We start from the raw sequence: 57671 nt of genomic DNA on the forward strand, positions 1-57671 counted from the left end.
TTAATTCTTTTTCACGTACGTCACCAATAGCAAAGATACCCTTTACTGAAGTTTCCATACGTTCGTTTGTCTTGATCCAACCTTTTTCATCAGTAATGTTTAAGTTACTGAAAGGTTCAGTCATTGGGTTGTTACCAACATAAATGAAGACACCTGAAGCAGCGATTTCGCCTTCTTCATTTGTCTTGTTGTTGATAGTCTTAACACCAGTAACCTTCATGTTGTCACCAACAACTTCAGTTACGTTAGTGTCCCAAACGAATTCAATCTTGTCGTTAGCAAATGCACGGTCTTGGATAACCTTTTGTGCACGTAGTTGATCACGACGGTGAATAACAGTAACCTTTGAAGCTAACCCTGCAAGGTATAGTGCTTCAGAGATAGCTGAATCTCCACCACCGACAACGACAACTTCACGGTTCTTGAAGAATGCCCCATCACATACGGCACAGTATGAGACACCTCTTCCACCATATTCGTCTTCGCCAGGAACACCTAGCTTTCTGTATTGTGAACCAGTACCAATGATAACGGCACCTGCTTCATAGCTACCTTGGTCAGTATTAACAATCTTAGAATCACCTTTGTCTTCGATTGATTCAACTGTTCCATATTCGTACTTGGCACCGAAGTTTGTGGAACTTTCATACATTTCTTTTGCTAAATCTGGACCTAGGATTGATTTGAATCCTGGGTAGTTTTCGATTTCAGCAGTGTTGTTCATTTGACCACCGTAGATACCACGGTCAATCATCATTACTGATAAATTTGCACGAGAAGCATATAGTGCAGATGTCATTCCACCAGGCCCTGCACCAATAATAATTACGTCATACTTTTCCATAATTAAGCTCCCCCTTTCATTGAATTAATATATGATACTTTACTATCATACAAAACATTTGTCCATTAATTTGCACACAAACTAATTTTAATCTAACTTCTTAGCTAAGTCCTTGATGTATTGTTTTAATTCATCAGAAACTTCTGGGTGTTTTAGACCAAATTCGATGTTAGTTTGTAACCAACCGAACTTGTTACCAGTGTCGTATCTATCACCCTTGAATTCGTGAGCGTATACCTTACCCTTTTTGTTTAGAGTATCGATGGCATCAGTTAATTGAATTTCGTTACCCTTACCAGGTTTAGTGTTTTCTAGGATGTCAAAGATGTCAGCAGTTAATAGGTAACGACCAATAATTGCTAAATCACTTGGAGCATCTTCTGGGTTTGGCTTTTCAACGAAATTAGTAACATCGTATAGCCCGTCACTAACTTCCTTAGCTGGGTTGATAACACCATATTTTGATGTGTCTTCATGAGGAACCTTCATAACAGCAAGTGTTGATGAACCTGTTTCTTCATAACTGTCGATTAATTGCTTAGTTAATGGAGTTTCATCTGTCATTAAATCATCACCTAGCATGATAACAAATGGATCTTCACCAACGAAACTCTTAGCAGTATGAACAGCATCACCTAGACCATTTGGATGTTCTTGACGCTTAAAGTAAATGTTCAAACCGTTAGTTTTCTTAACAGCCTTTAGCATTTCATCCTTACCTTTTGATTCAAGGTTCAATTCAAGTTCAGTGTTTGAATCGAAATGATCTTCAATAGCACGTTTACCCTTACCAATAATAATTAAAATGTCAGTAATTCCTGATGCGATAGCTTCTTCAACGATTAATTGAATAGCTGGCTTATCAACTACTGGTAGCATTTCCTTTGGCATTGCCTTAGTTTCTGGTAGGAATCTAGTTCCTAAACCTGCTGCTGGGATAATTGCTTTTCTGATTTTCTTCATGAATATAAACTCCTATTTTCTCATATTTTCCTATTTCTTAATTATTAATCTAATTCAGCTCTACCCTTACGGTGCATTAGTTGAGAAATTGCATCATCAATTGTAATTTCTTTGTGTAATACCTTGTAGATTGCTGAAGTAATTGGCATATCAATGCCACGTTGGTTGGCTAGTTCGTATGCAGCTTCTGCAGTTGCGATACCCTCAATAACCATTCCCATGTTCTTAACGATATCATCTAAGGTCTCTCCCTTACCTAGTTGATATCCTGCACGCCAGTTACGTGAGTCACTACTTGTTGCAGTAACGATCACATCACCGAAACCTGATAGTCCAGTGAATGTTAATGGGTTAGCACCGAATGAAGTTCCCAAACGAGAAATTTCGGCAAGTCCACGTGTCATCAATGCTGCTTTAGCATTGTCAGCGTATCCTAGACCGTAAAGTGCACCGGCACCAATAGCAATAATGTTCTTTAGAGCTGCCCCAATTTCAACACCGATAATGTCGTCATTAGTATAAACTCTGAAGTAATCATTAATGAATAATGATTGAATATGTTCAGCATCTTTGATGTTTTCTGAAGCAGTAGTTACTAAAGTAATATCGTGTTTAGCAACTGATTCCGCTTGACTAGGACCTGAAATAACTGAGATTGATTTACGATGACTTTCATCGATTTCATCAGCTAGAACTTCTGACATACGTTTGTAAGTCTTTTGTTCAATCCCTTTACTACCATGAATAATGTTTACCTTCATGTCTAGCTCTTCTAAGATTTCGTTTACTTGTTTTGCAGTACTTCTTGTAACTTGTGCTGGAACAACAAATAAAATATCATCAACGCCTCTAATTGCTTCCTTCATATCAGCATAAGCAACTAGTTCTTTTGGATATGTAAAATCTTTGATGTATTTTTCGTTTGTGTGCTTGTTGTTTAGTTCATCAACTTGTGATTGTTTGTATGACCATAAACGTACTTCATTACCATTTTCAACTAAAATATTAGCAAGCATGCTTCCCCATGAGCCTGCTCCTAACACTGCAATTTTTTCTACCATAATAAATATAGCTCCTTAAAATTATTGTAACTTGCTACCATCTAGGTAGTAAGGCAAATCAGAATCATTTTTGCGACGATAGATCATTAATCCGATTGCTCCTACAAATAGGATAATCGATAATAATTGTGAAACTCGAATTCCACCAAATAGCATTAAGCTATCAGTTCTCATACCTTCGACAAAGAATCGACCGAATGAGTACCAAATAACGTAAGATAATACCACTTCACCACGTTTGAAGAATCCTTGGATTTGACGAAGATTCATCAATAAAACAAATCCTAACAAGTCCCATAGTGATTCATACAAGAATGTTGGTTGGCGATAAAATCCTTGAATAAACATTTGATTAATAATGAAATTTGGTAAGTGTAGTGACTTCAAGAACGCTAAGCTGGTGATCTTCCCAAAGGCTTCTTGGTTCATGAAGTTTCCCCATCTACCAATCCCTTGGCCCATAATCACAGTTGGTGCAATCACATCAAGCATTGACCAAACTGAAATTAATTTACTTCTACAGTATAAGAATACCACGACAAACGCACCAATCAAGGCACCATAGATGGCTATTCCCCCATCCCAAATTTTAACAATCTCGTTTAGATGTTGGCTGTAGTATGACCATTGAAATACAACATAATAAATACGGGCACAAATGATTGCCACTGGCAAAGCCCATAGAATCATATCGTATATATTATCTGGTTGAATCCCGCGTTTTCTTCCTTCCTTAACCGAAAGGTAAACAGCGATTAATACTGCTGTGGCAATAAAAATCCCGTACCAGTGAACTAAGATAGGTCCCAGATTAAACGCAATTGGATTTAACGCAATTGACATTTTTTTCACTTCCTAAAAAGAGGATTATTTTTTGTTACCTGAATTTTCTTTAATTAAACTGTTTAGGTTATCATCAAATACCTTTGTAGCATCATAACCCATCTTCTTAGCACGGTAGTTCATGGCTGCCGCTTCAATAATGATAGCTAAGTTACGACCAGTCTTAACTGGAATGCTTACTCTTTGCACGTCAACGTCAAAGATACGACGGGTTTCGTCGCCATTACCCAATCTATCATATGGAGTGTCATCAGACCAGTTTTCAAGGTGAACAATCAAGTCAACCTTAGTCTGTGAACGAACGGCACCGGCACCAAATAGATTCATCACATCGATAATCCCAATTCCTCTAATTTCTAGTAGGTGTCTTAGAATCATTGGTGCTTGGCCAATTAGTGTTTGTTCATCTTGTTGGTATACTTCAACACGATCATCGGCAATTAATCTGTGACCACGTTTAACAAGTTCTAAGGCAGTTTCACTCTTACCAATTCCAGAGTCCCCTGTCATTAGTACCCCTAAACCATATACGTCAATTAGCACACCGTGAATTGATTTTCTTTCGGCTAATTTACCTTCCAAGTAGTTAGTCATGTTACTTAGTACTCGAGAAGTTGTTAACTTTGAACCTAATACTGGAATGTGTTGGTTCTTAGCAGCACGAATTAATTCATCAGGTGGATCTAATTGAGTTGAAATAACAAATGCTGGTGTTTCTGGTAAACACATTTTCTTCATTACATCAAAAAGTTCATTACTATCCATTCCCTTAGCATATGATGTTTCAGTAATACCAAGTAATTGAATTCTCTTTGATGGGTAGTAGTTAAAGTATCCTGTTAATTCCAAACCAGGACGTGAAATATCGCTCGTGGTAATTGGTCGATCTAAGTATTCTTCACCGTAGAAAATATCTAGGTGAGTGTTTTCAACAAGATCTGCGACCGTTACACTGTATGCCATAGTCTTTCCTCCACTTCGTTATAAGATAATTTTATCATGTTATTAGATGTTTTTAAAAAATTTTTAGTAGTCTGACAATATGACGTTACAAATTGACATGATCAATGCAACAATCACTGCCATTCCAAATGAAGCAAAATGGAAAGTATTGCCCACCACAAAAGATGTTAATTCCAACATAATTCCATTCAGGATAATACTGAATAATCCTAAGGTTACCAAGTTAATTGGTAAGGATAGGATAAACAATATTGGTTTTACCAATGCGTTTAGAATCGCTAAAACAATTGCAGCCACAATTGCAGTTCCAAAAGAAGCAACGTAAAAGCTACCTTGGAAGAAACCTGCAATCGCAATAAATAGCAATGTGTTAATCAATATTCTACCTAACACTCCCATGGTGTCACCCCTTTATTTATCATTAAATTCATCAACGTCAGTTAAATTGCGTCGAGTTTGTTTGTTATTAGTGTGTCCACCACCATAAACGTTGGGGTTAGCCGGAACAATTACTAAACAAATTACATAAAGTAATAGTCCGCCAATTAGATGGCCCGGAATAATTGATAGAACAACAAAAATAATTCTTAAAAGTTGTGAGTTGATATGAAAGTATTCGGCAATTCCACCTAATAATCCTGTTAATAATCGATCTGATTGAGAACGGTAAATTTTAGTCACCATAAAGCCTCCTCGTTAAATGACATTTTAAATAATGTTTATTAAATCAATCTTAAGTTACTTTTCTTTAATTACAACTACACCTAGTTCATTTGGTGAGTCACTATAAATGGCACTTTCCATAATCTTGATACGATCTTGGCGGTTTAATACCTTCAATCGACAAAATGTTGGTGAAGTCAAAGTGGCCTTGTAGAAGTCATCTTCAGTACTTACTTTGAAGTTGTTAACCTCAACGATTAAATCACCCATTTCAACACCCATCTTTTCAGCTGGGGTGTCTTTTCTAACGGCAATTACCCTTAGGCCATTAACTGCGTCTGAGAACCATTTAGCCTTATTGTTATCCTTACGCTTAGTTCTGATTAAAACTAATAGGTATAATACTGCCATCACAGCCATTGAAATCAATTCAATGTTATCGACACCATTTAGTAGGTAAGTTGCAACAACTAGAATAATACCCAAACATGTTAACCATAACAATCGATTTGATAACTTTTTGAAAAATTCTTTTGGCATTGATTTGAAAATGGTAAATCTAATTCCAATCAATACAGGTAGGATAAAGATTGTAAATTCGTGTTGACCCATTGAAAATACTGGCCACCAACTAATCAATGTATGAATTTGATCACCTGGAATTAATACGGCAATTGGTAGGACCGCAAATTCCTTGTTTAAATAACCGGCAACCTTGTTACCGCGTTGGTTTTTAAAAATCTTTGGTGATTGATAGTTTCCTAAGAACATATTCATGTACAATGCAGAAACAAAAAATACTGTCACTAATAGCAATAATGCATTTGATAGTGAAGTAGATGATGTGTTGATACCTTCTGTGTTAATATACGTAAACAAGTCGAATTTATACGTTACAAATGTCAAAGCAGTCGCAATTACTATGTTTAACACTGTAAAGAATTGACCTGGAATAATAATCAAGTTAATTAGTATCAACGCTTCATAGATAATGATCCAAGGAAGTGATAGATAAATTCCTAAGACCATTGAAATGATGCTTCCAACAATTCCTAAAATGATGAAACTTAACCAAAAATGTTTCATTTCAAAATTGTTTGGTGAAATTGATGTGTTAAAGTCATTTCTTTCACGTTTGATACGCTTACGGTAGATAATGTAATTTCTTAATATCCCCAACCATAGTACTGGCTGAATAAATATTAACAATGTCATCCATAAATTATTCATTTAAATTCCCCTATTCTGGATTTCTTTTGCTTAGTTTCCATTGCAAGTATGCATTAATGAATGGATTAAGATCTCCGTCCATAACGTCTTGTGCCTTTGCTGTTTCATAGTTGGTTCGATGGTCTTTAACCATTGAATATGGGTGGAAAACATAAGATCTGATTTGTGAACCCCAACCAATCTCTTTTTGTTCACCTTCGAGTTGTGCCTTTTGTTGTTCCTTCTTTTCTTCTTCAAGTTCGTAAAGTTTGGACTTCAACATGTTCATGGCAGTTTCTCTATTTTGTAGTTGTGAACGTTGAGCTTGACTGGCCACAACAATCCCGGTAGGTTCATGAGTAATACGAACTGCTGAAGATGTCTTGTTAACGTGTTGTCCACCGGCACCACTGGCACGGTAAACATCAACTCGTAAGTCGGCAGGATTAATCTCGATGTCGACAGTATCATCTAGTTCTGGCATTACATCGACAGAAGCAAATGATGTATGACGACGTCCGGCAGAATCAAATGGTGAAATTCGAACTAAACGGTGAACACCTTTTTCTGATTTTAGGTATCCATATGCATTTTCACCACTAACCATGATGGTGGCTGTATCGATTCCGGCCACTTCTCCTGCTTGGTAGTTCAGTGTTTCAAGTTTGAAACCATTTTGATCAGCCCATCTGGTGTACATTCTAAATAGCATCATTCCCCAATCGTGCGATTCGGTTCCACCCGCTCCTGGGTGAATTTCTAAAATGGCATTATTGGCATCATACTTACCATTTAGAAGCATCCCTAATCTATACTTTTCAAGATGTGACTTAGTTTGTGCTAAAGACTCTTCGAATTCTTCCATCATTGAATCATCGTTTTCTTCTTCGATTAATTCTAGGTTCACCTCTAGGTCTTCAGCCTCTTCATTTAGTTCATTAAAATTATCATATTTTTTCTTTAAACGATTATTTTCATTAATGAAGCTTTGGGCTGTTTCTGGATCATCCCAGAATCCTGGTTCGGCCATCTTTGCTTCATTAATTTCAATGCTTTCTTGAAGGGAATCTAAGTCAAAGAGACCCCCTAAAGCCTTGGATGGCTTTTTTGATTTGACTTATTTCATTTTTAGCATCAGCTAGTTCCATTCTTACTCTCCTTACCAAAAAAGCGAAGTGAACTTCTGTTCATCTTCGCTTTATTATTATCTTTCGATGTTTTGTCTGATTTCAGCTTTCATGAACAATCTTGTGGCATCGTAATCAATATCTGAGACCATTTCTTCAAACATTTGATAACCTTCACGTTGGTATTCAACTAATGGGTTCAATTGACCATAACCTCTTAAACCAATTGATTGTCTCAATTGATCCATTTCATCAATATGATCAGTCCAGTGAGAATCAACAACTCTTAATACAACAACCTTTTCAAATTCTAGCATTTGTTCTGGGTCGTATAGTTGTTCTTTCTTTTCCTTGTAAACTTTTTCAGATAATTCAACCAAGAAATCCTTGATTTCATCAGCTGACTTATTTTCTAAGTCAGATAGGCTAATCATATCAGGGCTAACAAGTGCACTAATGGCAAAGTCTAGGATTGTACTTAGGTCCCAGTCCTTCTTGTCACCTTGGGTGTGTAAGTTAACAATGCGGTTGATTGTTCTCTTAACCATTGGTTTCATAACCCAATCTAATGACTTATCTTCAGTGATTACTTGGTATCTTTCATTGTAGATAACGCTACGTTGTTGTCTCATAACGTCATCGTATTGTAGAACTTGTTTTCTTGAATCGTAGTTGTTACCTTCAACACGTTTTTGTGCTGATTCAACTTGCTTGGTGATTAAACGACTCTTGATAACAGCTGAGTCACCATCAACCTTCATTCTTTCCAAGAAGTTCTTAATCTTATCAGAACCGAAACGACGCATTAAGTCATCTTCTAGTGACAAGTAGAATTGTGATAGACCTGGATCACCTTGACGTCCTGAACGTCCACGTAATTGGTTATCGATACGTCTTGATTCGTGTCTTTCAGTACCAATAACGGCAAGTCCACCTAATTCAACAACACCCGGTCCTAATTTAATATCAGTACCACGACCGGCCATGTTGGTAGCGATAGTAACCGCACCCTTTTGACCAGCGTTAGCAACGATTTCAGCTTCTTTAGCATGGTTCTTGGCATTTAGCACTTCGTGTTTAATACCAGCATCATCTAAACGCTTTGAAATGTATTCTGAAGTTTCAACGGCAACAGTACCAATTAAGATTGGTTGACCCTTGGCATGTAATTCTTTGATTTCATCAACTACAGCATCGAATTTTGATTGTAGAGTTGGGTATAACAAGTCAGGTTCGTCCACTCTGGCAACCGGTCTGTTGGTTGGAATGGAGATAACATCCATGTTATAGATTTCTCTAAATTCGTCTGCTTCAGTCTTAGCAGTACCAGTCATACCGGCAAGTTTGCTATACATTCTGAATAAGTTTTGGTAAGTAATGTTGGCCATTGTCTTACTTTCTTCTTGAATGGTTACTCCTTCTTTAGCTTCGATAGCTTGGTGTAACCCATCAGAGAAACGACGACCATCCATGATACGACCAGTGAATGAATCAACAATAAGTACTTCGTCGTCAGAAACAACGTAATCCTTATCCTTGATCATAATAAAGTTGGCACGCAACGCTTCATCAATATGGTGAGTCAATGCAGTGTTATCAGTGTCGTATAGGTTCTTTAAGTTGAAGTACTTTTCAGCCTTTTCAATACCTTGGTCATTTAAAGAAACAGTCTTTGATTCCAAGTCAATCTTGAAGTCATCTTTTTCCTTTAATGTCTTAGCAAATTGATCAGCTTGCATGTATAGTTCCGAAGAACCTTTGGCTTGTCCTGAAATAATCAATGGAGTTCTGGCTTCATCAATTAAGATGGAGTCAACTTCATCGACGATAGCAAAGTTCAATGGTCTTTGAACCATGTCTTCTTTGTAAACAACCATGTTATCACGTAAGTAATCAAAACCAATTTCACTATTAGTTGAGTAAGTGATATCAGCATTGTAAGCTTCACGTTTTTCTTCTGGACTCTTTTCGGTTAAGTTAACACCTACTGATAGGCCTAACCAGTTGTATAGTTCACCCATTTGTTCAGCATCACGTTGTGATAGGTATTCGTTAACAGTAATAACGTGAACACCCTTACCAGCTAAGGCGTTTAGGTAAACTGGCATAGTGGCAGTCAAAGTCTTACCTTCACCGGTCTTCATTTCTGAAATGTTACCTTCATGTAGCACAATTCCACCCATGATTTGAACATGGAAAGGAGTTAAACCTAATACACGAGTAGCACCTTCTCTGGCAACTGCAAATGCTTCTGGTAGTAAGTCATCAAGAGTTTCCCCATCTTGATAACGTTGTTGAAATTCTGGGGTTTTAGCTTTTAGTTCGTCATCACTTAGTTGGCTGATTTCATCGGCGTATGCTTCAACCTTATCAGCTAGCTTGCTAAGTCTTTTAACTTCACGCTTATCGCTTTCGACCCATTTTCTTAAAATGTTAGCCATTTGTTTATTTTCCTTCCGTGAATTAGTTTTTAATGTTTTATTCGCTTTATATAAATTCTATCTTTCTTATTCTAACATTTAATTATCATTTTTAAAAACAGATTATCTAATTCTTCTAAAAAAATATCCTTTATATATATAAAACATCCATTATCGACATAAAGTCAGTCCTAAAACTTGCTTGGCACCTTTTTTCCTCAGCACACTTGCTGCATGTCTAATCGTGGTTCCAGTGGTATAAATGTCGTCGACCAATAGTATCTTTTGATCAACAATTTGAGACGCATTTTTAGGATCAATTGTGAAAATTTGTTTGTTGTGAATACGCTGTTGACGGTTCAACTCAGACTGCCGCACCTTGCGTTTTTCCTTCACCATTAGGGCTTCGACATATTCAATATCTCCCAGGAGTCCAATGACCTGATTAAACCCCCGATTAATCTTAGTTTCAGAGCTAACTGGAATTGGTACTATCAACAAATCTTTTCTAATCCTTTTTCTAATCTCTTTTTGAAAAATCATCCGTAACTGGTAGTCCCCGACGAACTTGTAGCGATGCATAAAATCCTTCATTGCATCGTTGTATTGGAAGATTGATTCATTCACGAAATCATCTCCTAATTGGTGCCACTTCTGACAATCAATACATACTCCGGACTTATCCATCTGACGTCCACATGCCCTACATATTCTCGTTTCATCGATGCGAGCAAACTGGTTCATACACTCCGCACAAACGTATCGTTTCGGTAATCGTTTAAAGCTCAATAAAAAGGAAAGTGACATGTCATATACCATTAATTTATTGCACAATAGACAGCTATCCATTTAATTTTTCCGCCTTCTTATTCATATACTTAATTTGATTAATCGCACTTTTTATTGCTAATGTGTTTTCCTCGGCTAAAAACAATACTTCACCGGTTGGTCGATCAAGCTTTCTACCCACTCTTCCAGCTATTTGTACCAATGATGAGGTTGAAAAGACATCATCTTCTGCGCCAAACACAATCACATCGATTCCTGGAAAGGTAACCCCTCGCTCCAAAATGGTGGTCGTAATCAAGAATAGTTTACGTTGTTCACGCATGTCGGATACCTTCTCCATTCTCTTATCGTCACTAGAAAAGACGGTTTCCCAATTACTAGCGTCAAACTGCTTGGCTAAAATATCGCTAATTGGTTTTAAATCAGCAATCCGTGGTACAAACAATAAAAAGCGCTGGTTTTCTTTAATCTTATCGGCAATCTTATGTAGTAGTAACTTCGGTAGCTTCTGCTTCTTTAAGTTTTCTCGCCATTTCTTGGTGTACTTTAATTTAATCTCAGGTAATAGATGCCGATGAAATCGAATTGGTAAGTAGCTAGCTGATAGCTTGTTGGCCCTTATCTTCTTCGTCATTTCATTGGTTGGAGTAGCCGTTAAAAATAGTTTGGCACTGTCTTGCTTCGTTGCATTTTCCACAGCAAAATGTAGTCCCTCGTTATTTACAAACGGAAACGAATCGACCTCATCGATAATCAATACGTCAAAGGCGCGATAAAATCGTAGTAGTTGATGGGTAGTGCAAATCGTCAGCTGCGCATAGTGATACGGCTGTGGATTACGGCCATGGAGAAGAACCATCGATGTGTTGGCAAACGCCTCCTTAATTCTCGGGTATAGTTCGACACAAACATCAACACGTGGTGAAGAAATACAGACTCGTTTGCCCTCAGTCAAAGCTTTTTCAATTCCCTTAAACAGCATTTCGGTCTTCCCTGCACCCGTAACTGCCCATAATAGGTGCGTCTTGTTATTTCCGAAGACGTCGATAATATCATTGGAACACTTCTCCTGCTCATTAGTTAATTGGCCCTGCCACGTTAAGACCGGCTGCTTAACTTCAAAATCATTGGGCTCATCAGCATACACTAATGGAATGCTTTTAGTTACCCGATCCAAATTGATGCAAACTGGACAATAATAGTTATTATTTGGCAAATTACACCTGTTTACGGGCGTTTTTTGGCCACATCGTTTACAATAGATATTGTTATTGTTAACCTTAATTGGAACGTATTTATGAACAATTGAGTTATTGAGGAGACTCACATCAACCTTCGTGGCGTTGACTTGTCTACCGTATAATTCAGAAACATCTTTAATCATAATTATCACCATAATTAAGTACGCAAAAAAGCTAAATTCTGAGGTGAAAACATCTAAATGGAAAAAGATTATCTCACAATTAAAGAAAATGGTGTCAACGAGATTGATATTAAAAAATCACAGTTCATCTGTTCAATCGCTAGAGTAGCGAACGAAGAAGAAGCAATCTCTTTCGTAAATAGCGTTAAAGAAGAACATAAAAAAGCCACTCATAATTGTCATGCCTATGTGATTGGTCAAGACGACTCCATTCAACGCGCTAGTGATAACGGTGAACCATCAGGAACTGCTGGTGTGCCAATCCTAGAAGCGTTAAAAAACATTGGCGTTCACAACACCGCTGCCGTTGTAACTAGATACTTCGGTGGAATTAAGTTAGGTGCCGGTGGTTTAATTCGCGCATACAGTAATGCCACCACCAAGGCCATCGAACACGTCGGAATTGTCAAAAAGATTTTACAAACAGAAATAACAATCGACGTTGCCTACAACCTGTTTGATCAATTAAATTACCACCTAGAGGAAAGTGGCATTAACATTATCGACACTCGATATACCGACAAAGTGTCCGTAATTGTTGCCATCGATAATCCTAAAGTGGAAGAGTTTAAACAAAAAGTAATTGATTTACTAAATGGTCGTGTTGAAATGCATGATGGCGATGAAAAATACTTTGAAGTTGATTATGATCCATACAAAAAAGAATGACCAAAATGGCCATTCTTTTTTTAGTGGTTATCTTTACTTGTGTTTTCTTTAACGACTTTTTTAATTGCGTTTAGTAATGGTTGTCTGTCCTTACCCGCTAAACCGATTGATTCAACGAATAGTTCCAACCCGATTAACGTTGCAATCGTTAGTAAAATGGAACCCCAAATTGTTGAGATTGGATATAGCAATGAAATGAATGAGAATATCAAAGCAATTCCATAGATTACCAATACGGTTTGACGGTGAGTCAATCCAATTTGCATCAGACGGTGATGTAAGTGTCGTTTGTCAGCATGCATGATTGGTTGCTTATTTAACATTCTACGTAAGATTGCGTAAATGGTATCAGTGATTGGAACACCCAGGATAATTACCGGAATAATAACGGTAATGAATGTAGCATTCTTCAATCCATTCAATGAGAAAATTGAAATCATGAAACCGATGAACAATGATCCAGTGTCCCCTAGATAGATTCTAGCTGGGAAAAAGTTGTAAGGTAAAAATCCTAAACACGCTGCAACTAATGCAAAAATCATGATTGAAACATAGACGTTGCCAACGTTTAGGAAGAAGAAACCGGTAATTCCCATGGTGGTCAATGCAATAACTGCGACACCCGTTGCTAATCCATCCAGACCGTCAATTAAGTTAACGGCGTTGGTGATTGCTAAAATCCAAATTAGAGTAATTGGTAAACTTAACCATCCAAGACTAAATGTTCCAATGAATGGTAATGATACGTTACTCATTTGAATGTTTCCGAAGAAATAGACAATGATTGCTGCTAAACTAATTCCAAATACCTTTTGACGTGGTTTTAATACAATGATGTCATCGATTACCCCTGTAATAATGATGACTACTTGGCCCGCAAACATCCCATAAAGTTGATGTGTTGGCATTTGCGACCTTAATAGGAACATTGTGGCAATTGTGTATGACACAAAGATTGCCAATCCTCCTAATGTCGGCATTGGTATTTTATTCATTCTTCGCTTATTTGGACTATCGATAGCTCCCCAGCGAAATGCTAGCTTTCTGATAAACGGTGTTACCACAGCAGAAATTAACATTGTCGCGAAAAGGGAAACGATAATTTCGAATTTTAGCATAATCGTTATCCTTTCATTTTATAATACTATTAATAAATTATACAAATGTAACAGATTAAAAACAAGGTTAAACAAAAAAGGATTCCCAAAGGAATCCTTTTTTATTACATCATTGGTCCCATTGAAGGGTTCATCGGATCTTTCTTTTCTTCTGGTAAGTTAGCTACAACAGCTTCAGTAGTTAATAGTAATGCTGAAACAGATGCGGCGTTTTGAAGAGCTGATCTTGATACCTTGGTTGGGTCAACAACTCCGGCCTTAACCATGTCTTCATATTCACCAGTAGCGGCATTGAAACCAATACCCATTTCCTTACCCTTTAGATGTTCAACAACGATTGAACCATCAATTCCGGCATTGTGGGCAATTTGTCTAACTGGAGCTTCTAGAGCACGTAAAACGATGTTTACACCAGTCTTTTCGTCACCTTCTGCAGGGATTTCTTCTAGATCCTTTAGGATGTTGATGAATGCAGTTCCACCACCTGGAACGAAACCTTCTTCAACAGCGGCTCTAGTTGAGTTCAATGCATCTTCGATTCTGTACTTACGTTCTTTTAGCTCGGTTTCAGTAGCTGCACCGACACGGATAACGGCAACACCACCGGCTAGCTTAGCTAAACGTTCACGTAGCTTTTCTTTGTCGAATTCTGATGTAGTAGTTTCTAGTTGGTTCTTGATTTCTGCAACACGTGCAGCTAATTGGTCCTTGTCACCGGCACCTTGAACGATTGTAGTGTCGTCCTTGGTAACGTTAACCTTGTTTGCTTGACCTAATTGATCAATGGTTACGTCCTTTAGGTTTAATCCTAAGTCGTCAGTGATTAAAGTAGCACCTGTAAGAACTGAAATGTCTTGTAATTGAGCCTTACGACGGTCACCAAAACCAGGAGCCTTAACAGCAACAACGTTGAAGGTACCACGCATCTTGTTTAATACCAATGTTGGTAGTGCTTCACCACCAATATCATCGGCAATAATTAGAAGTGCACGACCTTGTTCAACAACTGATTGTAGTACTGGTAGGATTTCTTGAATGTTGTTAATCTTCTTGTCAGTAACTAAGATGTATGGGTTGTCTAAATCAGCTTGCATCTTGTCGTTGTCGGTAACCATGTATTGTGACATGTAACCACGATCAAATTGCATACCTTCTACGACGTCCATAGTTGTGTTAACACCACGTGAATCTTCAACAGTGATAACACCATCGTTTCCAACCTTTTCCATTGCGTCGGCGATTAATTCACCAACTTCTGGGTTAGCAGCTGAAATTGAAGCGATTTGAGCGATGTCGTTCTTACTCTTGATTTCATTTGACATATTGTGTAGCTTTTCAACGGCTACTTCAGTTGCCTTTTCGATACCGCGACGAACACCAACAGGGTTGGCACCAGCAGTAACATTCTTCATTCCTTCGTTTACGATTGCTTGAGTTAATACAGTTGCAGTAGTAGTACCATCACCAGCAATGTCGTCAGTCTTTGATGCAACTTCTGATACTAACTTAGCACCCATGTTTTCAAAATGATTTGGTAGTTCGATTGACTTAGCGATTGTAACACCATCGTTAGTGATGTTTGGTGTACCTGTTGATTGTTCAACAACAACGTTTCTACCTTTTGGTCCTAATGTAGTCTTAACAGTGTTTGCAAGTTTATCAACACCTCTTAGCATTGAACGTCTTGCGTCTTCTGAGAATTTAACTTCCTTAGCCATTTCTTATTCACCTCATTAATAATTTCGTTTTATCTATTATTCAACGACAGCTAAAATGTCGCTTTCTTTTAGTACTAAATATTTTTGACCATCGTAGTCTACAGAAGTACCTGAATACTTATCGTAAACAACTTCGTCACCCTTCTTAACTTCTGGTGTAACAGTTTGGCCATTGTCTAAAACTCTACCGTTTCCCACGGCAACAACTTTTCCAGTTTGTGGCTTTTCTTTAGCATTATTTGCTAACACAATGCCTCCAACTGTTTCTTCTTTAGCTTCTTGTGCTTCAATAATTACACGATCACCCAATGGTTTTAACATTTTGCTTGACCTCACTTTTTTTTATGTCTTTTATCAGTATTAGCAGTCAATTATTATAAGTGCTAATCACTATAAATAATATATTATTTTTTAGTTTTAGATGCAAGAATTTTTACTTGATACACGATATAATCCTACAAAAAAAGATGGGCCAACGGCTCATCTTTCTTATTCACCTTCATAGTGTTCAATGAAGTAAATTAATGTTTGTAATTCATTAGTTAAATCAACGTTTTGCACTCTTACATTTTTGGGAACTGATAAACGTTTTGAAGTAAAGTTCATGATACCCTTTGCTCCACCCTTTACGGCTTCATCACATAGGTCTTGAACTACGGTTGCTGGAACAGTAAAAATAACTACTTCAATTTGTTGATCTCTTAATTGTTCTTGTAAGTCTTTAACATCGTATACTGGTACACCACTTTGAACAGTGTTAATCATGTCGTCATGAATATCAAAAGCAGCTGAGATTCTTACGTTACTATCTTTGTGAAAATTAAAGTGTAGTAAGGCTTGACCCAAATTACCTAAACCGACTAATGCAACATTTGTTAAGTGATCTTGATTTAGAATCTTCTTGAAGAAGTCTAATAAATTATCAACTTCGTATCCATATCCACGTTTTCCAAGAGCTCCAAAATAAGATAAATCTCTTCTAATAGTTGCTGAATCAACTTGAACTGCTTCAGCAAAAGTACTAGAGGATATTCTCTTTATTTTCGCGTCGTGTAAACCGCTAAGATATCGATAATACATAGGCAATCTTTTAGCCGTTGCCCTAGGAATTTTAATATCCAAAATGTTCCCTCCCGAATCTTTCGTAACATTTATGTATTTTATCATAAAAACAAAGTTTGTGAAAATATTATCATCTACTAAAAAGAATTGAACATTTTAATTTATCGGTCATTATATGCTAAAATAGTCATTATTACTGATAATACAAGAAAATTAGGAGGTGAATTTTATGATTATTTTACAAGCAAATAAAATGACAAAACGATTTGGTGGGCAAGATCTTTTCACAAGCGTTAACTTGAGTATCGAAGAAAACAGCAAGGTTGCCTTGGTTGGTCGAAACGGTGCTGGTAAGTCAACCTTAGTGAAAATGATTTTGGGCGATGAACCAATCGATGAAGGTGAAGTCACCACCAAAAAAGGTATCACCATTGGATACTTAGCCCAAAATACTGGTCTAACTTCTGATGCCACCATCATTGAAGAAATGACCAATGTCTTTGCTGATTTAATCGCTTTAGAAAATAAAATTCACGAATACGAAAATAAGATGGCCAATCCAAACATCAATTCTGATCCAGAAAAATTGGCTGAGGTTTCACAAACTTACGACCAACTACAAGCTGAGTTCACTGCCAAGAATGGTTTTTCTTATCAAGCCGAGATTAAGGCCGTGTTAAACGGATTTGGCTTTGGTGAGGAAATGTACGACCACAAGATTAGTGAGCTATCAGGTGGTCAACAAACCCAACTAGCAATGGCCAAGTTACTTCTACAAAAAAAGGACCTATTGATTCTAGACGAACCTACCAACCATATTGATGTAAAGACCATCAGTTGGTTGGAAGATTATCTAAAGAGCTATCATGGTGCCCTTCTAATCATCTCTCATGACCGTTTCTTCATGGATAAGATTGTTGATCAAGTCTATGACCTTTCACAAGGTCGAATGACTCATTATGTAGGAAACTACTCCAGTTATGTTGAACAAAAGAAACTTAACTATCAACACCAACTAAAGGAATACGAAAAACAACAAAAGAAAATCAAAGAGATGAAAGACTTCGTTGATAAAAACATTGTCCGTGCATCCACTACCAAGCGAGCTCAATCAAGAAGAAATCAATTGGAAAAGATGGACAAAATTGCGGCACCAACCCGTGATGATAAGTCCGCTCGTCTTTCATTTACTCCTGAAAAACAAAGTGGAAACGTCGTTTTAAACGTCCGTGATGCTGCAATTGGATACGATCATCAAGTCCTATCTAAAAACATCAATATTGATGTTAAACGTAATCAAGCGGTCGCATTGATTGGACCAAACGGAATTGGTAAGTCAACATTGCTAAAGACCATCATGAAGCAATTACCACTCCAATCCGGTGAAATCGAACGCGGTACCGGCGTCCAAATTGGTTACTATGACCAACATCAAGATAACCTACACCCTAATAAGACCGTCTTAAACGAAATCTGGGACGACTACCCTACTTATCCTGAACAACGCATTCGTTCAATTCTAGGTAGTTTCTTGTTCTCTGGTGAAGACGTCGAAAAAGTGGTTGGTAACCTTTCTGGTGGAGAAAAAGCCCGTCTAGTTTTAACCAAGCTATCCATGAATCACGATAACTTCTTAATCTTAGATGAACCTACTAACCATTTGGATATCGATAGTCGAGAAGTGCTTGAAAATGCATTGATCAATTTCGATGGCACCATTTTGTTTGTATCTCATGATAGATACTTCATCAATAAGTTAGCTACTCAAATTGTCGAGCTATCCCCTGATGGTAGTGAACTATTTCTTGGTAACTACAACTATTATGTAGAAAAGAAGGAAGAACAAGCGGCCATTGAGGAACACAAAAAAGAAGAACAAGCTAAGATTGAAGAAGCTCCCGATACAAAACCCAAATCACAAAATCAAAAAGAATTCATTGCTAACAAAGAGTTGCAAAAGAAGCAAAGAAAGCTAAAACGTCAGGTTGAAGATTTAGAAGAACAACTAGACTCATCTCAAAAAGATAAATCAGCCATTGAAGCAGAAATGGTTAAACCTGAAAACTTAAATGACATTGATAAACTTAATGATTTGCAAACTAAACTAACCGATATCAACTCTAAAATTGAAGAGATTGAAACCGATTGGGAAAACGCAATGATGGAACTTGAATAAACAAAAAAGATGAATCCAAAACGGATTCATCTTTTTTATTCTTCATCTTCTAAAAGGTCGAATTCCAAACTTGGGTCAGCATTTAAGTCAACACCAGCAAAGACATCTTTCTTTGCCATGACGTATCCGGCTGCACCAATCATTGCAGCATTATCACCACAAAGTTTGTTTGGTACCTTAATTAGTTCAGTTGTATCAATCTTATTAATTGCTTCTTCTAAGGCACTACGAAGTCCCTTATTAGCAGCAACCCCACCAGCCAAAATTAATTGAGAAACTGGATATTCTTGTAATGCTCTAGTGGTCTTATCAACTAAAACATCAACGACGGCGCTTTGGAAACTAGCGGCCAAATCGTTCTTATCCAATTCTTCATGAATTTGATCAGCATGGTGAGTGGTGTTTAGAAACGCACTCTTTAGACCACTAAATGAAAAGTCAAAGTTATCTTCTTTTTCCATCGCACGTGGGAAGTTAAAGGTATCCTTACCTTCAGCTGCCATTGCATCAACCTTAGGTCCTGCTGGGTAGTTAATTCCCAATACTCGACCAACCTTATCGTATGCTTCACCAGCAGCGTCATCCCTAGTTTCACCGATTATCTTGAAGTCGCCCTCTTCTTTCATTAGGACTAATTCAGTATGACCACCGGAAACAACCAATGCCAATGCTGGATAGTTAATCTTGGTAACAAAACGACTAGCCAAGATATGGCCGGCAATATGGTTAACCGGAATCAATGGGATATTGTGAGCCCACGCAATGGTCTTAGCAGCAGTAACACCGATTAATAGTGCTCCAACTAGCCCTGGACCATATGTCACAGCAATTGCGTCGATGTCATCGTATGAAACATCGGCTTGCTTCATTGCATCTTCAACACAGATAGTGATTTGTTCAATATGATGTCTACTTGCGACTTCTGGAACGACTCCACCAAATCGCTTGTGACTATTAATTTGCGTTGCAACAACGTTTGATAATATTTTTTCGCCATCTTCGATAATGGCCACACTAGTTTCATCACAACTAGATTCAAAAGACATAATTATATGTGGTTGCACAAAAAAACCTCGTTTCATTAAATTCCAAAGTTATTTGGAATAGTTTCGTATAGACTTAAATCTAAAACCATATCAACGGCATCTTCATGATCACCGTCGTAGTAGCCCTTCTTGACACCAACTTGTTTGAAACCTAAGTCGGAATACAATCTTTGGGCTTTCACGTTACTAATTCTGACTTCCAAAGAAACCGTCTTGTAGTTCAACTGACGAGCCTTCTTGATAATCTTAGCGATTAAGAAGTAACCTAATCCACGTTCTTGGTATTCCGGTTTTACAGCAACGTTTGAGATATGGCAGTCACCTTGCTTATCGTTTAAAGAACTACCGATAAATGCTACTAGTTCGTCTTCTTGACGCAATAGTAAATAAAAGCGATCTAGACGTGGTTTTAGCTCCGGTAAAAACGCTTCGTCGGTCCATGGTGCCTTACCATCGTAGACGTCACGTTCGATATTAACCATTTCTGGAATATCGGTAACCATTGCCTTGGCCAAGTAAAACTTATCGCCATTAATCTTTACGATGTGGTTCTTAATATTTAGGTGTTCCTTTTTCATTAGGTGCTCGGTATTCACAAATTTTTTCTGATACCAATTAATTAACTTTTTCAACATATGAAGTAACTTCTTCCCCGGGATGATTTTGTTTCCAATCTGCTTCAGCTTTAGTCAAACGTAAATATCTTGGTACAAATGCATGAATGTCTTCAACAGGTGATAAGTTTTGTCCATATAAACCTAATCTAGCTGCTTGTGGCAAGTTATCAAAACTATCAGTAAAAATAACTTTGTCGCCAAACTTATTCTTCAATGCATCTTCAAAATGTGGTGCGTCGGTACCAACAGCATAGACTGTCTTGTCTTTGCTATCGATTCTGTCTAACCATTTATCAAAGTCGGTATGACAGTCTTCTAAGATATTTTCTGGAACGCCATTTTTAATTTCATAAAGTCCAGAAAAGACGTTATTGTTTCTAGCATCAAAAATTGGCATTACAAGGCTGCCCTCTTGCTTAATGTTAAGCGCTAAGGTTTGCAAACTTGATACACCTACTAGTTCGATTCCTAAGGTGTATGCCAAAGTTTTAGCTGTGGCAGTAGCAATTCTAATTCCAGTGTATGAGCCTGGACCGTCTGCCACAACAACTCTTTGTAAGTCCGATGGTGTTAAGTCCACCTTTGTCATTAATTCATCAACAATTGGAAGTAAATATTCCGCATGTTTTTGATGAACAGTAGTTGTTTCTGTCGCTAATATTTGATCATCATCCAAAATAGCAACAGTTAGTTGTCGATTGGATGTATCTAAAGACAATACTTTCATCCTGTTTTTCCGTCTCCCTAATAACTTTATTAATATACGTAATAATTCTAAAACAAATTATAACAAAAAAATAGGTGTCTCCATAATAAAAATGAACACACCCGAAAATATTTAATCATTTTTGCGCCAAGTAATGTTGGCAATTGCAGAATGACTGTCGCCACTCATAATTTCATGCTTAGTTAGAATTGAACCATCATCTTGTTCTTCCATGTCGTAGTAACTTTCTACGGTTGATCCATATTTAACTTCATTTTCGTATCTTAATATGAAATGAGTTGGTGTATGGTTGGTTAGGAAGTCGGCAGGTAAGACGTTTACCATCCAATCCATGTAATGAGCATTGTTTACGTGTTGGTTTGAATCAATATCTGTATATCTTACACGGAAGCTTTGTTTAGTTTCTTCGTTGTATTGAACCTTTTGTGGTTTAGGCATCTTAGGAACTTGGTTAACCTTTTCAGCACCAAATGGTTCTACAGTTTCCTTTGGAATGGAAGCAATCTTTCTTTCCTTGTAGTTCATAGCTGCCCATAAACCAGTCATGTGCATTAACACTTCACCTGATTCACTTTCGATAGTGAATTCACGGTAAGCAAAGTACTTGTTGTATGACTTTGACTTTGTGTTAATGGTGATATTTTCATCAACAATTGGCATACGGTTAATATGCACATCGTATTGAATAACAACCCAGGTAACTCCGAACTGACGGACAAATTCAGCTCCGACACCAAGCTTATCACTATGATCTTCTGACGCTAGGATAATGACATCTAGCATCATCGCAATAGTCATACGACGGGTAAAGTCAGCTTCATAGTAGGTAACTCGATGTTTTTCACTAAAAACTGTTGGTTGGTTTTCCATTATTATTCACTCCTAGATTTCGTGATAGATATTGTAAATCTCTTGTTTTTTTACTTTGTGTAGTTTAGCAACCTCTTTGATTGCTGCATTGGTCTTCATGCCTTTACCAATAAACAAGTCAACTTGTTCTTGGATGGATAATCCAGCCAACTCATCTTGTTCCTGGTTTTCTTGGGTGGCGTTTTTATTACCATCAACAATTACCACGAACTCCCCACGAACTTGATTTGCTTCAGTCCAGTCGATGAGTTCAGAAATACTACCACGGTCGAATTCTTCGAACTTCTTGGTTAGTTCCCTGCACAATACTGCCTGACGGTCGGCACCGAATACCTTTTGCATATTCTTAAGAGTCTTGTTTAAACGATGAGGAGCTTCATAGAAAATCAGTGTTTCACTATGCAAGTTAAGTTCCTCTAGTTCGCTAATCTGGTCACTGTTCTTTCGATTTAAAAATCCAAAGAAATAAAATGGTTGTGGAACTAGTCCGGAAGCAATTAATGCTGTTAATCCAGCATTTGCTCCAGGAAGAGGGACAACATTAATATTATTATCAACACATGCTTTCACTAGTTCTTGACCAGGATCACTAATTGATGGCATCCCCGCGTCACTAACTTGTGCAACATTTTGTCCGTCATTTAAAGTTTGTACTAATTCATCGATTCGGTAGTCTTTGTTATCTTCTCTAAAACTGATTTTCTTGGTATCAATCTCAAAATGATTCAACAATTGTTGAGTGTGACTTGGGTTTTCAGCGGCAATTAAATCAACTTCTTTAAGTGTCTTAATTGCTCGAAAAGTCATGTCATCTAGGTTCCCGATTGGTGTTGGAACTAGATATAATATTCCTTTATCTTGGTTAGCGGTAAAGCTATGTTGTTCTTGCACTTGGACTCCTCCAGATTAACGATTTAAGATTTCATTACAGAAAATACAGCTTTCATCGTTTTCACGATGTGATCCATAAAACTCGATGCAGACATGGAATCCTTCATTAAATAAGTGTTCCAAGTTTTCACGAGATTTAGATGAACGTGGTCTGCTCTTCTTGTTATCGTTTTCCACATTTTCTTTTTGTTCATTAATGAAATCATGTAGATGTTGGTTTTCAATTCTTAGTTCTGCATTTTCTTCCATTACTTCGGTCAATGCCTTTCGAACTTCAGCAAATTGAGTCAACATTAATTCAGTTTGTGATTCTAAATCCTTGATTCCATCATATAATTCACGTTTCTCCAAACAATTTCACCCCATTTAACTATTTAGTATTTTCATAATTTTTAATGTAGTAGCCTCTAATATATTTTGGAAACTAACATTGACTGCCATTTGGTTATTGCAGTTTAAGATTACTTCCATAATTTGAATTAGTTTGGCCTCATTGATACTTTCGCTTAGTTGTTCAATGTTTTGGGCTTGTTTTGGAAAGTTATAATCCTTACTTCCAGTATACTTAGCATCTAAAACATCTTCAAATATTGATAGCAGCATATCAATCACTACTTGGCGTTTACTATTATCACTAACTAACGGCATGATATTACTTTGTACCAAAACAAATGAAGTTTTATCTCTTTGGACCAGCATACTGAACCATTGACTAATCGCAGAAATAATCTTGGTTAGCCATTCGTCTTCCTGCCATGCTTGGACGGTTGACATTTGGTTGGTTAGTCGTTTAATGATTTTAAACTGACTGGGAATTACACCTAGGTTGGCCAATTCTTCGTTAAATGTTTTAGTATTCAACGGATTTAGATCAACCACCTGGGTTCTAGAGATAATGGTAGGTAGTATTAAATTCTTATTGGTCGTTAGTAGAAACGAAACTATATTAGCACCAGGTTCTTCAATAAACTTTAATAAGCTGTTTGCGGCTCCGGTAGTCATCTTTTCCGCATCACAAACGATAAAGAACTTCTGGTTTCCTTCCAAACCACTTTTGGAAAATTCAGATTTTAGGTATCTGATTTGATCAACCTTGATGCTTAATCCATCAGGTTTGATGATTACAACATCTGGATGTTGTTGTTCTGCGATTCTACGACATTCATCACAATGTCCACAGGGCATTGAATCATCGGAAACGTTCTTACAAAACATTCTCATTGTTATAAACAACGCTAATGATAACTTTCCGACCCCTTCTTCACCGTTAAATAGGTAAGAATGGGATAATTCGTGATTGTTCACCACTTGTAAAAATTTGTCCATCAGTGGCTTTTGCTTTTTCTCAGTCTCTGCAATCACTTGATTTTCGGTCATGTTCTTCCCCCATTAGAATCGATAAAAATTATCCATTGGCATTTCCATTACAGTAGCGCCACCTACTTCAATCTTAACTGGATATGATGAGTCTGAAACTCCACCATCCAAATTAACTGGTGGTGTCATGTATTGTTCACGCTTACTTGAAACCTTCTTAATGATATCTAAAACATCATTAACACGTTCATCTTCAATCCCGATCATAAAGGTAGTGTTTCCTGACTTTAGAAAGCCACCGGTAGTTGATAGTTTGGTTTGATGAACATTATTCTTAGCAAATGCATTTTGTAGTTTGTTAGCATCTTTATTTTGCACAATTACAATTAAAAGTTTCATTCAAAATCACGTCCCTATTTTTTAAATTCATTTAAATATGGTTGCAAAATTTCTAAAACATTTTGGTATACCGCATCAATTGATTGTGTAGCATCAACTGACTTGATACGTTTAGGATTATCCTTTGCTAAACGTTGATAGGCTGCATGAACTCGGTTATGGAAATCGATTGTTTCAACATCCAATCTGTCGACTTCTTCTTCCGCCCTATTTTTAGCAATACGCTTTAATCCTTCTTCTACTGGAAGATTAAAGTAGATAGTAAGGTCTGGCAAAAAACCTTCGGTAGCAAATTGGTTCATTTCATTGATTGTATCCTCACCAATTTCTCTACCTCCACCTTGATATGCAATTGAGCTATCAAGGTAACGATCGCAGATAACTAACTTGTTATCGGCAATCGCTGGTTTCACTGTTTGTTCAATGTTTTGGCGACGAGCCGCAGCATATAATAATGCTTCAGTTCGCTTATCCATATCAACATTTTTGCGGTCTAAAATTACTTCACGAATACTTTCAGCAATTGGGTTACCACCAGGTTCTCTACTGGTAACCAACTTGTCGCCCATTTCTTCCTTTAAATAATCTAATACCATGTTCAGGATGGTCGTTTTACCAGCACCATCCGTGCCTTCAAATGTGATAAATTTTCCAGCCATATACTATACCCCTACTTTCATCTTTCTATCTCATTGTACTTTAATTTATGCGTTTCAACAAATGAACAACAAACAAAAAGTGTCTTATTCCAAAGAATAAAGACACCTTTAGTAATCAATAACAGAAGATTGAATACGATTGTTGGAAACTTTTCTTTCTCTTGCTTCTCGATATAAAAATAAATATTTTTCACGAGCTAAACGAGTTTGGGCAACAATTTCCCCGTCAACTTCATAAATTGCTTCTTGGGTTTCAGTAGCTTGGTCCCATTGGTACTTAGCACGATCGATAGAATCCAATAGAAATTCATCATATTGTTTTCCTACGTTGTGTGAAAATCTTGAAAATCCTAACATCAGTATTCACTCCTACATTTCAGTTCGACCAGAAACGGCTCTAGAAAGCGTCATTTCATCAGCATATTCGATATCACTACCAACTGATAAACCATGTGCTAATCTAGTTACTTTAATTCCGGCTGGCTTAACTAAACGTGATAGATACATTGCAGTTGCTTCCCCTTCAGGAGTAGCGTTTGTGGCAATGATAATTTCTTTGATTGTTTCGTCGCTTTGCAAACGTTTAATTAGGCTTTTAATATTTAAATCTTCTGGTCCTTTTCCCTCGATTGGAGATAAGACACCATTTAATACATGATATAAACCATGATAATCTTTCATTTTTTCCATTACCATAATGTCTCTTGGTTGTTCGACAACCAAAACAGTCGATTGATCTCTAGTCTTGTCTCGACAGATAACACATGGATCTTCATCAGTTAAATTTCCGCAAATTGAACAATACATTAACTTGTCTTTGGTTTCCTTCAATGCTGAAGAGAACTTAGCGACGTCGTCTTTGTTCATATCAACTACGAAATATGCCAGTCTAATCGCTGTCTTATGCCCAATCCCTGGTAGACGCATAAAACTGTCAATCAACTTAGCAATTGGTTCAGGATATTGCATAATTAACCTTCTTTATTTAAATTACATTCCTGGAATTCCCATTCCCTTAGTGTACTTACCCATTGAGTCTTGAGTAGTCTTTTCGATTTGTGCAAGTGCATCGTTTACGGCACTGATTACTAAATCTGAAGTCATGTCTGGGTCTTCTGGATCCAATGCTTCTGGTTTAATCTTCATGTCTTTCATCTTGCGGTCACCTGAGAAAGTAACAACTACCATGTCTTCAGGGGCTTTTCCAACAAATTCAGTGTTGTTGATTTGTTCTTGTTCAGCACCCATTTGCTTTTGTAGTTGCTTAACTTGTTTCATCATCTTTCCCATGTTCATTCCGTTCATCATAACTATAACAGCTCCTTAATCATCTTTTACATCTATTATATCTTCACCAAAAAGTTGTGTTGCTTGTTTAACTATTTTGGGTTCATTGTCTTGTTTTTCATTATTATTATCATCGTTTTGGTCTGAATTTTCAACACTTGAATTTTCAGATTCTTCTCGAACTTCTTTACCACTATTCTTTTGGGCAACGATGTAACCCTTTCTGATTTCAGGCCATTGTTCAGCCGGGATAAAGACAAAGTCTGGAACGTAACTTAAAATACGGTCCAATCCATTACCTAAAGCATCTTGTAGTTCCTCATCAGTACTTGCCTTTTGGAATAAGAATGGATATTCAAATGAAACAACCACACCATCATGACTGGCAGCCACTGGTTTAGAAACATTCATCAATGCTCGCTTTGTTACGTCTAGTCCACTCAATAATTCATCCCAAATGTTTTGAATGTTGGTCAAATCTTGACGGGTAGCGTTGTCCAAGACTGGATAAATCTTAGTTAGGTTAACCCTAGCATTACTTGAACTACCTGATGGTTTCTTAGCAGCTGGTCTCCTAGCAGGTTCGCTAATGGAGTTACCGCCGTTGTTAGAAGCAACGCCATTCTTGGTTAGTTCTTCGACTTGTTTTTGTAAACTAGCCACTTGATTCTTCAATTGTTGAACCAATTGATTATCGACATTTGAAGCACTTGCAGTTTGCACAGCGGGTTGTGGTTGTGCTGGGTTAGCAGCTTGTTGGTTGTCGGTTGATAACTTAACGGTCAATACATCTAGATAAACGTCTGGATGCATTGTGTATCTCATTTGGTTTTGAATGTCGTTTAAGTCAACAATCATGCGGTAAACCCTTTGGGCATCCACAATTGACGTTAGTTTCTTGAACTCTTCATTAATCACACCTAATTCTGATTCTTCGACCATTTCAGGTGACTGTTGGTATAACAAGATGTCTTGGCAGTACTTGATTAAGTCTTCAACAAATCTTGCTGCATCTTTACCAGATTCTAGCATTTGTCTAACATCTGATAGCGCATCCTTAACATCGTGGTTCACGACATTGGTTAGGTATTTTGATAGTAGTGACTTGGTCACGCTGCCAGTTACTTGCAATGCGTTTTCGTAAGTCACCTTATCAAAGCCAAATGACAATACTTGATCTAGGATACTTAAGGCATCACGCATCCCACCTTCTGCTGCTTTGGCGATGACCTTTAGTGCCTTGTCATCATAATCAATCTCTTTATCGTTTAAAATGAATTCCATTCTGCCCAAGATGTCATTTGCGGTGATACGTTTAAAATCAAAACGTTGAACACGTGAAATGATTGTAGCCGGAATCTTTTGTGGTTCGGTTGTGGCTAGAATGAAGATAACGTGTGCAGGTGGTTCTTCCAATGTCTTTAGTAATGCATTGAAAGCCCCTGTTGATAACATATGAACTTCATCAATAATGTATACCTTGTAGGTTGCTTGAGTTGGCGCATACTTAGCCTTATCTCTGACATCCCTAATTTCTTCAACCCCATTGTTTGAAGCCGCATCAATTTCGATAACATCATTTAGCGTTCCATTTGTAATGCTTTCACAAATTTCACATTCGTTGCAGGGTTCCCCATCTTTTTGGTTTGGACAGTTAATTGCCTTTGCCAAAATTTTCGCAGCGGAAGTTTTTCCAGTTCCCCTAGGACCTGCAAATAAATAAGCATGACTCAATTGATTGGTGACAATCGCATTTTTCAATGTGGTGGTAATAACATCTTGACCAATCACATCGTCAAAACGTTGCGGTCTCCATACACGGTATAAAGCTTGGTAACTCATGGAAAACTTCCTTTCAAAAAACTAATTACTTACATTATATATTCTATTCAGTAATTATTCCATTATCGTTTTTACATCATAGATAAAAAAATCTCCTAGCCAGCATTTGACTAGGAGTTTATTTGTATAAAAAACAAGAAGCACAAGCGTAGAATACTTAGTGCTGCTTCCTCTCGGATCTGACACGGTTCGTAAACACAACTTTGCTTCAAGGCCTTACGGCAATAATTATATTAACTTATTCAGGATTATTTTTCAAGCTTATTTCTCTTTTTCTTGGCTTCTTTGCTTCTTTTACGTGCTGCTTTGAAAAAAGACTTCATTAAATGCTTAGCATCATCAGCCATTAAACCACCTGAAACATTAACCTGATGATTAAGTCTACTATCTTCTAACACATGATATAGACTTTCAGCGGCACCCGCCTTAATATCATTAGCACCATAATAAACATTATTGATTCTAGAATTGATGATAGCTCCTGCGCACATTAAACATGGTTCAATCGTTACATATAAATCACAATCTTCCAATCGCCAACTATGCAAACGTCGACATGCTTCATCAATGGCAACAACTTCGGCATGATCCAACGCATTGTTGCTCAACTCACGAAGGTTATGACCTCTACCGATAATCTCACCGTCTTTAACAACGATTGCCCCAATTGGTACCTCGTTTATCATGTATGCTTTTTTCGCTTCGAATAAAGCTTCTTTCATATAGTATTCGTTTGTCTTATCCATTAAATACACTTTCCAATATATAATAACCTTTGTTCTTCTTGATAATTTCGCAATTACCAAATAATGATTGCATTAATTTCTTAGCAGATGGTGCCCCTTGTTTCTTTTGTAATACCACAGTTAGTGTTCCGTTTGGTAATAAATGATCAATAGATCCAGAAATCATTCCATCAACAACATCCTTTCCTGCTCTTACAGGTGGATTGGTAATAATCGCGGCAAACTTATCAGTGACATTTTCATAGACGTTAGAATTATGAATCAAAACATTTGAGACATGATTTTGTTCCGCATTCTTTACAGCTAGTTCTAAGGCTAGGTTATTAACGTCTACCATTTCGAATGTTCTATTTGGATGATGCTTGGCTAACGCAATCGCCATTGGTCCATATCCGCATCCTAAATCTAGTACATTTCCGTCTGGAATTTTATCAAAATTAACACTTTCTACTAAAGTTTTTGAACCAAAATCAACAGTTCTTTTTGAGAAAACCCCGTTATCAGTGGTAAAGGTCAATGTGTTATTTAATAAATCAAAATTCCATGTATGAAGTTCGTGTACAACATGTGGATTAGGTGTATAATAAAATTCGTTCATTTCAAATCAGATCCTCGTAAAAATTTTTTCAAATTCGCTAAGACACTGTATCTAGCAGATTAGGAACATTTCAACCACTAAATATGGTGTTTTTTTATTTGATTTTTTTCTGTTCTGGTGTAAACTTTTATATATAAATTAAAGGGAAATATCTTACATATTTCATCAAAAGAAAGGGAGCAATACCATGGCACAAGTAACTGTATACTCAAAGAATAATTGCATGCAATGCAAAATGACTAAGCGCTTTTTAAGCGAACACGATATTGATTTTATCGAAAGAAACATTAACGAAGAACCCGAATATGTTTCATACTTAAAATCAAAAGGATTCATGTCACTACCAGTTGTAGAAGCAGATGGTATTGACTCAATTTCCGGATTTAGACCAGATCAATTAAGCCAACTAGCTTAATTTCAAATTACGTATTATTCATTATAATATAAAATGTTGTTTTTGGCGAAACCGCTAATGGTCTCGCCTTGTTTTTTCTCAAGTTTAATTTTACTAATGAAAGAGTGGTTTAAGCATGTCGTTGAAAGATTTGAAGGACGTAACCTATTACGACCTAAATAATGAAATTAACATCCCTAAGGATGATAAGATTCAATTAAATAAAGATAAAGAAGCGCTTGAAGCCTTCATCAAAGAAAATGTTGAACCTAATCTTAAAAAGTTTGGTTCTCTAAAAGAAAAATTCGATTTTCTAATCGATAATGATTACCTTGAAGAAGAATTCATTAACAAATATGACTTTTCATTTATTGAAAAAATCTACGACTACTTGGAAAGTCAAAACTTTAAGTTCAAATCTTTTATGGCTGCATACAAATTCTATGCTCAATACGCCCTAAAGACTGATGATGGTAACTACTACCTAGAACAATTCATCGATCGTGTTGCTATCAACGCACTATACTTTGCTGATGGTGATGAAGAACTTGCTATGAACTTAGCAGATGAAATTGTTCACCAAAGATACCAACCAGCCACCCCTTCTTTCCTAAATGCCGGAAGAAAACGTCGTGGTGAGTTCGTATCATGTTTCTTAATTCAACCTACTGACGATATGAACACTATTGGTAGAACTATTAATTCAGCCCTACAACTATCACGTATTGGTGGTGGTGTTGGAATTAACCTTTCTAACCTACGTGCTGCAGGGGATCCAATCAAGCATATCGAAGGTGCTGCTTCTGGTGTTGTTCCAGTTATGAAACTTCTAGAAGACAGTTTTTCATACTCAAACCAACTAGGACAAAGACAAGGTGCTGGTGCCGTTTACCTAAACGTATTCCACCCAGACATCATCTCATTCCTATCAGCTAAGAAAGAAAACGCCGACGAAAAGATTCGTGTTAAGACTCTTTCACTTGCTGTTACTGTTCCTGACAAGTTCTATGAACTTGCTCAAAACGATGATGAAATGTACCTATTCAGTCCATACGATGTTGAAAGAATTTACGGCGTTCCATTCTCATATGTTGATATCACCCAAGAATACGACAACATGGTCGCAAATGATGAAATCAAGAAGACTAAGATTAACGCTCGTGAACTAGAAACCGAAATTAGTAAATTACAACAAGAATCAGGTTACCCTTACATCATTAACATCGATACTGTTAACAAGGAAAACCCTATTGACGGTAAGATTGTTATGAGTAACCTATGTTCAGAAATCATGCAAGTACAAGAACCTTCTACTGTTGATAACGAACAACACTACGAAAAACTTGGTACTGATGTATCATGTAACTTAGGTTCAACTAATATCGTTAACTTAATGGCTAGCCCTGATTTTGGTAAGTCAGTTGACGCAATGGTTCGTGCCTTAACTTTCGTTACTGATCATTCAGACATCAACGTTGTTCCATCAATCCAACGTGGTAACGCACTATCACACAGTATTGGTCTTGGTGGAATGGGTCTTCACAGTTTCTTAGCTAAAAACCAAATCGAATACGGTTCTGACGAAGCAATTGAATTCACTGGTGTTTACTTCATGCTATTAAACTACTGGACTTTAGTTGCATCAAACAAGATTGCTGCTGAAAGAAACGAAACTTTCCACAACTTTGACAAGAGTAAATATGCTGATGGGTCATACTTCGATAGATACACTACCGAAGACTGGGGTCCAAAATCCGACCGCGTAAAAGAACTATTCGATGGCATCTTTGTTCCAAACCAAAGCGATTGGGAAGAATTAAAACAAGCTGTTATGAAGGATGGTTTATACCACCAAAACAGAATGGCTGTTGCACCAAACGGTTCAATATCATACATTAATGATTCAACTGCTAGTTTGCATCCTATCATTAGTCGTATCGAAGAAAGATATGAATCAAAGACTGGTAAGATTTACTACCCAGCTCCATACCTATCAAACGAAACTCTTAAGTACTACAAGTCAGCCTATGACATTGACATGAGAAAAGTTATTGATACCTACGCTGCTGCTCAAAAACACGTTGATCAAAGTATGAGTCTTACTCTATTCATGCGTTCAACAATTCCTGAAGGTCTATACGAATGGAAGAACGGTAGAACTGATAAAATGACTACTCGTGATTTAACTATCCTACGTAACTACGCTCACGCTAAAGGCATTAAGTCACTATACTATGTCAGAACTTACACTGATGATAACCAAGAAGTCGGTGTTAACGAATGTGAAAGTTGTTCAATCTAATTAGTTAGGAGAATTTATACAATGGATAATTACAAAGCTATCAACTGGAATGCTGTAAGCGACCAAATTGATAAAGCGACATGGGAAAAACTAACCGAACAATTCTGGTTAGATACTAGAATCCCTTTATCTAACGATTTAGCTGATTGGAGAACGTTAGATGACGATCACAAATGGCTAGTTGGTCATGTCTTTGGTGGTCTAACTTTACTTGATACACTACAATCACAAGATGGTATGGCCGCACTTAGAAAAGATGTTGCCACTCAACACGAAACTGCTGTTTTAAACAACATTCAATTCATGGAATCCGTCCATGCTAAGAGTTACTCATCAATCTTTTCTACTCTAAACACTCCTGACGAAATATCAGAAATTTTTGACTGGAGTGATTCAGAAGAATTCCTTCAAAACAAGGCTAAGAAGATTTATGACTTATATCATGATGATTCAAACCCATTGAAGAAAAAGATTTCAAGTGTATTCCTAGAAACCTTCTTATTCTACTCTGGTTTCTACACCCCACTATGGTACTTAGGTCACAACAAGTTGCCGAATGTTGCCGAAATCATTAAGTTAATTCTTCGTGATGAATCTGTTCACGGAACTTACATTGGTTACAAGTTCCAACTTGGTTTCAATCAATTAGGTGGAAACGAACAACAAGACCTAAAGGATTGGATGTACAACTTCTTGTATGACTTATACGAAAACGAAGAAAAATACACTCACATTCTATATGACCAAGTTGGTTGGACTGACGACGTATTGAAGTTCATCAGATACAATGCTAACAAGGCACTTATGAACTTAGGTCAAGATCCACTATTCCCTGATAATGCTGAAGACGTTGACCCAATCGTTATGAATGGTATCTCAACATCAACAGCTAACCATGACTTCTTCTCACAAGTCGGTAACGGTTACCGTCTAGGTGAAGTTGAAGCTATGAAGGATGACGATTACAAGATTTGGTATCCAAAAGATAACAAATAATCATAAATAAAAAGAGGATGAAGTTTAATTACTTCACCCTTTTTTTATTCCTCTAGATGCAAAAAAATACCCGATACAGAATTATTAATATCTATATCGGGTATTTTTATTTACTCTATTTAAGTTGGCTAAAATGGCCTATTTTTTGAATAATCTCTTCCAAATTGATTTCTTTTCACATGGTGTGTCATCAACATGTTCATTTACCAACACTAGCAATTGAAGCATGGTGAATACTAGTGAGTTTCCACGACGGTATGAGATGTACTTAGGTGTCCATTCACTAACGTATTTTTCCTTGTAAGATCTTAATCCTTGGAAACTGTAGAATGCAGTTCCGTACTTGTAGATTAAGTTAGAAATCTTTTCGTCAATAAAACTATATCTTGATTCACCAACGTTTGATAATGGAGCCATTCCAAGGTTGAAATACTTATATCCTTCATCTTTTACATAGTTGAACAAGTTAATGAAGATTCCATCCATTATTCCTGATGGTGCATCTTCGCTTGATCTCATCAAATCAATTGATGTCATTTCATGGTCACCAGTTGGCATGATGTTGGCGAAGGCAACAACCTTGTTGTCCTTATCCTTCATTACAGCAATTGGTGCTTGGTTTAGGTAGTAACTGTCAAAGTATCCTAATGAGAATCCCTTTTCAGGTTTACCCTTCAACCAGTTGTCAGATACCTCTCTCAATTCATCAATGAATGATGTTGAGAATGGTGGTTGAATAATTTCAAATTTGTATTCGTCACGGTCGAATTTATTCATCAAGGCCCTTTCACCACGATGCTTCTTACCGGCAATTGAGAATGTATCTAAGGCCACGTGACCTTCTTCCCCTGCCTTGGTAAAACTAAATCCTTTTTCGTGAAGTAACATTGTTAGTTCTTCACCGATTTCATAGAAAACAAGTGAGTAACCAATGTTGTCACTATCTTCGATGAACTTATCGATTGCATCTTCAAGTTTATCCATGTTACCAATCGGTTCACCCATGATCATAATCTTGTTAGCACGACATTTGTACATGAAGAATAGTTGGTCTTTACCATCTTCTTGGTAGAAGTAGATGCTCTTATCACGAACATAAGCTAAGTGACTTACTTCGTTTCCACCAAATTCATTAATAACGTTAGATACTCTATCGCCATCAAAAGGTTGGTTTAACCAATCAACCTTTGAGTATGATAAGAAACGGAAAGTTAGAACTAAGATTAGGAAAGCTAAAATCAATCCTAATAGACCTGCAAACCACACTTGAGGTGATGGTAATAGGTATGAGTTAGTCCAGTGGAATACCGCAAACTTGAAGTTTGTTAGTAAACCAATGATTAAGTATACGACAAACGCACTAACGAATATTAGCAAATCAATTAACGCATGTCCCCATGAATATGTGAACTTTTGTCTGTATAATACCTTGTAACTTAACCATAAACATCCTAGTAGAATTACGGACATAACTACCATGTTGGTTGGGAAGTCTTCCTTCCAAAGTGTGTTCCATAAGGCAATTACTAAAATGACCGCTGTTGGCCAGAATGCCTTCTTCACCTTTGAACCAAATCCACGCGCAAAACCAATTAATAGGAATGCCACGATAACAGTACTTAGTTGATCTAAGAAGTAGAACGAATAAGGTTCCAGTGATATATAGAATCTATTAACTAGCACTAAGTTAGGAATAACGGCTAGTAGTAGCATCATGATTCCTGAGAAGTACATGAAAATAGTGATAAACATGTGAGCTAATCTTTGTAGAATTAGCTTTGGAATACCATCTAAGAAGTTGTTGAAACGTTGGAATACATCCACTACTAAGAAAATAATTCCCAAGAACACTGGGAAAATGTAGTAGAAAGCACGGTATAGGATTAACCATACTGCTGCATCACTTGGTCTAACACCAATGAACATTAATCCAACTAGCATTGTTCCTTCAAAACTTCCAAGTCCCCCAGGAACTAATGAAGCAACCCCTACTACGTTTGCAACAACGAATACTGGAAATACGGCTAGTAGATTAATTGGTTGATGCATAAATGCACCAATTGCCATGAATAATCCAGCACAACCTAACCATTCTAGACATGATCCAACAATTAATTGGATTTCTAGTTTAGCGGTTAAATCTTTGAAATAGTCAGAATCATTTAATCGTGTGATGACAAATAAAATTGGGAAATATAGTCCACCAAGGACTAGTACAATCCACCACCACCAATCATGACTATTAGTTCCAAAACCGAAACTAAACATCATGATAATTGCTACCCAACAGTATGTGGATAGTCCGGCTAATAAGAAAATAACAATCTTAGAGATTGCATATAATATTTGTTTTTTAGTTGCGTTTTCACTGTAAAAACTAGAACGCATACTTGCACCTAACACACCACCAAAACCGGCGATGTTAGTAAGTGTATTGGTAATCCACCCTGTCTTTATAATATATGATTTTTTAAACTTACCCGGTAGAAAATCAACGATTGTAAAATCATATATTAACATCGGTGAAACTGCGATAAATCCCAAAATTATCATGATAACAATCGACACTGGTGATAGTCTTGAAAAACTTTCAGCCATTTGTCTTCCACTAATTTCCTTTGAAACAGAGAAGATAACGTGTACAACAACGGCTAAAACGAATATCACGAATAAGACTTTTACCAAAGTCATATGTCGATTGATCCAATCTCCACATTTCTTAAATAAAGCTTTCAATTATGTTTCCTCCATAAATCTTATTACTACTATTATCTCAATTAATAATTGTTGGCACAAGGCTTTATATCAAAATATGTACAAAAAAAGAACGTGTGATAAATCACACGTTCTTTTAAAGGGAAATTACTTAAGAGTAACTTCTGCACCAACTTCTTCAAGTTTTGCCTTGATGTCGTTAGCTTCGTCTTCTTTAGCGTCTTCTTTAATTACTGAAGGAGCACCATCAACTAAGTCCTTTGAGTCCTTTAGACCTAGACCAGTGATTTCACGTACAACCTTGATTGCTTTAACCTTTTGGCTACCAGCAGAAGTTAGTTCTACAGTGAATGAGTCCTTAGCAGCACCATCAGCACCACCAGCAGCTGGAGCAACAGCTGCAGCAGCAGTAACGTCGAATTCTTCTTCAATTGCCTTAACTAAGTCGTTTAGGTCAGTGATTGAAGCTTCTTTAATTTGTTCAATAATGTTATCTTTATCAAAAGCCATTTTAATTTCCTCCAATTTGGATAGTTATAATTTTATATTATGAGCTTAGGCTGCGTCGCCATCGCCCTTTTCTGCAACTGCTTTAACAGCAATAGCAAACTTGCGAACAGGTGATTGTAACATGCTTGCAAGGATAGAGATTGATTCGTCGCGACTTGGTAATGAAGCGAATTCATCAATTTCTTGTAGAGTAGCAATCTTGTTTTCAAGAATACCACCCTTGATTTCAACAGCATCAGTGTTATCAGCAAAATGCTTTAATACCTTAGCTGGAGCAATAGGATCTTCATCAGAGAATGCTACAGCAGTAGGACCCTTGAATAAGTCACCTAATTCTTCGTAACCTGCTTCCTTAGATGCACGTACAGCAATGTTATTCTTGATAACACTGAATGAAACACCTGCATCACGTAATTGCTTACGTAGGTCAGTTACTTCAGCAACGTTTAAACCACGGTAGTTAACAACAATAGCAGTAGTAGCATTGTTGAATTGTTCTGTAACAGCTTCTACACGTTTAGCTTTAGCGTCGATTACTTCTTTCTTTGGCATTGTTTCACCTCCCAATATTTTTTGGGATTTAATAAAAAATCCCTATGCCACCTAGACATAGAGAAACCGTTTTAAGTGTCCTCGTTGGGATATTAAGGTACAAGTACCACCCAAGTCTTAGGTAGATATCAATTTTTATAACAAATAGTAGTTTACTATATATATAAACTTTGGTCAATAGGGATTTTCAAATTCCAAATTAATTACTTAACTTTAGAATGATTCTAGATCAACCTTTACACCAGGTCCAAAGGTTGTTGAAACTGATAGGTTACTGATGTAAGTACCACGAACTGAAGCTGGACGGTTCTTAACGATCAAGTCTTCAATAGCCTTGAAGTTACCAACTAGCTTGTCAGCATCGAATGATGACTTACCGATGATAACAGCAACGTTTCCGTCACGGTCAGTACGGTAAGTAACCTTACCTGATTTAGAATCAGATACGGCCTTCTTAACATCCATAGTAACTGTACCAGTCTTAGGGTTTGGCATTAAGTTCTTTGGTCCAAGAACACGACCTAGACGACCAACTTGAGCCATCATGTCTGGTGTTGCGATAGCAACATCAAAGTCTAACCAACCGTTTTGGATTTTTTCAGCTAGGTCTGCTTCACCAACAAAGTCAGCGCCGGCTTCTTCAGCTTCCTTAGCCTTGTCACCCTTAGCAAATACAACAACTTTTTGGTCTTTACCTGTACCGTTTGGTAAGACAACAGCACCACGTAATTGTTGATCAGCTTGTTTAGTGTCAACATTTAAGTTAAATACAACTTCAACAGTTGAATCGAACTTAGCAAAATCAATTTTCTTTACAAGATCAACAGCTTCTTCAACTGAGTAAGCCTTGTTACGGTCTACTTGTTTTAAAGCATCTTGATACTTTTTACCTCTTTTTTGAGCCATCTGTGTTTTCCTCCTTGCAATTGTGGTTGTAACGGATAAACCTCCCACATAACACCTAAATAATAGGTGTTATGGTACTACAGTATAGAAATGATTGTTGAATTAACCTTCAACAGTGAATCCCATACTACGTGCAGTACCTTCGATCATACGCATTGCGGCTTCAACATCAGCTGCGTTTAGATCTTTCATCTTAGTTTCGGCGATTTCCTTAACTTGGTCCTTAGTTACACTAGCAACCTTGTTAGTGTTTGGTTCACCGGAACCATGTTCAACACCAGCAGCCTTCTTCAATAGAATTGAAGCAGGTGGTGTCTTAGTAATGAAATCGAATGAACGATCTTCATATACAGAAATCACAACTGGAATCAAGTATCCTGCTTGATCAGCAGTACGAGCGTTGAATTCCTTAGTGAATCCCATAATGTTAATACCAGCTTGACCCAATGCAGGTCCAACTGGAGGAGCAGGTGTTGCTTTACCCGCAGGAATTTGCAATTTAACTACGTTAGCTACTTTTTTAGCCACGAGACATACCTCCTTAAGTCCGTGTGTGGTAAAAATTGGAGATGAGATTTCTCCTCCCACTTAAGTATGCGTAAACATACAACAAATAATATATCACGTTTAAATATTTTTAACAACCCAAATTTTTATCTAATTGGTTGTACTTGGTTAAAGTTTAATTCAGCAGTAGTTGCACGACCGAACATATCAATATTAACCTTCAACTTACCTTTTTCGTCATCTTTTTCGATAACCTTACCTGAAAGATCAGCAAAGGCACCGTCAATAATAGTAATTGTGTCTCCCACTTCAGCATCCAATTCTTGCTTTTCTTGAGAAACGCCAAGACGACTTAGAACTAGTTCTACTTCATCTGGTAGCAATGGAGTTGGCTTACTTCCTTGACCATGTGATCCGATAAATCCAGTAACACCTGGAGTATTTCTAACGATGTACCATGCTTCGTCAGTCATAACCATTTCTACTAGTACATAACCAGGGAAAGTCTTTTCCATCTTAGCCTTGTCTACACCATCTTTAACTTCGTGTTCTTCTGTTTCCGGAACAACTACTCTAAAGATAAAGTTTGACATACCCATTGATTCTTTACGTGAATCAAGGTTAGCCTTAACTTTGTTTTCGTATCCTGAGTAAGTATGAATAACATACCATTGCTTTTCTGCTGATTCCATTAAAATTAGCTCCCTCTATGATTTTTTGCAAAATAAAAAAACTCCGCACTCACGAAGTTTCAAACTACCTATTATAATATCACTATTTACTATAATTTAAAACAGTAAATTATAGGTATAGTAATCCTGATTGAATTGCCCAGTCAACAATTGCAAAGAAGATTGCAAAGATAATTGACATTGATACTACGATGGTAGTGTCAATTCTAGTTTGGTGACCATTAGGCCAAACAACTAGTTTCATTTCAGTACCAACACTCTTAAAGAACTTAAATAATTTCATAGTTTTCCTCCACTAACGTGTTTCTTTATGCATCGTAGCCTTGCCACAATGTTTACAGTATTTTTTTACTTCTAATCGATTGTCATGGTTATTACCCACTGAGGTTGTGTAATTACGGGATCCGCAGACCTCACATTGTAAAGCAACTTTATTCTGTGACATCATATACATCCCCCTTTTGAATAAATTCATAATAGCATTTATATTTTTGATAGTCAATTTATGCTAATAGCTAGTCATAGACCTTTTTTACAATCTTTTTTAACTTATTTTTGACCCTAGCAATACAATTATCAATTATATTAGTAGCGTTCTCTGGATGTCTTGCTAAAGCCAGTTTTAATCTATCGATTGAAAAATTATTTTCATTAATCAAATCTTCTAGATAGCAAAATGCAATTTCCGATTCAAGAGGTGATAGTCTAGCAATCAACTCTTCATAGCAAATCTTGATATTCATTGATTGATCTGGTGTTAAAAAGATTCTATCCTTCAAGCTGTTTTGAAAGTATAACTCGTTAGCATTATATGAAACCATTTTATCAACTGGCATCCGCTTTTTGGCTTTTCTTTTTCTTAAGATGTCATATAGATGATTCTTTAAACTAATTTGGTATAACGTTCCAAATGTCGCTTTATGGTTTTCATCATAATTACGAATGTTTTTTACCATTACTAGCATTGATTCTTGATACCAGTCGTCGATGTCCATATCGTGCAAGTAATAATTACGCCACACTTTATTAACCAACGGCTTGTATTTATCAAACAGCTTTTGCAGTGACTCTTCATTGCCTGTTTCTTTAAAATCAAGAATTAATTCTATATCAATATTATTTTGGTCAAATCTCATTACCTATTCACCTCTGATTATAATTACATAAAATAATTTATATAGTTACATAATCATAAACAAGCGAATATTTGTTCATTTATATTTCACCGAATCGGTATAAATATATATAGCTTTTAATCATTTGTTAAATTATCTCTTAGCTTTTCCAGTCTCAATAACTGATCATTAGACCAAGGAGTTCGACGACCAGTTAATTGATTAGTATAACTACGAACCTGCGTCTTAATCTCACGTTTTGAACGTTCAACATCTCGAAGCAATTCTCGTGCTGATATTCTCAAAGCCCCTGCTGAAAAAACAGTCCATTGTTCGGCTTGGTCAGATGTTACTACGACTACCTGAACAAATCTAGATTGCTTTTGTCTAGCATATGCTTCGATATAACTATCAGCTGTTTCATCTTTGTTAGTCCAAACGATGTCTAAGTTATGCTTTTTATCTTTCTTTGATAAACCAGGGACATACATCGCATCGAAGATAATCTTCATATCCAAGTCGCGATATTTTTTATATTCAGAAATAATATTAATCAATTCATCCCTGGCATCTGCCAAACGATTATCTAGCTTTAACTTATTCAATTCAGGCCAATTTCCGATGACGTTATATCCATCGATTAATAATAGTTGTTTTTTCATTGGCTTAATCCTTCTTATAGTGGATTTCTTGAATTATAAGCTTGATACATTAATAAACTAGCAGCAACACTGGCATTTAAACTTTGTAGTTGACCAACCATTGGAATGGTTAGCATTTCGTCTACGTTCTTCTTTAGAAGTGGTGAAATTCCCTTACCTTCGTTTCCAATGATTACGGCAACTGGTCCTTTGGCATCCCAACGACGGTAATCTGCACCTTTAACGTCAGTTCCAAATACCCAAACGCCTTGTTGTTTTAAGTCGTTCACAGTGTTAACTAGGTTAGTCACTCTAGCAACTGGAATTCTTTCAATGGCACCAGCAGATGTCTTAGCAACTGTTGATGTTAAACCAACGGCACGGTGCTTTGGAATAATCACACCAGTAACACCAGCAGCGTCGGCTGTTCTGATAATTGAACCCAAGTTGTGAGGATCTTCAATGTTATCAAGAATTAAAAAGAATGGTGGTACATCTTGTTTTGCTGAGTTTTCAAATAATTCATCAATGGTTGCGTACTTGTATGGTGAGATTGATAAAACCACCCCTTGGTGGTTTTGATTATCTGAAAGTAAGTCTAACTTTTGCTTTGGCACAGTTGAAATTACTAGGTGCTTTTGCTTAGCTAGCTTAATGATTTCTTCAACACTTTTTTCGTCTTTCTTGATTCCATTTTGTAGGAAAACCTTGTTGATTTCTTGCTTTCCTCTTAGAGCGGAAACAACCGGATGGCGTCCGATTATAAATTCACTTTGGTCATTAGTCTTCATATTTTGGCCTCCCAGCATCGACTTGTTCAATACACCAGTTAGATAGTTCTTCTAAACGGTCATCTTGTTTGCTTAATGAAAGATACCCCATCATGGCTTCAAAACCAGTTGAATGGCGGTAAGTCAAAACGCTAGTGTTCTTAGCATGTGTGTAACTCTTAGCATTACGACCTCTCTTGAACACTGCATCCTCTTCATCTGTTAGGATGTCGTCTTCAATCATCAAATCGATTAATGCTGCTTGAGCCTTTGCTGACACGTACTTTCTAGCTGCCTTTTGTAGGCGGTTAGGCTTAGTAATCCCTAAGTTTAAAAGGTGTTTTCTTACGAACACTTCGTAAACTGAATCGCCAAGATATGCTAATGCAATTCCATTTAACTGTTTATAATCCACGTTCTGGTTTTCCATCATTTATTCCCTTCTGAAACGAGTACCTTGAGCAGTATCTTCTAGGATAATCCCTTGGTCTCGTAGTTGATCTCTAATTTCGTCACTTCTTGCGAAGTCCTTGTTCTTTCTAGCTTCGTTACGTTCATCAATCAATGCTTGAACTGAATCGTCATCTAGTGTTTCTTCCTTGAAGACAACACCAAAAATAGAAGCCATCTTTTCTAGCTTTTCAATAATTAGGTTAACAGTATCCTTACCTACTTCAGGTCTTTGCGCATACATGTTACCAAGTTTAGCTAGTTCGTATACACAATCAATTCCGTTTTGTGCATTGAAATCATCATCCATCGCATCTTGGAAATCTGCTTGAATTTGTCTGATTTCTTGTTCTAGTTTCATATCAATAATATCTGTTGCATCGCTTAGACGATACTTCAAGTTATTGTAAGCATTTCTTAACTTGTTTAGGTTGTTTTCTGCAGCCTGTAAATTAGTTTCGTTGTATTGAATTGGACGACGGTATTGTGTAGTTGACATCAAGAATCTTACTACTTGAGGATCAACCTTCTTAACGATATCGTGAACAGTCACAAAGTTACCTAGTGACTTACTCATCTTTTCGTTTTCATCACCAACGGTAACAAAACCATTGTGCATCCAATAGTTAACAAACTTTTCACCAGTCTTGGCCTCACTTTGTGCACGTTCGTTTTCATGATGAGGGAACTTCAAGTCTTCCCCACCACCATGGATATCGATTGTATTACCCAAGTACTTGGTAGACATTACTGAACATTCAATGTGCCAGCCAGGACGACCTTTACCCCATGGTGAATCCCATGAGATTTCGCCTGGTTTAGCAGACTTCCATAAAACAAAATCAATTGGATCTTCTTTCTTAGAAAGTTCTTCTTCTGACACGTGTTGGCTAGCTCCTGATTCCAAATCATCTACGCTTTGGTGTGATAAATGACCGTAATCATTGAACTTTCTTGCTCGATAGTAAACATCTCCGTCAACAGCATATGCATAACCATCATCAACCAATTCTTTTACGAATTGAATAATTCCATCAATATTATCAGTAGCCCTTGGATTAACAGTTGCTGGTTCAACGTTCAAAGCAGCCACATCTTCTTTGTAGGCTTCAATGTACTTGTTAGCAATATCCATTACTGTACTGTTTTCTTCTTTAGCTTCATTAATTAATTTATCATCAACATCCGTAAAATTAGAAATGTAATTCACTTGGTAACCACAATATTCAAAGTAACGACGAATAGTATCAAATGCAACAATACTACGCGCGTTTCCAATATGAATATAGTTATATACTGTTGGACCACAGACATACATACCAACTGTTCTTGACTTAATTGGCTTAAATACGTCTTTTTCTTGAGTTAATGTATTATAGATCCTTAGCATTAATGGCACCCCTATTCCTATTTTTTATACTTATTTCATTCTATCATAATAATGGTCACTATATTAGGATAAATTCAAATAAAAAAGCCCGCCAAAGCATGCTTTAGCGAGCCTTATTTATTATTGATTGATTTGCTTTAAAGTTTCATCAATGTGTTTTAGAGCCTTTTCTCTACCAATCAATTCGATTGATTCAGGTAGTTCAGGACCGTGACTTTCATGAGTAACGGCAATTCTGATTGGCATCCATAGTTGACGTCCCTTGATCTTAGTTTCCTTTTGAATTTCCTTAATTGTCTTTAAGATTTCAATCTTATCGAAAACTGGAACATCCTTAATCTTTTCAGCAAAGGCCTTTAGAACAACTGGTGCAGTTTCGTTTTGAATTTCTTCAAGAGCTTCACCAGAAACCTTAGCTGGTTCGTTAAAGAATACGTCAGCCATTGAGTTGATTTGAGCCATGTAGCTCATTTGTTGCTTGTAAGTGTTGATTAACTTACGAGCCCATTCGATAGTTAAAGCGTCTGGGTTTTCAGGAATGTTACCCTTGGCGATTAATTGACGTAATGCTAAGTCCATAACAACGTCTTCATCAGCAGCCTTAACGTATTGGTTGTTAATCCATTCTAATTTCTTGTTATCGAAGTTAGCTGGTGACTTGCTTAGACGGTGTTCGTCGTACATCTTGATGAAATCACGTTGTGAGAAGATTTCATCTTCACCCTTTGGTGACCAACCTAATAGAGTAATGAAGTTAAACATTGCTTCTGGTAGGTACCCTAGGTCTCTGTATTGTTCGATAAATTGAATGATTGATTCATCACGTTTACTTAGCTTCTTACCAGTGTCGGCACTAGTAATTAAACTCATGTGACCGAATACAGGAGCTTCCCAACCAAATGCTTCGTACATCATTAATTGTTTTGGTGTATTAGCAACGTGGTCGTCACCTCTGAATACGTGTGAAATTTGCATTTCATGATCATCAATAATAACCGCGAAGTTGTAAGTAGGCATTCCGTCACGTTTTACGATAACGAAGTCCCCACCAATAGTATCAGAGTTAAATTCAACATGACCCTTAACAACATCGTCCCATGCGTAAGTCTTGTTCTTTGGTACTCTGAAACGAATAACTGGTTTCAAACCTTTAGCTTCTGATTCAGCCATTGATTTTTGAATTTCTTCTTCTGACATACCAGCATATTCGTATTCGTAATGAGGCATAATGCCCTTTGCACGTTGTTCTTCACGATCAGCTTCTAGTTCTTCTTCTGTTCTGTATGAGTAGTAAGCCTTGTCTTCATCCAATAATTGTTGAATCAATGGATCGTAGATTGAACGTCTTTCTGATTGTCTGTAAGGACCAAACTTACCAGGTTTGTCTGGACCTTCATCCCAATCTAAGCCAAGCCATTTTAAGTTGTCTAACTGACTTTTCTCACCATCAGCTACGTTTCGCTTAGTATCAGTATCTTCGATACGGATAATAAACTTACCTTTATTATGTCTAGCAAATAGGTAATTAAAAATTGCTGTTCTAGCATTACCAATGTGTAAATGTCCGGTTGGACTTGGTGCATATCTAACACGAATTTTCTTATTAGCCAATGATATTTTCTCCTCTTTTTTTATAAATTCTTAGAATAACATTCTAATTTTACAATTATTAGCGATAAAAATAAAGTGCTCAGTAAAAATCTAAAGGTATCTATAACCTTTTATTTATCATCAATTCTAGCGAAAATCATTTTACCTGCATCTGTTTGAATTGAACTGGTTACCTCAACGGATAGTCGTTCGTTTAGATGATTCTTACCATCTTCAACAACCACCATGGTCCCGTCGTCTAAGAATGCGACTCCTTGGCTTCTTTCGGTTCCCTTTTTCAAAATCATAACTTCAAGATGTTCTCCGGGAACAAATCTTGGTTTTAGTGAGTTGGCCAATTCGTTAATGTTTAAAACATTAACCTTTTGGAATTGGATAACCTTGTTTAAGTTGTAGTCGTTAGTAATGATTGAACCGTTGAAATCCTTTGCTAATCTGATTAGCTTACTATCTACTTCTTTGATGTTGTCATAGTCTTGATCAGTAATTTCAATTGGCATAATCTTTTCGGTTTGTAGTTTATTTAAAATGTCTAAACCACGACGACCACGAATACGCTTTTGACTATCAGCTGAATCCGCGATGTATTGTAGTTCATACAAGACAAACTTAGGAACAAGTAATGTTCCTTCGATAAATCCAGTCTTTGCCACCTCATAGATACGACCATCAATCAAAATGTTGGTATCCAAAATCTTAATTGATTTATTGCTGTTGCGGTTTGCAGAGTTAGTCAATGCGTTGCCGCCCTTTTTCAAGCTAACTCTAAAAATCTTGCGCCAATCATTTAACTTAGTGGTTCCCAATAGAAAACCTAGATATCCAAAAGTAATCATCAATAGAGCTGGCAAGATTAAGTTAGTGATTAAATAAGGCGTTCTAAATAAAACGATTGAAATTAAAGTCGCTAAAATTAATCCAATAATCATCCCTAAAGTTCCCATCAAAATATAGAATGGGTTCTTTTGTGATAATTGTTTTTCAACCTGACTCATTGCATTCATGATTCGTTTAACCACAAACAATGAAAGAATATAGAAAACAATGGCTCCAATTACTGAATCAACTAGTGCATTATTTAATAAAATTGAAGGGTTTTCCCATAATGCATGCCAAATAACGGGTAGATAAATTACCCCTAGCGTTGCTCCTAAAATGACAAATATAAATTGGATAACCGTAAATCGATCAATTTTTTTCATTATTATCTTCCTCAGTATGTGTTAGTTAAGTGCGATTTTTATCGCTTGAGCCAGTGTGGATACACCAACGACTTCAATTCCGTCTGGAGCAGTCCATCCTGACATATTATGTTTTGGTATTAATACGCGCTTAAAGCCAAGTTTTTGTGCTTCTAAAACACGTTGTTCAATACGGTTAACTCGTCTAATTTCACCAGTTAACCCAATTTCACCGATGTAACATTCACTAGGGTCTGTTCCCCTGTTCTTGTAACTTGATGCCACACTAATTGCCACAGCCAAATCAATTGCCGGTTCGTTTAACTTAACTCCACCAGCAGCCTTTAAGAAGGCGTCTTGATTTTGTAGCATTAGTCCTGCACGTTTTTCAAGCACCGCCATTAAAACGGCTACACGGTTACGGTCAATCCCGGTAGCTGTTCTTTGGGCGTTCCCAAATACGGATGGTGTTACCAGTGCCTGAATTTCAACTAGGATTGGTCTAGTTCCCTCGATTGAAACAACGATTGCAGAACCATTAGCGTCCTTCAAACGTTCTTCCAAGAAGACCTCTGATGGATTAGCAACTTCACTTAATCCGGATTCTTGCATATCAAAAATCCCTAGCTCGTCGGTTGAACCAAAACGGTTCTTCACGGCTCTTAAGATACGGTAGGAATGATGCATGTCTCCTTCAAAGTATAAAACAGTATCAACCATGTGTTCCAAAGTCTTAGGTCCAGCAATTGAACCACCCTTGGTAACGTGGCCAACCACAAAGATAGTAATTCCATTGGTCTTTGCAATGGACATTAAATCAGCGGTAATTGCTCTTACCTGTGATACGGAACCAATTGCAGAATCAACTTCTGGTTCAGAAATAGTCTGAACGGAGTCAATTACCACTGCATCTGGTTTAATCTCATCAATGGCAGACTTGATGGCACCCATATCGGTTTCTGGATATAGATACATATTGGAGCCATTCACGGATAAACGTTCCGCTCTTAGCTTAATTTGACTGGCACTTTCTTCCCCAGATACATATAGGACACGTTGGTCCTTAGCACCTAATTGACCAGAAATTTGAAGTAACAGTGTGGATTTCCCGATACCAGGATCACCACCAATTAAAATTAATGAGCCCGGAACAATTCCGCCACCTAATACACGATTAAATTCTTGGGATTCAGTTTCAAAACGTGATTCCTTTTCGAACTTAACGTCTTTGATTAGTTGTGGTTTTGTTTGCTGACCATTGAAATCCATTCGGTGAGTCGATTTCAAACTCGATGTTTCTTTTTGAACGGTTTGTTCTTCAAACGTGTTCCATTTTCCACAGTTAGGACAATGTCCCAAGTACTTTGGTGAAATGTATCCACATTCTTCGCAAACAAATTGGGTCTTTACTTTAGCCACATTAATTTCCTTTCTTTAATTCGTTTTTTATTCGCCTGATGAACCAAAACCACCAATTCGTTTAGTACCCTTGTTGGAGTCATCATCAGTTGTTAAGAATGGTACAAAAATACCCTGAGCGATACGATCACCCTTCTTAATCTTTCTATCTAGTAATCCGAAGTTAGTCATTTGAACAAACAACTCACCTTCGTTGCTTTCATTTCCATAGTAATCAGCATCAACGATACCAATTCCATTTGGTAAAACCATACCTCTCTTTAGTGGACCACTTGAACGGTTAGCAATAATAAGCATTTCATCTGGTTGCATGTAGACCTTAATTCCAGTTGGAACTAATAATGGACGTAAGATATCCTTTGCACGTTGCATCTCATCTTCAGATACGTCTTTTTCATGCTTAATTGCCCAAAGAACTTTTAAAAATCCTAATTTCCAAATTGAGGGTAATACAAAATCGACACCGGCTTCGATATCATAACCCGCTGCTTGGTTAGTAGAACGATAAGGTAGGTTGATGCCTTTATCCTTGTACTTTGTAACTACTTCAAATCCTCTTTTCATATCTACACATCCTGTTAATTTATTAGTATTATTATACTATGTATTTTATATGAAAACTGTTAACAATTAAATACAAATATTTTATTTGACAAACTCACGATAACCATAGAAAATTAATATAGTATTATTGAGGTATATTTAATACCTTTGTTCGAAACCTTTCGTCTGAATGTATAAGCATTCAAAGTCGATTTAACGTCGTTTTACCGAATATTTTAGAGGGGAAAAGGATTATGGATAAAGAATTAATGAAAAAAGTTGCCGGCCAAGAAGCTGTCAAATATATCAAAGACGGTATGACTGTCGGTCTTGGTACAGGTTCAACTGTGAAATACTTGTTGGATGCATTGGGAGAACGAGTAGCCAAAGAAGGATTACGTATTATTGGTGTTCCAACTTCCAACCGCTCAGCAAAGCGTGCTCGTGACTTGGGAATTGATGTTAAAAGTATCGATGACGTTGACCATATTGACTTAACAATTGACGGTGCTGACCAAATCGATGAAAATTTCCAAGGTATCAAGGGTGGCGGTGTTGCCCACCTTCGTGAAAAAATTGTCGCAATCAACTCAGATCGAAACATCTGGATTGTCGATGCAACAAAGATGGCCAAAAACCTTGGCTCTTTTCCCCTTCCTTTGGAAGTTACTCCGTACGGAAGCACTCACCTATTCAAACGTTTAGACGATATGGGTTACCATCCTACTTTTAGAACCAACGCTAAGGGTGGCCACGTGTTAACTCACGCTGATAACTACATTATCGATTTAAACTTAGGTTACATTGAACATCCCCACGAACTTGAAACCATCCTAAACAACATGACTGGAATCGTTGAACATGGTCTGTTCCTAGATGTTGTTGACATGGTAATTGTCGGATATGAAGATCATTCAGAAACATTCGACGCTAAAAGAAAATAATAAATCTAAACCGTGATAGTAAGTACGTCTTATTATCACGTTTTTTTGCTTTTAAAGACATTTGACCTGAGTGATATAATATTATAAAAGCAAGGAGGAATAATGATGTCAAAGAGTATTAGTAATGAAAATATCCAAAAGTATCATAACGATTTATTAGATCGTAAAGAAGCTAAGGTAATGCAAAGAGCCGTAAGCCATAATGGTATCAACTCTTCAGCTGCCAACTTCGAAGCGGAAGGTAACATGAAGCCAAACTTTTCAATTGAAATCAATACTGGTGAAGTTGCCAACCAAAAACATAGTGGCCGTTGCTGGATTTTCGCAGCGCTAAATACTATGCGTCATAACCTAGCTAAAAACTTCAACTTATCTGGTGATTTTGAATTATCACAAATTTACACTACTTTCTGGGATAAGTTTGAAAAATGTAACTGGTTCTTAGAAAACATTATCAAAACTGCTGATGAACCATTAACCTCACGCCGTGTTTCATGGCTATTAGATTCACCACAACAAGATGGTGGTCAATGGGACATGTTATGTGCGGTAATCGAAAAGTACGGTGTTGTTCCTCAATCAGCAATGGTTGAAACTGCCGTAAGTAACGATACTTCAGAATTAAACGTTGTATTAAACCAAAAGCTAAGAATGGATGCCATTCAACTACGTGAACTAGTTTCACAAAACAGTTCAGATATCGAAAAGGTAAAAGACGAAATGTTAAGCGAAATTTACCGTGTCTTAGTCTACTCATTCGGTGAACCCGTTTCAGAATTCAATTTTGAATACCGTGATGAAAAGAACGAATACCATATTGATACTGATTTAACTCCAAAGAAGTTCTTTGATAAATACGTAAACTTAAACCTAGAAGATTACGTTTCAATCATCAACTCCCCTACATTGGACAAACCATACGAAAAGACTTACACCGTTGATATGTTAGGTAACGTTATCGATGGTCGTCAAGTTAAGCATTTAAACCTTGAAATGGACCGTCTAGAAGAACTAACCATCACCCAATTAAAGAACGGTGAAAGTGTTTGGTTCGGAAGCGATGTTTCAAAGGAATCAGATCGTAAAAAAGGAATCATGGACGACAACCTATACTCAAAGGATGAATTATTCGACATTGATTTATTAATGAGTAAGGATGAACAACTAGATTACCACCAAAGTGTTATGAACCACGCCATGGTTATCACCGGTGTTGATATCGTCGATGGTCAACCAACTAAGTGGAAGGTTGAAAACTCTTGGGGTAACCAAGTTGGTTCAAAGGGTTACTTTGTAATGAGTGAATCATGGTTTAGACGTTTCACTTACCAAGTTGTTATCAACAAGAAGTACCTATCTGAAGAAGATAAGAAGAACCAAGAACAAGACCCCGTTGTATTAGATCCATGGGATCCAATGGGAACTCTTGCATTCAACGAAAAATAATATACAAAAAAGAGCTGATAAATTATCAGCTCTTTTTATATTGTCTTTTTATTAATTACATTCAACTTATCATCGAAATGATAAACGATTGGCTTTCCGTTTGGAACTTCCACTCGATCAATGTCATCATCACTAATATTATCTAAATACTTAATTAATGCCCGAAGAGTTGAACCATGGGCAACTACTAACTCGTTTTGTCCATTCAATAGCTTAGGGGCAATCGAGTCTTGCCAGTATGGCATCAATCTTTCATAAGCCATCTTTAGACTTTCACCACGTGGTTCAATCACAGCGATTTTTTCATACTTATGTTCTTCATCAGGTTGATCCAGCAATGGTGGGACCGTCGTATAGCTGCGTCTAAATTCAGCAAACTTTTCAGGTCCATATTGTAACTTAACGTCATCTTTTTTACGACCGCGCAACGCACCATAATGACGTTCATTTAGTCGCCATGACTTTGTCTCTTGAATATATTGTTGGTTAATTTCACTTAACACAATATGCAACGTTTCAATTGCGCGTTTTAAAAACGAAGTATGAGCATGATCAAAATCAATTCCCAATTGACTAATCTTCTTACCGGCATCGTGAGCTTGTTGAATTCCCTTTTCAGTTAGGGAAACATCACTCCAACCAGTGAAAACATTCTTCTCGTTGGCAACACTTTGACCATGACGCATGATTACTAAATACGACATATTATCATCTCTTTTTATTCTTCTAATGCAGCATTCTTTTGTTCCATCTGACTACCAATAAATGTAATCACAGAACCGATTAGAATAATCACAATTCCAATCCAGGTATTAATTGTAATCTTTTCACCTAACAAAATCATTGCCAAGATTGGTGCCAATCCTGGTTTAATGAAAAAGACGATTGAGGCAATTGATACCCCTGCTCTTTCCATGGCAAGGAAGTAGAATGCGAATCCACCACCTGTTACACAGACACAAATAAATAGTAGAATCCAGAAGTAATTCATGGAAATATTATGAATGATTGGTGTGTTTGCAAATGGTTTTAGCCATTCTACCTTATTCATGTAGTTTGCAACAGCAGAAATATTGGTAATTGATACTAAAATTAAAAGTTCAACAGATCCGGCTAAAAATGTGTAGCAAGTAGTTGCTAGTCCATTTTGACCAGTCACTTGTGAACCCCATCTGGATACAATGCTGTAAAGACCAAATGTTAGTGCTGAACCCAACGCTAATGAAATTCCCAATGGGTTTGTAAGGTTGGCCGGATTAACTATGACAAGCAATCCGATAATAGAAAGAACTAGGGAAATAAATCCTAGTCGGCTAATCTTTTCTCTTAGAATAAAGAAAGCGAATAGTAATGCAAATACTGGATTACAACTAAATAGCACCGCTACAGTTGATGCTTCATCGTACATGATGGCTAATTGGAATAGCGTCATGCTGACTACCACACATAAAAATCCAGTTAATAAGAAGACGCCTAAACTTTTCCATTTACTCGTCAATAATGATTGTTTTCCATTCTTCACGACAATCGGAATTAAAACCAATCCCCCGATAAAGAATCGAATTAAATTCAATTGAATTGGACTAAAAACTCCTTGGACACTTTTTAGTGAAATCTCCATTGAACTAAACATAAATGTGGAAATTAAAACATACAGAAAAGTCTTTTTCAACTTTAAACGCACTCCTTTAAATTTACAAATTATAAAAAACTTGATACACTACAAGCTTAAAGTTCATATTGTGATGTTTTTTATATTAACATCGAAATTATATCATATCCCCAGGCCTTATTAAAAATGTAACAGAAATATTACAATTTATTACATATTTCGTAAGTATTATTATTTTCAAAAAAATAAGTTTATAATATTACTTATATTTACGTATCTTAATTATAGGTAGTATAATGGGGAAATTCAGAATAAAGGAGCTATTTTTGATTTATGCAAAACAATAATCAAAACATCGATAGAGCTTCCAGAACTAGAGGAAACCAAACTCACTTCAAGAAGAAGAAAAGCCATAAGGGTGCTTGGATTTCACTTATTGTCTTTTTAGTTCTAGTAGTTACTGGATTAATCATTGCTCATGGTGTTTATGTCAACATGAAGAATGCTGCGGATAAGGCTTATCAACCAGGTTTATCCACAAAAGAAAGAAACGTATCTAGCGTCATTGCTCAGAACAAACCTGTTTCAATCTTACTTCTAGGTACCGATACCGGTGCCCTAGGACGTCATGACACAGGTAGAACTGATACTATGATCCTAGCTACTATCAATCCTAAGAAGGAAACAATTTACCTAACAAGTATCCCTCGTGATACTAAGGTTACTGTTCCTGGAGATTCACAACCTTATGAAAAGATCAATGCTGCATATACCATTGGTGGTGCTTCAAGTGCCGTACAAACCGTACAAAACTTGTTAAACGTTCCAATCGACTTCTATGCAATCATTAACATGGGTGGTCTAGAAAAGATGGTTAACGCTGTTGGTGGTGTTACCGTTACTCCTCCTTTAACTTTCCATTATGAAGCTGCGAATGTTGTTAAGGGTCAAACAGTTACATTGAATGGTGCTCAAGCTCTTGCTTACTCAAGAATGAGACATCAAGATCCTGCTGGTGACTACGGTCGTCAAGTACGACAAAGACAAGTACTACAAAAACTTGTTCTAAAAGGTATGAACATTTCTTCATTACCAAGATACAAATCAATCCTAAGTTCAATCTCAGGTAACCTTAAGACTGATATGAAGTTTGATGATATGGTTGCTTTACGTGAAAGATACGGAAACGCAACTCACCACATCAAGTCACAAACACTTCAAGGTGAAACTGCTGTTGTTGACGGTGTTGATTATGAAGTACCAACTCAAGAAACTCTTCTAAACATTTCAAACTCAATTAGACAAAGCCTTGGATTAAGCAAACTTACTTCATTAAACCAAACACAAAGTCAAACAAGTGACTACAGTGTTGGTTCCAGCGTAATGAGTAGTTCATCCACTCAAATCAATTACTCAACTGATAACTAAAAATAAAAGGTTCTGGTTAGTACCAGAACCTTTTTTATATCCCCTACTTTTACATCATGAAGACAAAGAAAAAGGAGACATCCAAATGGATGTCTCCTTTTTAAGTAGTTGGGCTAGCTGGGTTCGAACCAGCGCATCACGGGATCAAAACCCGTTGCCTTACCACTTGGCTATAGCCCAATAAAAGGGCGGTAGGTGGGAATCGAACCCACGCGTGTCGGAACCACAATCCGATGTGTTAACCACTTCACCACTACCGCCATATTATTATATGTGATAATGATTTCTCATTAATGCGGCCAAGAAGACTCGAACTTCCACCGGGAATAATCCCGACAAGATCCTTAATCTTGCGCGTCTGCCAATTCCGCCATGGCCGCAATAAAAAATCACAAATATTATTATATGTGATTTTTTCCTACTTTGCAATAGGTGTTTTAAATTTTTTTATTCACCGCGTACAGTGGCACCACTGTGATCGACCTTAATCAATCTCATGACTCCGTCTAATTTACCGAAATTTAATCTGTCACGTAATTGATTTAGTTCTGATTCGGTACCGAATGTAATCACACAACGATGTGATTGGTTTAAGAATGTACCGTAAATTCCTAGTTCATGTGCTTGTTTTCTGATGGTTTCAAGTTCTGGCACTACTTCATAGATGTTATCGGTGTAAATAGCGTCATTTTCCATCATTTCAGTAGCTTTAGTCCATTCATTGCTCATTAATGAGGCCACTAGTACATTGGTAGCGCTGCTGGCTTTTACGGCATCTACAGAGCTAACTTGGTTCTTGTAGATAGCCTTATCACTACCGTCATCCTTAGTTAGGTATACTAACGCGTTAATAACCTCTGGAATTTTGGTCTTAACTGTTGTAGCCATTTCACCATTAAAGTAAGAAACGGTAATGTCACCTAATAATGCAGATGCGACACCGTCAGCATGGCCTTCAATCTTACTACCGATGTTAATTTCATCATCTAGCGAAAGGTCTAATTCGCCTAACGCATTCGCAATCTTGATTCCCGCAACAATCGCTGTAGTGCTTGAACCAAGTCCTCTTCCAATTGGCACATCTGACATAACAGTTAATTGGTGAGGTTTGATTGTTGGATCAACCTTTAATATGGTTTGCACGATAATGTTGTTTTCATCGTTTGGAACGTCATCCCCCAATGCATGGTTAACTTGCCAATGTTGCATTTCTTCTTCAACGATGACTGTGTAGTATAAACCAAATGCAATTCCGATTGAGTTAATTCCAGCTCCGATTCCTGTTGATGTAGCAGGTACTCGGATAATTATTTTTTTATCCAAACTAATCATCTCCAGTGTCTAATTTTAGTTTTCCACGACATTTTCCACATACATACTTGTGAGTGTCAATTCTACGCTTACGACGGTAAGTTTGTCCACAATGTGTACAAACATATTTTAACGGACGCTTGTCCACAGGTGCCGGCGCAAATCTTGAGCCACCCACCGTTTTCAATAATCGTTTAAAAGCTAAAGTATTATGCTTACCAGAATAACCGGCAAGATGGAGATGGTAATGGCAAAGCTCATGCTTAATCACCCCTACCAATATCTCCATGGAATGTTCAGTTAACATCTTAGGGTTGATATCAATATCATGGCTAGCAACATGATATCTTCCACCAGTGGTTCTTAAACGACTATTAAAGTATGCACGGTGCTTAAATGGTTTGGCGAACGATTCCTGTGAAATCTTTTCCACCAATGATTGTAATTCTTGATCATTCATTTAAATTTTATCACTTCTCCGGGTTAATCATCGTTAGTTGAATTCGATTTCGTTTAATATCAACTGATAATACCCATACATCAACAATGTCCCCAACAGAAACAACGCTACTTGGGTCAGAAATAAATTGATCACTCATTTGTGAGATGTGGACAAGTCCATCTTGTTTTACCCCCACATCCATGAATGCACCAAAGTCAATTACGTTTCTAACGGTTCCTTGTAATTGCATCCCTTCTCTTAAGTCCTCAATCTTCAATACATCTTGCTTTAGGACTGGAGTTGGCATGTTATCACGAAAATCTCTTCCTGGACGTTTTAATCCATCGATGATGTCTAAAACAGTTTGCTTTCCATAACCATTTTCTTTAATAAACTTATCAACATCAAATGTGGATAAAGCTTGGTTAATTTCGGTTGTTCCCAATGAATCCAAACTTAAATTTAATTCATCCACAATTTGGTTAGCAATCATGTAACTTTCCGGATGAATATCGGTATTATCAAGTGGATTACTACCGTCTAGAATTCTTAAGAAACCAATGGCTTGTTCATAAGTCTTTTGTCCCAATCTAGGTACCTTTGATAGGGATTGACGAGTCTTGTATTCACCATTTTCGTTTCTAAATTTAACAACGTTTTTAGCGGTAGTCTTAGTCATCCCTGAAATATGAGTTAATAACTCTGGACTAGCAGTATTAACGTTGACCCCCACTTTATTAACAGCTGTTTCCACAACTCGGTCCAATTGGGAATCCAATTGTTTAGCAGGCAAATCGTGTTGATATTGACCAACCCCTACTGACTTAGGATCAATCTTAATCAATTCAGCTAACGGGTCTTGAAGACGTCTTCCGATACTTACTGCAGAACGTTCTTCAACGTGAAAGTCAGGAAATTCATCACGTGCATTTTGACTTGCAGAGTATACAGAAGCACCGGCTTCATTAACAATTACGTAATATACCGGTAGATTATTTTCTTTAATTAGTTCAGAAACAAATTGTTCTGATTCACGACTAGCTGTTCCATTTCCGATTGCAATCATTTCAGCATGGTTCTTCTTAATGAAATCAACCAGTTGTTTTTTAGCTTGTTGGCGTTTAGCTTCACTTGCTGGTTTGTGTGGATAAATCACTAACTTATCCAAGAACTTACCGTTATCGTCAATTGCGGCTAATTTACATCCGGTACGATAAGCTGGGTCAAACCCAATCACTACCTTGCCCTTGATTGGTGCTTGCATCAAAAGGTTATACAAGTTGCGGCCAAAGATGTTAATGGCATGTTCATCAGCCTCGTCGGTTAGTTCATTTCTGATTTCACGATCAATGGCTGGTTTCATAAAACGAGCGTATGCATCTTCATAAGCATTCTTCACAAATTCAGCTGACTTACCGTTACGTTTACGGTTAGTTTCTGCTTGTAAGAACTTGTAGATGACGTTGGTATTAACATCAATGCTGACGGTTAATACCTTTTCCTTTTCACCACGATTTAACGCTAGGACACGGTGCTTCTTCAATTGGTTAATTGGTTGTGAAAAGTCATAGTAATCTTCATAGACGTGCTTTTCGTCTTTTTCATCAGCATCTTTCTTGGCCTTGCTGGCAATTTGACCATGCTTCTTGGTATCTTCTCGAATCCATTCTCTTAGATGAGCGTCGTTTCCGATATCTTCTGCTAGGATTTCATGAACACCGTTCAAGACATCTTCGACGTCGGTTAG

61 protein-coding genes, 3 tRNA genes, 1 other RNA gene and 1 other annotated feature (2 of these 66 cut by a window edge) are annotated in these 57671 nt (G+C 37.0%); of the genes, 8 read left to right on the forward strand and 57 right to left on the reverse strand.

Going from position 1 to position 57671, the window contains the following annotated elements:
* The 12 genes from trxB to KTJ72_RS03970 all read right to left on the reverse strand — a co-directional run.
* Positions 1-847: the 5' portion of a thioredoxin-disulfide reductase gene (gene trxB, locus KTJ72_RS03915; protein WP_057197581.1), read on the reverse strand. 77 nt of this gene lie to the left of the window's left edge; 847 of the gene's 924 nt are visible here — the first part of the coding sequence; it begins with the start codon at positions 845-847; the stop codon falls past the left edge of the window.
* 84 nt (positions 848-931) lie between these two features.
* Entirely contained in the window at positions 932-1807 is an 876-nt protein-coding gene (galU, locus tag KTJ72_RS03920) for a UTP--glucose-1-phosphate uridylyltransferase GalU (protein ID WP_217304189.1), read from the reverse strand.
* Between the two features lie 44 nt (positions 1808-1851).
* Positions 1852-2868 (reverse strand): NAD(P)H-dependent glycerol-3-phosphate dehydrogenase, encoded by a 1017-nt coding sequence (locus tag KTJ72_RS03925; protein WP_034531940.1) that lies wholly within the window; start codon positions 2866-2868, stop codon positions 1852-1854.
* A gap of 21 nt (positions 2869-2889) precedes the next feature.
* Entirely contained in the window at positions 2890-3711 is an 822-nt protein-coding gene (gene lgt, locus KTJ72_RS03930) for a prolipoprotein diacylglyceryl transferase (RefSeq protein ID WP_057197580.1), read from the reverse strand.
* Between the two features lie 24 nt (positions 3712-3735).
* Complete coding sequence (hprK, locus tag KTJ72_RS03935) at positions 3736-4674, reverse strand: HPr(Ser) kinase/phosphatase (protein WP_041152536.1); 939 nt, start codon at positions 4672-4674, stop codon at positions 3736-3738.
* A gap of 63 nt (positions 4675-4737) precedes the next feature.
* Positions 4738-5073 carry a phage holin family protein gene (locus KTJ72_RS03940; protein ID WP_217304190.1) on the reverse strand — a complete coding sequence of 112 codons (336 nt, stop codon included), beginning with the start codon at positions 5071-5073 and terminating at the stop codon, positions 4738-4740.
* 12 nt (positions 5074-5085) lie between these two features.
* Positions 5086-5358, reverse strand: coding sequence for a PspC domain-containing protein (locus KTJ72_RS03945; RefSeq protein ID WP_217304191.1), 273 nt, complete (start codon positions 5356-5358; stop codon positions 5086-5088).
* 54 nt (positions 5359-5412) lie between these two features.
* Complete coding sequence (locus tag KTJ72_RS03950; RefSeq protein WP_217304192.1) at positions 5413-6567, reverse strand: PDZ domain-containing protein; 1155 nt, start codon at positions 6565-6567, stop codon at positions 5413-5415.
* A 10-nt stretch (positions 6568-6577) separates the two neighbouring features.
* Positions 6578-7694 (reverse strand): peptide chain release factor 2 gene (gene prfB / locus KTJ72_RS03955; RefSeq protein WP_155451881.1). Its coding sequence is split into 2 segments (ribosomal slippage): positions 6578-7621 and positions 7623-7694, totalling 1116 coding nucleotides; the frame shifts between segments, so codons are not numbered across the junction.
* 56 nt (positions 7695-7750) lie between these two features.
* Entirely contained in the window at positions 7751-10114 is a 2364-nt protein-coding gene (gene secA, locus KTJ72_RS03960) for a preprotein translocase subunit SecA (protein ID WP_041152533.1), read from the reverse strand.
* 150 nt (positions 10115-10264) lie between these two features.
* On the reverse strand, positions 10265-10720 hold the full coding sequence (locus KTJ72_RS03965) for a ComF family protein (protein ID WP_217304193.1): 456 nt from the start codon (positions 10718-10720) through the stop codon (positions 10265-10267).
* Between the two features lie 214 nt (positions 10721-10934).
* Complete coding sequence (locus KTJ72_RS03970; RefSeq protein ID WP_217304194.1) at positions 10935-12266, reverse strand: ATP-dependent helicase ComFA; 1332 nt, start codon at positions 12264-12266, stop codon at positions 10935-10937.
* 57 nt (positions 12267-12323) lie between these two features.
* On the opposite strand from KTJ72_RS03970, the gene KTJ72_RS03975 reads away from it, so the two are divergent.
* A complete protein-coding gene (locus KTJ72_RS03975) occupies positions 12324-12974 on the forward strand; it encodes a YigZ family protein (protein WP_198178017.1) in 651 nt (216 codons plus the stop codon).
* Between the two features lie 20 nt (positions 12975-12994).
* On the opposite strand, the gene KTJ72_RS03980 is transcribed toward KTJ72_RS03975, so the two are convergent.
* The 4 genes from KTJ72_RS03980 to KTJ72_RS03995 all read right to left on the reverse strand — a co-directional run bounded on the left by KTJ72_RS03980 (position 12995) and on the right by KTJ72_RS03995 (position 16935).
* On the reverse strand, positions 12995-14092 hold the full coding sequence (locus KTJ72_RS03980) for a glycosyltransferase family 4 protein (RefSeq protein WP_041152529.1): 1098 nt from the start codon (positions 14090-14092) through the stop codon (positions 12995-12997).
* Positions 14093-14196: 104 nt separating this feature from the next.
* Entirely contained in the window at positions 14197-15810 is a 1614-nt protein-coding gene (groL, locus tag KTJ72_RS03985; RefSeq protein ID WP_041152528.1) for a chaperonin GroEL, read from the reverse strand.
* 36 nt (positions 15811-15846) lie between these two features.
* Positions 15847-16131, reverse strand: coding sequence for a co-chaperone GroES (gene groES, locus KTJ72_RS03990; protein WP_034531925.1), 285 nt, complete (start codon positions 16129-16131; stop codon positions 15847-15849).
* 168 nt (positions 16132-16299) lie between these two features.
* Positions 16300-16935, reverse strand: a complete 636-nt coding sequence (locus KTJ72_RS03995; RefSeq protein WP_034532012.1) for a redox-sensing transcriptional repressor Rex — start codon at positions 16933-16935, stop codon at positions 16300-16302.
* A 166-nt stretch (positions 16936-17101) separates the two neighbouring features.
* Between KTJ72_RS03995 and KTJ72_RS04000 the strand changes: the two genes are divergently transcribed.
* Positions 17102-19048, forward strand: a complete 1947-nt coding sequence (locus KTJ72_RS04000) for an ABC-F family ATP-binding cassette domain-containing protein (RefSeq protein ID WP_217304195.1) — start codon at positions 17102-17104, stop codon at positions 19046-19048.
* 35 nt (positions 19049-19083) lie between these two features.
* Here the strand turns inward: KTJ72_RS04000 and tsaD are convergent, their stop codons facing one another.
* The 16 genes from tsaD to KTJ72_RS04080 form a co-directional block, all read right to left on the reverse strand.
* The gene (gene tsaD / locus KTJ72_RS04005; protein WP_053796359.1) at positions 19084-20130 is read right to left on the reverse strand and encodes a tRNA (adenosine(37)-N6)-threonylcarbamoyltransferase complex transferase subunit TsaD; all 1047 of its coding nucleotides are present in this window, start codon (positions 20128-20130) and stop codon (positions 19084-19086) included.
* Positions 20130-20729, reverse strand: coding sequence for a ribosomal protein S18-alanine N-acetyltransferase (gene rimI, locus KTJ72_RS04010; RefSeq protein WP_041152525.1), 600 nt, complete (start codon positions 20727-20729; stop codon positions 20130-20132). The genes tsaD and rimI overlap by 1 nt, the downstream gene beginning before the upstream one ends.
* Entirely contained in the window at positions 20710-21438 is a 729-nt protein-coding gene (gene tsaB, locus KTJ72_RS04015; RefSeq protein ID WP_217304196.1) for a tRNA (adenosine(37)-N6)-threonylcarbamoyltransferase complex dimerization subunit type 1 TsaB, read from the reverse strand. Before tsaB ends, rimI begins: the two co-directional genes overlap by 20 nt.
* A 111-nt stretch (positions 21439-21549) precedes the next feature.
* On the reverse strand, positions 21550-22308 hold the full coding sequence (locus KTJ72_RS04020) for an acyl-[acyl-carrier-protein] thioesterase (protein ID WP_217304197.1): 759 nt from the start codon (positions 22306-22308) through the stop codon (positions 21550-21552).
* Positions 22309-22320: 12 nt separating this feature from the next.
* Complete coding sequence (rsmI, locus tag KTJ72_RS04025; RefSeq protein WP_041152522.1) at positions 22321-23199, reverse strand: 16S rRNA (cytidine(1402)-2'-O)-methyltransferase; 879 nt, start codon at positions 23197-23199, stop codon at positions 22321-22323.
* A 15-nt stretch (positions 23200-23214) separates the two neighbouring features.
* Entirely contained in the window at positions 23215-23550 is a 336-nt protein-coding gene (locus tag KTJ72_RS04030) for a DNA replication initiation control protein YabA (RefSeq protein ID WP_041152521.1), read from the reverse strand.
* Between the two features lie 15 nt (positions 23551-23565).
* Positions 23566-24576: a DNA polymerase III subunit delta' gene (gene holB / locus KTJ72_RS04035; RefSeq protein WP_217304198.1), complete on the reverse strand. Its 1011-nt coding sequence runs from the start codon at positions 24574-24576 to the stop codon at positions 23566-23568.
* A gap of 12 nt (positions 24577-24588) precedes the next feature.
* Complete coding sequence (locus KTJ72_RS04040) at positions 24589-24915, reverse strand: cyclic-di-AMP receptor (protein ID WP_034531916.1); 327 nt, start codon at positions 24913-24915, stop codon at positions 24589-24591.
* Between the two features lie 14 nt (positions 24916-24929).
* Positions 24930-25574, reverse strand: coding sequence for a dTMP kinase (gene tmk / locus KTJ72_RS04045; RefSeq protein WP_041152519.1), 645 nt, complete (start codon positions 25572-25574; stop codon positions 24930-24932).
* A 108-nt stretch (positions 25575-25682) separates the two neighbouring features.
* Complete coding sequence (locus tag KTJ72_RS04050; protein WP_034531914.1) at positions 25683-25931, reverse strand: YaaL family protein; 249 nt, start codon at positions 25929-25931, stop codon at positions 25683-25685.
* A 12-nt stretch (positions 25932-25943) separates the two neighbouring features.
* Complete coding sequence (gene recR, locus KTJ72_RS04055) at positions 25944-26543, reverse strand: recombination mediator RecR (RefSeq protein WP_041152518.1); 600 nt, start codon at positions 26541-26543, stop codon at positions 25944-25946.
* Between the two features lie 21 nt (positions 26544-26564).
* Entirely contained in the window at positions 26565-26882 is a 318-nt protein-coding gene (locus KTJ72_RS04060) for a YbaB/EbfC family nucleoid-associated protein (RefSeq protein WP_034531912.1), read from the reverse strand.
* A gap of 15 nt (positions 26883-26897) precedes the next feature.
* A complete protein-coding gene (gene dnaX, locus KTJ72_RS04065; RefSeq protein ID WP_217304199.1) occupies positions 26898-28703 on the reverse strand; it encodes a DNA polymerase III subunit gamma/tau in 1806 nt (601 codons plus the stop codon).
* Between the two features lie 124 nt (positions 28704-28827).
* An RNA gene (gene ffs / locus KTJ72_RS04070) (signal recognition particle sRNA small type) lies at positions 28828-28924 on the reverse strand.
* A gap of 27 nt (positions 28925-28951) precedes the next feature.
* A complete protein-coding gene (gene tadA, locus KTJ72_RS04075; protein ID WP_057197558.1) occupies positions 28952-29449 on the reverse strand; it encodes a tRNA adenosine(34) deaminase TadA in 498 nt (165 codons plus the stop codon).
* Positions 29442-30047 carry a class I SAM-dependent methyltransferase gene (locus KTJ72_RS04080; protein WP_041152515.1) on the reverse strand — a complete coding sequence of 202 codons (606 nt, stop codon included), beginning with the start codon at positions 30045-30047 and terminating at the stop codon, positions 29442-29444. Before KTJ72_RS04080 ends, tadA begins: the two co-directional genes overlap by 8 nt.
* Before the next feature lie 187 nt (positions 30048-30234).
* Between KTJ72_RS04080 and KTJ72_RS04085 the strand changes: the two genes are divergently transcribed.
* The 3 genes from KTJ72_RS04085 (at position 30235) to nrdF (ending at position 33739) form a co-directional block, all read left to right on the forward strand.
* Positions 30235-30462 (forward strand): redoxin NrdH, encoded by a 228-nt coding sequence (locus tag KTJ72_RS04085; RefSeq protein ID WP_034531908.1) that lies wholly within the window; start codon positions 30235-30237, stop codon positions 30460-30462.
* A 115-nt stretch (positions 30463-30577) separates the two neighbouring features.
* Complete coding sequence (nrdE, locus tag KTJ72_RS04090) at positions 30578-32743, forward strand: class 1b ribonucleoside-diphosphate reductase subunit alpha (RefSeq protein ID WP_041152514.1); 2166 nt, start codon at positions 30578-30580, stop codon at positions 32741-32743.
* A gap of 21 nt (positions 32744-32764) precedes the next feature.
* Positions 32765-33739: a class 1b ribonucleoside-diphosphate reductase subunit beta gene (gene nrdF, locus KTJ72_RS04095; protein WP_041152513.1), complete on the forward strand. Its 975-nt coding sequence runs from the start codon at positions 32765-32767 to the stop codon at positions 33737-33739.
* Positions 33740-33877: 138 nt separating this feature from the next.
* On the opposite strand, the gene mprF is transcribed toward nrdF, so the two are convergent.
* From mprF to KTJ72_RS04180, 17 genes are all read right to left on the reverse strand, one after another.
* Positions 33878-36475 carry a bifunctional lysylphosphatidylglycerol flippase/synthetase MprF gene (mprF, locus tag KTJ72_RS04100; protein WP_217304200.1) on the reverse strand — a complete coding sequence of 866 codons (2598 nt, stop codon included), beginning with the start codon at positions 36473-36475 and terminating at the stop codon, positions 33878-33880.
* 126 nt (positions 36476-36601) lie between these two features.
* Complete coding sequence (gene rplL / locus KTJ72_RS04105) at positions 36602-36964, reverse strand: 50S ribosomal protein L7/L12 (RefSeq protein ID WP_034531905.1); 363 nt, start codon at positions 36962-36964, stop codon at positions 36602-36604.
* Positions 36965-37009: 45 nt separating this feature from the next.
* Positions 37010-37516 (reverse strand): 50S ribosomal protein L10, encoded by a 507-nt coding sequence (gene rplJ, locus KTJ72_RS04110; RefSeq protein WP_034531904.1) that lies wholly within the window; start codon positions 37514-37516, stop codon positions 37010-37012.
* 24 nt (positions 37517-37540) lie between these two features.
* Positions 37541-37656, reverse strand: a sequence feature (ribosomal protein L10 leader region).
* A 73-nt stretch (positions 37657-37729) separates the two neighbouring features.
* Positions 37730-38422 (reverse strand): 50S ribosomal protein L1, encoded by a 693-nt coding sequence (rplA, locus tag KTJ72_RS04115; RefSeq protein WP_034531903.1) that lies wholly within the window; start codon positions 38420-38422, stop codon positions 37730-37732.
* Between the two features lie 102 nt (positions 38423-38524).
* Positions 38525-38950 carry a 50S ribosomal protein L11 gene (rplK, locus tag KTJ72_RS04120; protein ID WP_034531902.1) on the reverse strand — a complete coding sequence of 142 codons (426 nt, stop codon included), beginning with the start codon at positions 38948-38950 and terminating at the stop codon, positions 38525-38527.
* Positions 38951-39075: 125 nt separating this feature from the next.
* Entirely contained in the window at positions 39076-39621 is a 546-nt protein-coding gene (gene nusG / locus KTJ72_RS04125; protein WP_034531901.1) for a transcription termination/antitermination protein NusG, read from the reverse strand.
* A 109-nt stretch (positions 39622-39730) separates the two neighbouring features.
* Positions 39731-39904, reverse strand: a complete 174-nt coding sequence (secE, locus tag KTJ72_RS04130) for a preprotein translocase subunit SecE (protein WP_034531900.1) — start codon at positions 39902-39904, stop codon at positions 39731-39733.
* A gap of 12 nt (positions 39905-39916) precedes the next feature.
* Positions 39917-40066 (reverse strand): 50S ribosomal protein L33, encoded by a 150-nt coding sequence (rpmG, locus tag KTJ72_RS04135; protein ID WP_041152584.1) that lies wholly within the window; start codon positions 40064-40066, stop codon positions 39917-39919.
* A gap of 70 nt (positions 40067-40136) precedes the next feature.
* A complete protein-coding gene (locus KTJ72_RS04140; RefSeq protein ID WP_217304201.1) occupies positions 40137-40757 on the reverse strand; it encodes a sigma factor in 621 nt (206 codons plus the stop codon).
* Between the two features lie 116 nt (positions 40758-40873).
* Positions 40874-41398: an NYN domain-containing protein gene (locus KTJ72_RS04145; protein ID WP_053791535.1), complete on the reverse strand. Its 525-nt coding sequence runs from the start codon at positions 41396-41398 to the stop codon at positions 40874-40876.
* 14 nt (positions 41399-41412) lie between these two features.
* Complete coding sequence (gene rlmB, locus KTJ72_RS04150; protein WP_034531897.1) at positions 41413-42168, reverse strand: 23S rRNA (guanosine(2251)-2'-O)-methyltransferase RlmB; 756 nt, start codon at positions 42166-42168, stop codon at positions 41413-41415.
* The gene (locus KTJ72_RS04155) at positions 42158-42580 is read right to left on the reverse strand and encodes a Mini-ribonuclease 3 (protein WP_094750870.1); all 423 of its coding nucleotides are present in this window, start codon (positions 42578-42580) and stop codon (positions 42158-42160) included. Before KTJ72_RS04155 ends, rlmB begins: the two co-directional genes overlap by 11 nt.
* Positions 42581-43987, reverse strand: coding sequence for a cysteine--tRNA ligase (cysS, locus tag KTJ72_RS04160; protein ID WP_057197551.1), 1407 nt, complete (start codon positions 43985-43987; stop codon positions 42581-42583).
* A 120-nt stretch (positions 43988-44107) separates the two neighbouring features.
* A complete protein-coding gene (gene gltX / locus KTJ72_RS04165; RefSeq protein ID WP_041152508.1) occupies positions 44108-45598 on the reverse strand; it encodes a glutamate--tRNA ligase in 1491 nt (496 codons plus the stop codon).
* Between the two features lie 110 nt (positions 45599-45708).
* Complete coding sequence (locus KTJ72_RS04170; RefSeq protein WP_052471476.1) at positions 45709-46800, reverse strand: PIN/TRAM domain-containing protein; 1092 nt, start codon at positions 46798-46800, stop codon at positions 45709-45711.
* A gap of 21 nt (positions 46801-46821) precedes the next feature.
* Entirely contained in the window at positions 46822-48198 is a 1377-nt protein-coding gene (radA, locus tag KTJ72_RS04175) for a DNA repair protein RadA (RefSeq protein WP_094750867.1), read from the reverse strand.
* 27 nt (positions 48199-48225) lie between these two features.
* Complete coding sequence (locus KTJ72_RS04180; RefSeq protein ID WP_094750866.1) at positions 48226-48762, reverse strand: dCTP deaminase/dUTPase family protein; 537 nt, start codon at positions 48760-48762, stop codon at positions 48226-48228.
* 233 nt (positions 48763-48995) lie between these two features.
* Between KTJ72_RS04180 and rpiA the strand changes: the two genes are divergently transcribed.
* The gene (gene rpiA / locus KTJ72_RS04185; protein WP_034531888.1) at positions 48996-49685 is read left to right on the forward strand and encodes a ribose-5-phosphate isomerase RpiA; all 690 of its coding nucleotides are present in this window, start codon (positions 48996-48998) and stop codon (positions 49683-49685) included.
* Positions 49686-49790: 105 nt separating this feature from the next.
* The gene (locus tag KTJ72_RS04190; protein WP_217304202.1) at positions 49791-51131 is read left to right on the forward strand and encodes a C1 family peptidase; all 1341 of its coding nucleotides are present in this window, start codon (positions 49791-49793) and stop codon (positions 51129-51131) included.
* A 35-nt stretch (positions 51132-51166) separates the two neighbouring features.
* On the opposite strand, the gene KTJ72_RS04195 is transcribed toward KTJ72_RS04190, so the two are convergent.
* Both KTJ72_RS04195 and KTJ72_RS04200 read right to left on the reverse strand, forming a co-directional pair.
* Positions 51167-51835 carry a 2,3-bisphosphoglycerate-dependent phosphoglycerate mutase gene (locus tag KTJ72_RS04195; protein WP_217304203.1) on the reverse strand — a complete coding sequence of 223 codons (669 nt, stop codon included), beginning with the start codon at positions 51833-51835 and terminating at the stop codon, positions 51167-51169.
* Between the two features lie 14 nt (positions 51836-51849).
* Positions 51850-52803 carry a DMT family transporter gene (locus KTJ72_RS04200; protein ID WP_094750863.1) on the reverse strand — a complete coding sequence of 318 codons (954 nt, stop codon included), beginning with the start codon at positions 52801-52803 and terminating at the stop codon, positions 51850-51852.
* Positions 52804-53076: 273 nt separating this feature from the next.
* On the opposite strand from KTJ72_RS04200, the gene KTJ72_RS04205 reads away from it, so the two are divergent.
* Entirely contained in the window at positions 53077-54171 is a 1095-nt protein-coding gene (locus KTJ72_RS04205) for an LCP family protein (RefSeq protein ID WP_094750862.1), read from the forward strand.
* A gap of 108 nt (positions 54172-54279) precedes the next feature.
* On the opposite strand, the gene KTJ72_RS04210 is transcribed toward KTJ72_RS04205, so the two are convergent.
* The 6 genes from KTJ72_RS04210 to KTJ72_RS04235 all read right to left on the reverse strand — a co-directional run.
* A tRNA-Gln gene (locus KTJ72_RS04210) sits at positions 54280-54351 on the reverse strand.
* 7 nt (positions 54352-54358) lie between these two features.
* A tRNA-His gene (locus tag KTJ72_RS04215) sits at positions 54359-54431 on the reverse strand.
* Positions 54432-54465: 34 nt separating this feature from the next.
* A tRNA-Leu gene (locus tag KTJ72_RS04220) sits at positions 54466-54551 on the reverse strand.
* 67 nt (positions 54552-54618) lie between these two features.
* Positions 54619-55494 carry a homoserine kinase gene (locus KTJ72_RS04225; RefSeq protein ID WP_249419557.1) on the reverse strand — a complete coding sequence of 292 codons (876 nt, stop codon included), beginning with the start codon at positions 55492-55494 and terminating at the stop codon, positions 54619-54621.
* 1 nt (position 55495) lies between these two features.
* The gene (locus tag KTJ72_RS04230; protein ID WP_217304205.1) at positions 55496-55942 is read right to left on the reverse strand and encodes a SprT family protein; all 447 of its coding nucleotides are present in this window, start codon (positions 55940-55942) and stop codon (positions 55496-55498) included.
* A gap of 10 nt (positions 55943-55952) precedes the next feature.
* Positions 55953-57671, reverse strand: the 3' portion of a protein-coding gene (locus KTJ72_RS04235; protein ID WP_217304206.1) for a Tex family protein. The gene runs 450 nt beyond the window's last position; only the last 1719 of its 2169 coding nucleotides appear in the window; the start codon falls outside the window, past its right edge — the gene reads right to left on this strand; the stop codon is at positions 55953-55955.

Source organism: Apilactobacillus waqarii (genome assembly GCF_019061205.1).
In the GTDB taxonomy this organism is placed as follows: Bacteria; Bacillota; Bacilli; order Lactobacillales; family Lactobacillaceae; genus Apilactobacillus; species Apilactobacillus waqarii.

Coding starts and splice junctions, on each gene's coding strand:
- KTJ72_RS04155 (WP_094750870.1), bottom strand. CDS start 42,580: ATGATGGAAAACCAGAACGTGGATTATAAACAGTTAAATGGAATTGCA.
- secA (WP_041152533.1), bottom strand. CDS start 10,114: ATGGCTAACATTTTAAGAAAATGGGTCGAAAGCGATAAGCGTGAAGTT.
- KTJ72_RS04060 (WP_034531912.1), bottom strand. CDS start 26,882: ATGATGAACGGAATGAACATGGGAAAGATGATGAAACAAGTTAAGCAA.
- KTJ72_RS03950 (WP_217304192.1), bottom strand. CDS start 6,567: ATGAATAATTTATGGATGACATTGTTAATATTTATTCAGCCAGTACTA.
- KTJ72_RS04190 (WP_217304202.1), top strand. CDS start 49,791: ATGTCAAAGAGTATTAGTAATGAAAATATCCAAAAGTATCATAACGAT.
- rplL (WP_034531905.1), bottom strand. CDS start 36,964: ATGGCTTTTGATAAAGATAACATTATTGAACAAATTAAAGAAGCTTCA.
- rpiA (WP_034531888.1), top strand. CDS start 48,996: ATGGATAAAGAATTAATGAAAAAAGTTGCCGGCCAAGAAGCTGTCAAA.
- hprK (WP_041152536.1), bottom strand. CDS start 4,674: ATGGCATACAGTGTAACGGTCGCAGATCTTGTTGAAAACACTCACCTA.
- KTJ72_RS04040 (WP_034531916.1), bottom strand. CDS start 24,915: ATGAAACTTTTAATTGTAATTGTGCAAAATAAAGATGCTAACAAACTA.
- KTJ72_RS03925 (WP_034531940.1), bottom strand. CDS start 2,868: ATGGTAGAAAAAATTGCAGTGTTAGGAGCAGGCTCATGGGGAAGCATG.
- KTJ72_RS04195 (WP_217304203.1), bottom strand. CDS start 51,835: ATGTCGTATTTAGTAATCATGCGTCATGGTCAAAGTGTTGCCAACGAG.
- groES (WP_034531925.1), bottom strand. CDS start 16,131: ATGTTAAAACCATTGGGTGATCGTGTAATTATTGAAGCACAAGAAGCT.
- holB (WP_217304198.1), bottom strand. CDS start 24,576: ATGACCGAAAATCAAGTGATTGCAGAGACTGAGAAAAAGCAAAAGCCA.
- KTJ72_RS03970 (WP_217304194.1), bottom strand. CDS start 12,266: ATGATTAAAGATGTTTCTGAATTATACGGTAGACAAGTCAACGCCACG.
- KTJ72_RS04145 (WP_053791535.1), bottom strand. CDS start 41,398: ATGAAAAAACAACTATTATTAATCGATGGATATAACGTCATCGGAAAT.
- secE (WP_034531900.1), bottom strand. CDS start 39,904: ATGAAATTATTTAAGTTCTTTAAGAGTGTTGGTACTGAAATGAAACTA.
- rlmB (WP_034531897.1), bottom strand. CDS start 42,168: ATGAAGACTAATGACCAAAGTGAATTTATAATCGGACGCCATCCGGTT.
- nusG (WP_034531901.1), bottom strand. CDS start 39,621: ATGGAATCAGCAGAAAAGCAATGGTATGTTATTCATACTTACTCAGGA.
- KTJ72_RS04085 (WP_034531908.1), top strand. CDS start 30,235: ATGGCACAAGTAACTGTATACTCAAAGAATAATTGCATGCAATGCAAA.
- rimI (WP_041152525.1), bottom strand. CDS start 20,729: ATGTTGAAAAAGTTAATTAATTGGTATCAGAAAAAATTTGTGAATACC.
- KTJ72_RS04170 (WP_052471476.1), bottom strand. CDS start 46,800: ATGAAAAAAATTGATCGATTTACGGTTATCCAATTTATATTTGTCATT.
- tmk (WP_041152519.1), bottom strand. CDS start 25,574: ATGGCTGGAAAATTTATCACATTTGAAGGCACGGATGGTGCTGGTAAA.
- KTJ72_RS04140 (WP_217304201.1), bottom strand. CDS start 40,757: ATGAGATTTGACCAAAATAATATTGATATAGAATTAATTCTTGATTTT.
- tadA (WP_057197558.1), bottom strand. CDS start 29,449: ATGGATAAGACAAACGAATACTATATGAAAGAAGCTTTATTCGAAGCG.
- rplA (WP_034531903.1), bottom strand. CDS start 38,422: ATGGCTCAAAAAAGAGGTAAAAAGTATCAAGATGCTTTAAAACAAGTA.
- KTJ72_RS03980 (WP_041152529.1), bottom strand. CDS start 14,092: ATGCTAAAATTCGAAATTATCGTTTCCCTTTTCGCGACAATGTTAATT.
- KTJ72_RS03975 (WP_198178017.1), top strand. CDS start 12,324: ATGGAAAAAGATTATCTCACAATTAAAGAAAATGGTGTCAACGAGATT.
- groL (WP_041152528.1), bottom strand. CDS start 15,810: ATGGCTAAGGAAGTTAAATTCTCAGAAGACGCAAGACGTTCAATGCTA.
- rplJ (WP_034531904.1), bottom strand. CDS start 37,516: ATGCCAAAGAAAGAAGTAATCGACGCTAAAGCTAAACGTGTAGAAGCT.
- KTJ72_RS04000 (WP_217304195.1), top strand. CDS start 17,102: ATGATTATTTTACAAGCAAATAAAATGACAAAACGATTTGGTGGGCAA.
- rpmG (WP_041152584.1), bottom strand. CDS start 40,066: ATGTCACAGAATAAAGTTGCTTTACAATGTGAGGTCTGCGGATCCCGT.
- KTJ72_RS04230 (WP_217304205.1), bottom strand. CDS start 55,942: ATGAATGATCAAGAATTACAATCATTGGTGGAAAAGATTTCACAGGAA.
- galU (WP_217304189.1), bottom strand. CDS start 1,807: ATGAAGAAAATCAGAAAAGCAATTATCCCAGCAGCAGGTTTAGGAACT.
- KTJ72_RS03945 (WP_217304191.1), bottom strand. CDS start 5,358: ATGGTGACTAAAATTTACCGTTCTCAATCAGATCGATTATTAACAGGA.
- KTJ72_RS04020 (WP_217304197.1), bottom strand. CDS start 22,308: ATGGAAAACCAACCAACAGTTTTTAGTGAAAAACATCGAGTTACCTAC.
- dnaX (WP_217304199.1), bottom strand. CDS start 28,703: ATGAGTTACCAAGCTTTATACCGTGTATGGAGACCGCAACGTTTTGAC.
- nrdE (WP_041152514.1), top strand. CDS start 30,578: ATGTCGTTGAAAGATTTGAAGGACGTAACCTATTACGACCTAAATAAT.
- tsaD (WP_053796359.1), bottom strand. CDS start 20,130: ATGAAACGAGGTTTTTTTGTGCAACCACATATAATTATGTCTTTTGAA.
- tsaB (WP_217304196.1), bottom strand. CDS start 21,438: ATGAAAGTATTGTCTTTAGATACATCCAATCGACAACTAACTGTTGCT.
- cysS (WP_057197551.1), bottom strand. CDS start 43,987: ATGCTAAGGATCTATAATACATTAACTCAAGAAAAAGACGTATTTAAG.
- nrdF (WP_041152513.1), top strand. CDS start 32,765: ATGGATAATTACAAAGCTATCAACTGGAATGCTGTAAGCGACCAAATT.
- KTJ72_RS04180 (WP_094750866.1), bottom strand. CDS start 48,762: ATGAAAAGAGGATTTGAAGTAGTTACAAAGTACAAGGATAAAGGCATC.
- KTJ72_RS04050 (WP_034531914.1), bottom strand. CDS start 25,931: ATGTTAGGATTTTCAAGATTTTCACACAACGTAGGAAAACAATATGAT.
- lgt (WP_057197580.1), bottom strand. CDS start 3,711: ATGTCAATTGCGTTAAATCCAATTGCGTTTAATCTGGGACCTATCTTA.
- recR (WP_041152518.1), bottom strand. CDS start 26,543: ATGCAATATCCTGAACCAATTGCTAAGTTGATTGACAGTTTTATGCGT.
- KTJ72_RS03940 (WP_217304190.1), bottom strand. CDS start 5,073: ATGGGAGTGTTAGGTAGAATATTGATTAACACATTGCTATTTATTGCG.
- KTJ72_RS04080 (WP_041152515.1), bottom strand. CDS start 30,047: ATGAACGAATTTTATTATACACCTAATCCACATGTTGTACACGAACTT.
- KTJ72_RS04205 (WP_094750862.1), top strand. CDS start 53,077: ATGCAAAACAATAATCAAAACATCGATAGAGCTTCCAGAACTAGAGGA.